Genomic DNA, 55,988 nt, shown 5'->3' on the forward strand with positions numbered 1-55,988 from the left:
GATGGCCTCCTTATCATTGGCGGTGCGCCCGAGGCGCACCCTACGGGGTGGTAGGGTGCGGGGGCTCCCCCGCACCGCTGCTTATGCGTACTTCGACTGGATCTCTTCCGAGATGTTCGCCGGAACCGGTTCGTAGTGGTCGAACTGCATCGTGAACTGCGCGCGGCCCGAGGACATAGAACGCAGGTTGTTGATGTAGCCGAACATGTTGGCCAGCGGCACGAAGGCGTTGATCGCAACGGCGTTGCCGCGCGGCTCCTGCCCCGACACCTGACCACGACGGGAGGTGAGGTCGCCGATGATGTTGCCGGTGTATTCTTCCGGCGTCACAACTTCGACCTTCATCATCGGTTCGAGCAGTTTCGCACCGGCCTTGCGCAGACCTTCGCGCATGCACATCCGCGATGCGATTTCGAACGCGAGGACCGACGAGTCGACGTCGTGGAACTTACCGTCCAGCAGCGCGACCTTGAAGTCGATGACCGGGAAGCCGGCGAGCGGACCGGAGTCCATGACCGACTTGATGCCCTTTTCGACGCCCGGCACGTATTCCTTCGGAACCGCACCACCGACGATCTTCGACTCGAACGAGTAGCCTTCGCCCGGCTCGGTCGGGGAGATCACCAGTTTGACTTCAGCGAACTGACCCGAACCACCCGACTGTTTCTTGTGGGTGTAGGTGTGCTCGATCTCGTGGCCGATGGTCTCACGGTAAGCCACCTGCGGCGCACCGATGTTGGCTTCGACCTTGAACTCGCGCTTCAGACGATCGACGAGAATGTCGAGGTGAAGTTCGCCCATGCCCTTCATGATGGTCTGACCGGACTCGAGGTCGGTTTCGACGCGGAAGGAGGGGTCTTCGGCGGCAAGACGCTGAAGGCCTTGGGACATCTTCTCTTGGTCGGCCTTGGTTTTCGGCTCGACCGCGATTTCGATGACCGGATCGGGGAAGGTCATGGTTTCAAGCACGACCGGCGCGTTCGAGGCACAGAGCGTGTCACCGGTGGTGGTCTCTTTCAGACCGGCCAGCGCGATGATGTCGCCCGCGAACGCCTCTTCGATCTCTTCCCGGTCGTTCGAGTGCATCATCATCATACGACCGATGCGCTCTTTCTTGCCCTTGGTCGAGTTGAGGATGTTGTCGCCCTTGTTGAGCTTGCCCGAGTAGATGCGGGTGAAGGTCAGCGAGCCGACGAACGGGTCGTTCATGATTTTGAACGCCAGCGCCGAGAACGGCATCTCGTCGTCCGCACGGCGGGCGATGTTGCGCTCTTCGGTTTCGTCGTCCGGCGCGAAGCCCATGTAGTCGACCACGTCGAGCGGGCTCGGCAGGAAGTCGACGACCGCGTTGAGCAGCGGCTGAACGCCTTTGTTCTTGAACGCCGAACCACCCAGAACCGGAACGAATTTCAGGTCGAGGCAGCCCTTGCGGATCAGCGAACGCAGGGTCGGAATGTCGGGCTCGTTGCCTTCGAGGTATTCCATCATCGCGTCGTCGTCCATTTCGACGGCGTTTTCGATGAGGTGCGAACGCCACTCGTCGGCCAGATCCTTGAGGTCGTCACGGATCGGCTGGCGCACCCAGGAGGCGCCCAGATCTTCGCCTTGCCAGACCCACTCTTCCATGGTCACGAGGTCGACGATGCCTTCGAGCTTGTCTTCGGCACCGATCGGGAAGTTCACGGGGACCGGAGTCGCACCGGTGCGGTCCTTGATCATCTCGACGCAGTTGAAGAAGTCGGCACCGATCTTGTCCATCTTGTTGACGAACACGAGACGCGGAACCTTGTAGCGGTCAGCCTGACGCCACACGGTTTCGGTCTGCGGCTCGACACCGGCGTTACCGTCGAGCAGCGCGACGGCGCCGTCGAGAACGGCGAGCGAACGCTCGACTTCGATGGTGAAGTCCACGTGGCCGGGGGTGTCGATGATGTTGAAGCGGAACTTCGTGTCATCGGTCCCTTCTTCGGTCGGGTCTTCCTGCCACTGCCAGAAGGTCGTGGTCGCAGCCGAGGTGATGGTGATCCCCCGCTCCTGCTCCTGCTCCATCCAGTCCATTGTGGCCGCACCGTCGTGCACCTCACCGATCTTATGCGACCGGCCGGTGTAATACAGGATGCGCTCCGTGGTCGTGGTCTTGCCGGCATCGATGTGAGCCATGATGCCGAAGTTACGGTAGCGTTGGAGGGGATATACGCGTGCCATTGGAATGGGCCTCTATCGGTGTTCGGTTACCAGCGGTAATGGCTGAACGCACGGTTGGCGTCGGCCATCTTGTGGGTGTCTTCACGCTTCTTCACGGCGGTGCCGCGACCGTTGACTGCGTCGAGCAGCTCGCCGGCAAGGCGCTCTTCCATCGTGTTCTCGTTGCGGGCGCGGCAGGCGGTGATGAGCCAGCGGATCGCCAGAGCTTCACGACGCTCGGGGCGCACTTCGACGGGAACCTGATAGGTGGCACCACCAACGCGGCGCGAGCGGACCTCGACCGACGGTTTGATGTTGTCGAGCGCCTCGTGGAAGATTTCCACCGGAGCCCGCTTCACCTTGTCTTCGACGCGACCAAGCGCGTTGTAGACGATCTTCTCGGCGGCAGACTTCTTGCCGTCGACCATGAGGTTGTTCATGAACTTGGTCAGAACCTTATCGCCGTACTTGGCGTCAGGCAGAATTTCGCGCTTCTCAGCAGCGTGACGACGGGACATACCAGTCTCTCCTTACTTCGGACGCTTCGCGCCGTACTTCGAACGACGCTGCTTACGATCTTTGACGCCCTGGGTGTCGAGCACACCGCGAAGGATGTGGTAACGGACACCCGGAAGGTCTTTCACACGGCCGCCACGGATGAGCACGACGGAGTGCTCTTGCAGGTTGTGGCTTTCACCGGGGATGTAGCTGATGACTTCGTAGCCGTTGGTCAGACGGACCTTGGCGACTTTACGCATAGCGGAGTTCGGCTTATTCGGCGTCGTCGTGTAGACGCGCGTGCAGACGCCACGCTTCTGCGGGCAGGATTCCAGGTGCTGGGACTTGGAGCGTTTGACTTTGGGCTGACGCGGCTTGCGGATCAGCTGTTGGATCGTGGGCATTGGGCTTCGTTCCCCGTGTTGCAACACTTATGTTCATGGGGCGCGCGCCCCGGTTTCAGTCGACTTGCGTCTTTCGCGTCCAAAAAACGCAATGAACCGCCCCCGCCCCAGTCAGCCGGGGCGACGCGGTGGATAATCAGAGGATCGGGGCAACAAGGCCCGGATCGTGGCCACTTCATATCTGTAGACGGGCGGTCGGATACACGTATCCCTTTGCCCGGGTGCGCGCCGTATATGGGGAGTCGGATAGCTTGTCAACGCTGATGCGCCAGAATCCGCAGCACCGGCGCACAAAGCCGGAAAACCTTGCTTAAAAGCGGTTTTGGGCGGATACTCGGCCCAATTTCGAAGACCGAACAACGGTCTCGACCCTAACCGCATTTGAGGCGAGCAGACAATGAAACTTCTTCAGATTACTGCGGCTCTGGCCGCGTGCACCGCTGTTGGCGGATGCAGTATTTTCGGCGGCAGGGCCACGAACGGCCAGGGCGCCGAACTTCTCGACACATCGCCGGGGATCGACGTCTCCCGGCTGGACGACGCCACGGGCGAGGCCGATTTCCAGTCCGCGTTCCAGTATGTCCGGGGTCAGGAGGCGACCACGACCATGCCGAACTCGGGAAGCGCCGACTATCTCGGCGGCTTCGGCGCGGACGTGACCGGCGACATCGCGGGGTTCATGACCGGCGCGGTGAACATGACGGTCGAGAGCTTCAACACCGGGGTCGTCAGCGGCACGGTGGATGAAATCGCACTCTACAATGCCGATGGATCGCAGAACCGCACCTTCGCTGGTGAGGTGTTCCTGAACGGCACGGTGACAGGCACGGATCTGGCCGCGAACGGCACCGACAACATTCGCGACAACTCGACCGGTCTCGAATCCGACGCGACGCTCCGGTTCAACGGCGATTTCCGCAACCTCAAGAGCGAGGGCCGCGCGAGCGCCATGACCGGCACGACGACAGGCAGCGGCACCGGGGGCTTCGACTTCGCGCTCGACAACGGGAAGTTCTACGCGATCGAGCAATAGCGTCCGGCACCCGAACCGACGCGCGATAGCAACCTCCGAAAACAAGAAAGCCCCGCCGGATCGGCGGGGCTTTCCTTTTCATGTCAAAGCCTTAGGGCTGTTCGTCGCCGCCGGCTTCGGGCGTTTCGACCAGACCGGAATCGCCGAACGGATCGATCTCTTCCTCCGGGGCAGCCAGTGCCGCCGCCGCTTCGGCTTCGGCCCGCGCTTCTTCGATGACCTTGCGGTCACGCTCCTGCGCGATGTGACGGACCTTCATGGTCGCGCCGCCGGTGCCCGCCGGGATCAGGCGGCCCACGATGACGTTTTCCTTGAGGCCGACCAGCTTGTCGCGCTTGCCCTGCACCGATGCCTCGGTAAGAACCCGCGTTGTTTCCTGGAACGAGGCCGCCGAGATGAAGCTGCGGGTTTGCAGCGACGCCTTGGTGATCCCGAGCAGGATGGGCTGACCTTCTGCCGGACGCTTACCGCGCTCGAGAGCCTTCTCGTTCGCAGCGTCGAACTCGGCCTTGTCGACATGCTCGCCCTTGAGGAGCGTCGTTTCACCGCTTTCCATGATCTCCCACTTCTGGAGCATCTGGCGAACGATAACCTCGATGTGCTTGTCGTTGATCTTCACGCCTTGCAGTCGATACACGTCCTGCACTTCGTCGATCATGTACTCGGCCAGCGCCTCGACACCCATAATGGCGAGAATGTCATGGGGGGCGGGGTTGCCGTCCATGATGTATTCGCCCTTCTGGATGAAGTCGCCCTCGGCCACCGGGATGTGTTTGCCCTTCGGCACCATGTATTCCACGGTCTCCAGGCTCTCATCCGACGGCTCGATCGCGATGCGACGCTTGTTCTTGTAGTCGCGGCCAAAGCGCACGTAACCGTCGATCTCGGCGATGATCGCGTGATCTTTCGGACGACGCGCTTCGAAGAGTTCGGCCACACGCGGCAGACCACCGGTGATGTCCTTCGTCTTCGCGCCTTCACGCGGGATACGCGCGATAACGTCACCGGCCTGCACGTCCGACTGATCCTCGACCGACAGAATGGCGTCGACCGACATCGGATAGGTGATCGGGTTGCCCTGATCGTTGCGCACCGGCTCGCCGTCCGGACCCGCGAGGATGAGTTCGGGCTTGAGGTCCGAACCACGCGGCGCCGAACGCCAGTCCGACACGATCTTCTGGGTCATGCCCGTCGCATCGTCGGTTTCGTCCCGGACGGAGATGCCCGACACGAGGTCGACGAATTTCACCTGACCCGCCGCTTCGGCGATGATCGGGAGGGTGTACGGGTCCCACTCGAACAGCTTGTCGCCGCGCTTGATCTTCTGCTTGTCCTCGACGAACAGCTTCGAACCGTAGCCCGGCTTGTAGCTCGCACGCTCCACGCCGTTCTCATCCATGATCGCAACCTGCATGTTGCGGCCCATGATGATGAGCTCACCCGACGCGTTGGTCAGCGTGTTGGCATTGCGGAACTCGATCACACCTTCCTGACCGGCTTCCTGGAACGACTGCTGACCACCTTGGGCGATACCGCCGATGTGGAAGGTCCGCATCGTCAGCTGCGTGCCCGGTTCACCGATCGACTGCGCGGCGATGATGCCGACCGCTTCACCCACGTTCACACGGGTGCCGCGGGCGAGGTCACGACCATAGCAGTTGGCGCAGACGCCTTCGTCGGCTTCACAGGTCAGCGGCGAGCGAATGCGCATCGAGGCGACACCGGCCTCCTCGATGATGTCCGCCTTGCGCTCGTCGATCAGCTCGTTTTTGGCGACCAGCACTTCGCCGGTGGCCGGGTGCAGCACATCGTCGGCCGACACACGGCCCAGGATACGCTCGGCCAGCGTCGCGACCACTTCACCGTCGTTGACCGCAGCCGAAGCCGTGATCGCGTGCTCGGTGCCGCAGTCGATGTCACGCACGATGCAGTCCTGCGCCACGTCCACGAGACGACGGGTCAGGTAACCCGAGTTCGCGGTCTTGAGCGCGGTATCGGCCAGACCCTTACGGGCGCCGTGGGTCGAGTTGAAGTACTCGAGCACGGTAAGGCCTTCTTTAAAGTTCGAGATGATCGGCGTTTCGATGATCTCGCCCGACGGCTTGGCCATAAGGCCGCGCATACCGCCCAGCTGCTTCATCTGTGCCGGGGAACCCCGCGCACCGGAGTGCGACATCATGTAGACCGAGTTCGGCTCCATCTCGGCGCCCTTGTCGTCGACGCGCACAGCCGAGATTTCGCCCATCATCGCGTCGGCGACCTGATCGGAACACTTCGACCAGGCATCGACCACCTTGTTGTATTTCTCGCCAAGGGTGATGAGGCCGTCCATGTACTGCTGTTCGAACTCTTTCACCTGCTCGCGGACACCGTCCACGATGGTCCACTTGGAGTCCGGGATGACCATGTCGTCCTTACCGAACGAGATGCCGGCCTTGAACGCTTCCTTGAAGCCCATGGACATGATCTGGTCGCAGAAGATGACCGACTCTTTCTGACCGCAGTAACGGTAGACGGTGTCGATGACCTGCTGCACCTCTTTCTTCCGCAGAAGGCGGTTCACGAGGTCGAAGGGCGCCTTGGCGTTGAGCGGCAGGAGCGCACCCAGAAGGATACGGCCCGGCGTCGTTTCGAACCGCTGGTAAACTTCCTGACCTTCTTCGTCGATCTGCTTGATGCGGGCCGAGACCTTGGCGTGCAGGTGCACTTCACCAGCGTTCAGCGCGTGCTGCACTTCGTCCACATCGGCAAAGACCATGCCTTCGCCGACCATGCCTTTGCGCTCCATCGTGATGTAATAGAGGCCAAGGATCATATCCTGCGACGGAACGATGATCGGCGCACCGTTGGCGGGCGACAGCACGTTGTTCGTCGACATCATGAGCACGCGGGCTTCAAGCTGGGCTTCCAGCGAGAGCGGGACGTGCACGGCCATCTGGTCACCGTCGAAGTCGGCGTTGAACGCCGAACAGACGAGCGGGTGAAGCTGAATGGCCTTGCCTTCGATCAGCGTGGGTTCGAACGCCTGAATACCAAGACGGTGCAGCGTGGGCGCGCGGTTCAGAAGAACCGGGTGCTCACGAATGACTTCGTCGAGGATATCCCAGACTTCGGGGCGTTCTTTTTCGACCAGTTTCTTGGCCTGCTTCACGGTCGAAGACAGACCTTTGGCCTCGAGCCGCGAGTAGATGAACGGCTTGAACAGTTCGAGCGCCATCTTCTTGGGCAGACCGCACTGGTGCAGTTTCAGCTCCGGGCCGGTCACGATGACCGAACGACCGGAGAAGTCGACGCGTTTCCCCAGAAGGTTCTGACGGAAGCGACCCTGCTTACCTTTCAGCATGTCCGACAGCGACTTCAGCGGGCGCTTGTTGGCCCCGGTGATGACGCGGCCACGACGGCCGTTGTCGAACAGGGCGTCCACGGATTCCTGAAGCATCCGCTTTTCGTTGCGCACGATGATGTCCGGCGCGCGCAACTCGATCAGCCGCTTGAGGCGGTTGTTCCGGTTGATGACGCGGCGGTACAGGTCGTTGAGGTCCGAGGTCGCGAACCGGCCACCGTCCAGCGGCACCAGCGGGCGCAGTTCCGGCGGAATGACCGGGATCACGGTCAGGATCATCCATTCCGGGCGGTTGCCGGATTCGATGAAGCTTTCCACGACTTTCAGACGCTTGATGATCTTCTTGGGCTTCAGTTCGCCGGTCGCTTCGGCCAGATCGGCGCGCAGCGTTTCGGCCTCTTGCTCGAGGTCGATCATCGACAGCATTTCACGGATCGCTTCGGCACCGATATTCGCCTGGAAGGCGTCGGCACCATAGGTGTCCTGCGCGTCGTTGAACTCTTCTTCGGACATGAGCTGACCGTACTGAAGGTCCGTCAGACCCGGCTCGATCACCACGTAGTTCTCGAAGTAGAGAATCCGCTCCAGATCGCGCAGCGTCATGTCGAGCATGAGGCCGATCCGGGACGGCAGCGACTTCAGGAACCAGATGTGGGCGACGGGCGCGGCCAGTTCGATGTGGCCCATACGCTCGCGGCGCACCTTCTGGAGCGTCACTTCGACACCGCATTTCTCGCAGACGACGCCGCGATACTTCATGCGCTTGTATTTGCCGCAGAGGCATTCGTAGTCTTTGATCGGGCCAAAGATACGGGCGCAGAACAGGCCGTCGCGCTCGGGCTTGAAGGTCCGGTAGTTGATGGTCTCAGGCTTTTTGATTTCGCCATAGGACCACGACAGAATCCGTTCCGGCGACGCGAGCGACACCTTGATCTCGTCAAAGATCTTCTGCGACGCCAGCGGGTTGAACGGGTTGGTTGTCAGTTCCTGGTTCATTTGGATTTCCTCAAATCTGGGTTCGTTGGGGGGATGGGGTGAGGCTCAGGGCCTCACTCATCCGGCTCCCCTTCCGAATCCAGGAGTTCCATGTTGAGGCCGAGACCCCGGACTTCCTTCACGAGCACGTTGAACGACTCGGGCACGCCCGCTTCGAAGTTGTCCTCGCCCTTGACGATCGACTCGTAGACCTTGGTCCGGCCTGCCACGTCGTCCGACTTGACGGTGAGCATCTCCTGCAGCGTGTAGGCCGCGCCGTAGGCTTCGAGCGCCCAGACTTCCATCTCCCCGAAACGCTGACCGCCGAACTGCGCCTTACCACCGAGCGGCTGCTGGGTGACGAGCGAGTAGGGCCCGGTCGAACGGGCGTGGATCTTGTCGTCGACAAGGTGATGGAGCTTCAGCAGGTACTTGACGCCGACGGTGACCTTACGCGCGAATTGCTCGCCCGTGCGGCCGTCGAACAGCACCGACTGACCCGAGGTATCGAACCCGGCTCGCGTAAGGGCGTCGTTCACTTCCGGCTCTTTCGCACCGTCGAAGACCGGCGTTGCGATCGGCACGCCGCGGGTGACGTTCGAAGCCGCCTCGATCAGACGCTCTTCGTCCATGCCTTCGATGCCTTCTGCATAGACGTCTTCGCCGTAGGCATGCTTCATCGCATCCCGAACCGGGGTCAGATCGCCCGAGCGTTTGTATTCACCCAGAGCCTCGTCGATGTTCAGACCCAGACCGCGTGCGGCCCAACCCATGTGGGTTTCAAGGATCTGCCCGACGTTCATGCGCGACGGCACGCCCAGCGGGTTGAGGCAGAAGTCGACAGGCGTGCCGTCTGCGAGGAACGGCATGTCTTCCATCGGGACGACCCGCGAAATGACACCCTTGTTCCCGTGACGACCGGCCATCTTGTCGCCCGGCTGAAGCTTGCGCTTCACGGCGATGAAGACTTTGACCATCTTCATCACGCCCGGGGGCAGATCGTCGCCACGACGCACCTTCTCGACCTTGTCCTCGAAGCGGTGCTCGAGCGCACGTTTCTGTGCCTCGTACTGCGCGTTCAGAGCTTCGACCATCTGGGCGTCGGCTTCGTCCTCGAGGGCGAGCTGCCACCACTGGCCACGGCTGAGTTCACCCAGCAGCGCCTCGTCGATGACCGACCCCGATTTGACGCCTTTCGGCCCTTTCACGGCGGTTTTGCCTTCGATCATGTCACGCAGACGCGCATAGATGTTGCGGTCGAGGATGGCGAGTTCGTCGTCCCGGTCACGGGCCAGACGTTCGACTTCCTCACGCTCGATCTGAAGCGCACGCTCGTCTTTCTCGACGCCGTGACGGTTGAAGACGCGCACCTCGACGACCGTGCCGTAGTCGCCCGGCTTGACCCGCAGCGACGTGTCGCGCACGTCGGATGCTTTCTCACCGAAGATGGCGCGCAGAAGCTTTTCTTCCGGCGTCATCGGGCTTTCGCCCTTCGGCGTGATCTTACCGACGAGAATGTCGCCCGGCTCCACGTCCGCACCGATGTAGACGATACCGGCTTCGTCGAGATTGCGCAGAGCTTCCTCGCCGACGTTCGGGATGTCGCGGGTGATCTCTTCCGGTCCAAGCTTGGTGTCACGGGCGGCGACTTCGAATTCCTCGATGTGGATCGAGGTGAACACGTCATCCTGCGCGATCCGCTCGGAGATCAGGATCGAGTCTTCGTAGTTGTAGCCGTTCCAGGGCATGAAGGCGACGACGACGTTCTTGCCGAGCGCCAGTTCCCCCATATCCGTGGACGGACCGTCCGCGATGACTTCGCCCTTTTCGACGTCCTGACCCACCTTCACCAGCGGACGCTGGTTGATGGCGGTGTTCTGGTTCGACCGCTGGAACTTGCGCAGACGGTAGATGTCGACGCCCGGATCGCCCGGCTCCAGATCGGCGGTGGCACGCACGACGATACGCGTGGCGTCCACTTGGTCGATCACGCCAGCGCGACGTGCCTGAATGGCAGCGCCGGAGTCGACGGCGACCTTGCCCTCGATGCCGGTGCCGACCAGCGGCGCCTCGGCCCGCAGAAGCGGAACCGCCTGACGTTGCATGTTCGACCCCATGAGCGCGCGGTTGGCGTCGTCGTTTTCGAGGAACGGGATGAGCGAGGCGGCGACCGAGACCAGCTGCTTGGGCGACACGTCGATCAGGTCGACGCTGTCGACCGGCGCGAGGGTGTATTCGCCCGACTGGCGGGTGTTGACCATCTCGTTCACGAACTTGCCGCTCTCGTCGAGCGATGCGTTCGCCTGCGCCACGGTGTGACGCATTTCCTCGGTCGCGGACATGTAGTGGACTTCATCGGTCACCTGCCCGCCCTTGACGACGCGGTAGGGGGTTTCGATGAAGCCGTACTTGTTCACGCGGGCGAAGGTCGCCAGCGAGTTGATAAGGCCGATGTTCGGGCCTTCCGGCGTTTCAATCGGGCACATCCGGCCATAGTGGGTCGGGTGCACGTCGCGCACTTCGAAGCCTGCACGTTCGCGGGTCAGACCGCCCGGCCCGAGCGCGGAGAGACGACGCTTGTGCGTGACTTCCGACAGCGGGTTGGTCTGGTCCATGAACTGCGAGAGCTGCGAGGAGCCGAAGAACTCGCGCACGGCAGCGGCGGCCGGCTTCGCGTTGATGAGGTCTTGCGGCATCACCGTGTCGATCTCGACCGACGACATACGCTCCTTGATCGCGCGCTCCATACGGAGCAGGCCGACGCGGTACTGGTTTTCCATCAGCTCGCCGACCGAACGCACACGGCGGTTGCCGAGGTGGTCGATGTCGTCGACTTCGCCGCGCCCGTCACGCAGTTCCACCAGCGCCTTGATACAGGCGATGATGTCTTCGCGGCGCAGGGTGCGCTGCGTGTCCTCGGCGTCGAGGTTCAGACGCATGTTCATCTTCACCCGGCCCACGGCGGACAGGTCGTAACGCTCGCTGTCGAAGAACAGCTGGTCGAACAGGGTCGATGCGGCTTCGACGGTGGGCGGCTCGCCCGGACGCATGACGCGGTAGATGTCCATGAGCGCGGTGTCGCGGTTCATGTTCTTGTCCGCGGCCACGGTGTTGCGGATGTAGGGGCCGACGTTGACGTTATCGATGTCGAGCACCGGAATATCGGTGATGCCCGCGTCGATCAGCTCTTTTGCCGAACCGCCGATCAGATCGCCGTCCTTGTCGTATTCCAGCGTCAGCTCGTCACCGGCCTCGACGTAGATCGCGCCGGTTTCCTCGTTGATGATGTCCTTGGCGACATAGCGGCCGACGATGTTGTCGAACGGCACGAGGATGTTCTTCACCGTGCCTTCGTCGATCAGTTTCTTGACCGCGCGCGGCGTGACCTTCTTGCCGGCCTCGAACAGGATCTCGCCGGAATCCGCGTCGACGATGTCCATGTTCGGACGGGTGCCGCGAATACGCTCGGGGAAGAACTTGGTGACCCAGCCCTTGTTCTTCTCAAGGGTGTAGTCGACCGTGTTGTAGTAGGCATCCATGATGCCTTCCTGATCCAGCCCGAGAGCATAGAGCAGGGTCGTCACCGGAAGCTTCCGGCGGCGGTCGATGCGCGCGAAGACGATGTCTTTCGCGTCGAATTCGAAGTCGAGCCACGAGCCGCGGTAGGGAATGATGCGGCAGGCGAAGAGCAGCTTGCCCGAGCTGTGGGTCTTGCCTTTGTCGTGGTCGAAGAAGACGCCCGGCGAACGGTGCATCTGGCTGACGATGACGCGCTCGGTCCCGTTCACGATGAACGTCCCGTTCGGGGTCATGAGCGGCATGTCACCCATGAACACGTCTTGTTCCTTGATGTCCTTCACCGACTTGGCGCCGGTATCCTCGTCCACATCGAACACGATGAGGCGCAGGGTGACCTTCAGCGGCGCCGAATAGGTCATGTCGCGCTGCTGGCACTCTTCCACGTCGTACTTGGGATGCTCGAGCTCGTAGCGGACGAATTCCAGCGTCGCCGTCTCGTTGAAGTCCGAAATCGGGAAGACCGACTGGAACACGCCTTTGATGCCTTCGCCGTCAGCGGGCTCGGGCTGGTCGCCGGAGTTGAGGAAAAGATCGTAAGAGGCCTTCTGGACTTCGATCAGGTTCGGCATCTCCAGCACTTCGCGGATTTTGCCGTAGTATTTACGAAGACGTTTCTGGCCGAGGTAGGACTGCGCCATAAGGTGGACACCTTTGTTGCTTTCTCACTGACGCGCGGGGCCGCCGGGGCACCGGCCTGCACGCCGTTCGAAACGGGGGTTCGGATCCATACCTGGAAACCTTCCCACAGGTTTCCGCCCGATCCTTGAACCGCGCCTTGGGGAAGGTCACCGAAGCGGATGCTTCGCGAATGGCCCTCGCCAAGACAGGTTCGGCTGGACCCGGATTTCTCCGGACCCAGCCTCGATATCGTAGGGTGGGTGCGAACCCACCTCGCCCTTAGGCCAGCTCGACTTCGGCGCCTGCCGCTTCCAGCTTGCCTTTGATGTCTTCGGCTTCCGCCTTGTCGACACCTTCTTTGATCTTGCCGCCGGCTTCGACCAGGTCTTTGGCTTCTTTCAGGCCAAGACCGGTGATGCCGCGAACTTCTTTGATGACGGCGATTTTGTTGCCGCCAGCCGACTTGAGAACGACGTCGAATTCGGTCTTCTCTTCAGCAGCTGCACCGGCGTCGCCACCAGCAGGGCCGGCCATCATGACAGCGCCGCCAGCAGCGGGCTCGATGCCGTATTCTTCTTTGAGGATCTCTTTGAGTTCCTGAGCTTCGAGAAGGGTCAGACCCACGATCTCTTCAGCAAGTTTCTTCAGATCAGCCATAGTACTGTTTCCGTTCTTTCAGATGTGTTCCAACGTGAGCGATTGCAACGCTACGTCGGCCTCAGATTGCTTACGCAGCCTTTTCCTCGATGGTGGAAAGGATGGATGCGATGTTCGAAGCAGGAGCGCCAATGGCACCGGCGATGTTCGACGCGGGCGCGCCAATGCACGATGCGATCTGAGCGAGAAGCTCTTCACGCGACGGCATTTTGGCGACACGGCCGACACCAGCGGTGTCGAGTGCTTCCTCACCCATAGCACCACCGAGGATCACGAGCTTCTCGTTATCCTTGGCGTACTTATCCATGACCTTGGCCGCAGCCACGGGGTCTTCGGAATAGGCGAGGACAGTCATGCCTGTCAGGTACTGGGCGATCGAAGCCGCCGGTTTGCCTTCCAGAGCGATCTTGGCGAGCCTGTTCTTGGCGACACGCACCGAACCACCCACGTCACGCATTTGTGCGCGGAGGTCCTGCATCTCAGCAACCGTGAGACCTTCGTAGTGGGCAACCACAACGACGCCAGAGCTTTCGAAGATCTGGCCGAGTTCCTCGACCACTTTCTCTTTCTGGGCTCTATCCACAGTTTCACTCCAAGTATGGAGGGTGCGACCCCTCCGGCTCTATTTACACCGGGTGCAGGCACCCGATGGTCGGGTCCTTACGGGTCCGTCCAAGATCACCCGAGGCACCCCGAAAGGCGGCCCGAAGAAATCTGGTTCTTTCCCGTCTCAGGCAGGATTTATGGATTGCTCCACCCACCTTCTCGGACGAATCGTCGGACGCACGGACAGAGTCAGGGCGTCAGACCCGGCGGGGTGTAGAGCGGATTCGGTGAAAAGGAAAGGGGGAAATTGCCACGAGCGCGTGATAGGCCATCACGCGCGTCCCGGTCCCCTCGAATGTACAATAAGTATAACATGCCACATCGCACACGGCGAGACATTTGTGCCCGCCCCGGTTGAGCGTGGCCTCTTTGCACGCGGAAAGACCATATTTCGCAGGCGGGCGGATGCCCCTGCCCCGCCCGCGTCGCCCCCTTAATCGGTCGGGCGGCACACCCCGGCATTGTCGAAACCTCGCAATAGGGCGGTGCCGTGCCCGCGCAATGGCTCGGCGCGCAGTTGTGAACCCGTCACTCATCGAGGCACCGTCTTGACCGCGAGACACGGCGCCCGCGCATCGAGATACACAATCCCGCCATTCCCGCGCCTTTTCGCCACCACGGGCGCCGCTGAAATCCGCCGTGAAAACACCCCCGAGGCACCACAGGAAAGTTATATCTCGACCGCAAATTACGGTTATTCAGATCGCATCAAGGTTAATGCGACCACCGCATAGCAAGGGACAGACAGAATGAACGCAGATTTCGAACTTGAGAATATGCCGGCCGCCAAGCGGCGCCGGCTCGGCCATTTCCTGTCGGATACCTCCGGCGCCGTGACCGTCGACTGGGTGGTGCTCACCGCCGCGATCGTCGGCATCGGCACCGCTGTTTTGCTGTCCGTATCGGGCGGCACGAATGCTCTGGCCGACAAGACCAGCACCGCAATCTCGGAAGTCGAAGTTGCGGGACTGGGAGAAACCGGCAACGAATGGGACATCGACGCCCCGGCAAACGGATTTCTCGATTGCGAAGGCGCGACCTGTTACCGGAGCGACTACGACACCGGCCAGACGTCGTCCTTCCCCAACACCTACGGGAAGAACTTCATCTCCGACTATTCGGGCGGCGAAACCACGCGCTTCTACGAATATTGATACCGCCGGACAGACACGAAAAAAGGGCGCCTCGCGGGGCGCCCTTTTTTGTTGGCTGAACCGCAAGGTCTTCATATCTCGCGAATGCCGCCGATAGTGGGCGGCGCGATCCGCGCCTGCTTCCGGCCTCTGGATGGACAGGTCACGCAAGCCTCACCTAACATGGGCCGCATTCCATTCGGCCCCATTTGATCGCTCTATTTGAAAGACAGGACATTTCCGCATGTCGGGACCAGACAAGACTCTCGCCATCATCGGTCTCGCCCGGAACACCGCGCCCCACCTGCCCGGAGCCTTCGCGATGATGGAACGGCTGGCCGCTACCGTCACGCTCGAGCGCGTCATCATCGTCACGAACGACAACGACGACGGCACCGATGCCGTGCTCAATCAAGCCCGGCACGGACCTTTGCCGCTGACCATCATCAACATGGACGGGTTGGCATCCGAACACGAGCAGCGGGTGGATCGGCTTGCAGTCGCGCGGCAGGCGTCGCTGAAGGCCCTTTTCGCGTCCCCGTCCGTGCCCGACTTCACGCTGATCCTCGACATGGATGGGTTGAACAACACGCTGGACCCGGTCGTCGTCAAACGCCTGATGGATGACGCGCACGGCGACTGGCAGGCGGTGTTCGCGAACCAGCCCAACGCCTATTTCGATATCTACGCGCTCCGACGGCCAAACTGGTGCGACTACAATTTCATGCCGAAACTGAACCACGAGTGGAAGCAGGTCGCCGGACGCCCGAGGTTCAAAAAGCTTCTCAGCCGCCTCAACCCGTTCGACCGAACGCCCAGATCGCGGCAGGAGCTGAAAATCCGGTATGTCCACCGGCTTCAATACAAAATCCCTGCGGATTATCCGTGGATCGAAGTCGACTCCGCCTTCGGTGGGGCGGGGCTGTATCGCACGGCGGCGTTGCGCGGCAAAACCTATCGGTCCCGCGGAAGTCAGGGCATGGTGATATGCGAGCATGTGTCGCTCCACGCCCAGATGCGCGCCGAGGGGGGAAGGTTGTTCATCGTGCCGTGGTTCCTGAACGAAAACCATGAACATCTCGACGCGGCCAGCGGCAGGACATTCCCGAGAGAGCTCTTGACCTGACGCGCGGTGTCGCAGCCGGGCGTCCGTCCACGGCACGAAAAAGGGCGCCCCGAAAGGCGCCCTTCGTCATTCTGTCTTTCCGTCGGCTCAGTTGCCGGTGGCGTTCTCGACGTCGATCGAAACGCCCGGTCCCATCGTCGACGAGATCGAGACCTTTTTCAGGTACGACCCCTTCGCGCCGGCCGGCTTGGCTTTCGACACGGCGTCCACGAAAGCGCGGACGTTCTCGGCCAGCTTACCTTCGTCGAACGAGGCTTTGCCGATCCCGGCGTGGACAATGCCCGCCTTCTCGACCTTGAACTGAACCTCACCGCCCTTGGCGGCTTCCACGGCTTCCTTGATGTCCATGGTCACGGTGCCGACCTTCGGGTTCGGCATCAGGTTGCGCGGACCCAGAACCTTACCCAGACGGCCGACGACGGGCATCATGTCCGGGGTGGCGATGCAGCGGTCGAAGTCGATCTTGCCGCCTTGCACGGTTTCCATCAGGTCTTCGGCGCCCACGATGTCGGCGCCAGCGGCCTTGGCTTCCTCAGCCTTGTCGCCACGGGCGAAGACGGCCACGCGGACCTCTTTGCCGGTGCCGTTCGGCAGGCTGACCTTGCCACGGACCATCTGGTCGGCGTGACGCGGGTCGACGCCGAGGTTCATGGCGATCTCGACCGACTCGTCGAACTTGGCCGATGCGTTGGCTTTCACCAGCGCGACGGCTTCCTCGACGGTGACGAACTCTTTGCCCGCGAAAGCTTCGCGGGCAGCGGCGGTGCGTTTTCCGAGCTTTGCCATCTTACTTCACCTCGATGCCCATGGAGCGGGCGGAACCCAGGATGATCTGCATCGCAGCTTCGACGTCGTTCGCGTTCAGGTCTTTCATTTTCGCTTCCGCGATTTCCTTGACCTGAGCGGCGGTCACGGTGCCCACGGTCTCACGACCCGGGTTGTTCGCGCCCGACTTCAGCTTGGCGGCCTTCTTCAGGAAGTACGACGCCGGCGGCGTCTTGATGTCCATCGTGAAGGACTTGTCCTGATAGTAGGTGATCTCGGTGGGGCAAGGGGCACCCTGCTCCATCTCCTGCGTCTTGGCGTTGAACGCCTTGCAGAATTCCATGATGTTGATGCCGCGCTGACCCAGGGCGGGGCCCACGGGCGGCGACGGGTTGGCTTGACCTGCAGGGATCTGCAGCTTCATCTTGCCAGCAAGTTTCTTGGCCATCCGGCCTCTCCTTCTTCCAACAGCCTCAGGGCGCGCCCGTCAGCTTGATGTTGCCGTGGTCAGGTCCGACGATCGCGACCGCCTCGCCTCCCACACGAATAGGACAGGGATCACTCTCGGGCGTCCCTGAACGGGGCGGCAATACGCAACTCGGGCACACATTGCAAGCGATTCCCCCCTTTTGGGTCGGCCCCGCGCAGGCTAGCGTTCCGCCATGAAGTATTCCGTCTCCATCGACGTGCCCGACCTATCCAAAGGCATCGCGTTCTACACCGATGTCTTCGGCGTGCAGGAGGTCGCCCGGCCCATCGAAACCTACGCCGTCCTGCGCGGCAGCGGCGGACAGGCATTCGGGATCATCCAGAAACCGGAAGGCTCACAGCCCGCGCCCGAAACGGACGACCGCCGTCACTACACCCGCCACTGGACGCCCGTTCATATGGACATCGAGGTCGACGATTTCAAAGAAACGCTCGACCGTCTGACAGCCGCAGGCGGCACCGTCGAACAGGTCTTCGACATGGAGAACCGCCCCAAGACCGCCTTTTGCGCCGACCCGTTCGGCAATGGCTTCTGCCTGATGGAGACCCGCGACTGATGGCGATGATTACCGACATCGAAGACTACTTCACCCGTGGCTGCGGCCGTTGCGACCGCTTCGACACCCCGGACTGCTCGATCCAGCAGTGGAAAGAGGGCCAGAACAAGCTGCGGCAGATCTGTCTCGACATGGGCCTGTCAGAACACGTGAAATGGGCGCATCCCGTCTACATGCACGCGGACCGAAACATCGCGATGATGGGCGCGTTTCGCGGCGACTACCGCTTCACCTTCATGAACGGCGGCCTTCTGAAAGACCCCGAGGGGGTGCTGGAAACCGCCGGGCCGAACTCGGTCGTGAAGAACGTGCTCTACTTCACCACGAACGACGGCCCCGCGAAGATGGAGCCGATCATCCGAGCCTACCTTGCCGAGCTGATGGATTACGCCGAGCGCGGCGTGAAGCCCCCCAAGGTCGAGCGCGAGATCGAGATGCCCGACGAACTGGTCGAGGCGCTGGACGGCGACCCCGAGCTTGCCGAAGCCTTCTTCGCACTCACGCCGGGGCGGCAGAAAAGCTATGCCTTCAACTTGGCTCAGGCCAAGAAGCCCGAGACCCGCTTTGCCCGGATCGAAAAGTTCCGCGACAAGATCTTCGCGGGCAAGGGCGCGATGGAACGGTAGACATGCAAAAGGCGCCACAGGGTCGCGGCGCCTTTCCGAAATTCCGGCAGGGGATCAGCCCTGCTTGGACACCTGCGTGTATTCCAGCTCGACCGGAGTGGCGCGACCGAAGATCGACACCGACACCTTGAGGCGCTGGTTGTCCTCGTCCACGCCCTCGACCATGCCGTCGAAGCCCTCGAACGGGCCGTCGGTGACCGCGACCTTTTCGCCGATCTCGAAGGTGATGAGCGTACGCGGCGCTTCCACGCCCTCCTCGACGCGGCCCAGGATCGCTTCGACCTCGGCATCGCGCATCGGCATCGGGCGGCCCTGCGGCCCGAGGAACCCGGTGACGCGGTTGATCGAGTTCACGAGGTGATAGCCCTCGTCCGACATTTCCATGTGGACCAGCACGTAGCCGGGCATAAAGCGGCGCTCGGTCGTGACCTTCTTGCCGCGGCGCACTTCGATGACTTCTTCGGTCGGAACGAGCACTTCGTCGATTTCGTCTTCCAGCCCGGCTTCCGCCACGGAGGTCTTGATCTGCTCGGCGATCTTCTTCTCGAAGTTCGAGAGAACGCTCACCGAATACCACCGTTTCGCCATCGTGCTTGTCCTGTTCCTGCGGGCGACGCGAGCCGCCTTTTTCAACTTTTGCCCCGGACTTAAAAAACGGGCGTGCAACTCGAATCATTGCACGCCTCATGGGGAATGGTGGGTCAGATACCCCCCTCTCGCCGGATTTTCAAGCCTCGGCGCGCCAAGGCCCGATCCCGCGAAAGGCCGGGGGACGTGTCAGCCGAGGAAGGACAGGAGCCCAGTCAGACCCGAGCGGATCGCAAGGTCGACGAGCGAGAAAAACACGGCGACCAGCGCGGTCAGCGCGATGACCATGCCCGAGGTCAGCATGACTTCGCGGCGGGTCGGCCAGGTGACTTTCGACACCTCGGAACGGACCTGCTGAATGAACTGGAACGGGTTGGTTCTTGCCATGATCGTGCCTTCTCGTGAACGAGGGGCAGATACGCCACCGGGCGCGGGTTTTCAACCCGCATCCGCATGTTCGCGCCCTTCGCCCTTATCTCAGCGCGCGCGCCTGTTCCGCGAAACGGTCGAACGGGTCCGCTTTCATCCGGTCGCGCATGTCCGCGTTGACCGCCGTCGGGGTGGACGGCTTGCCGCGCCCCGCCGACTTCACCCAGGCGCGGCTGCCAGACAGGCGCTCGGCCGCCTTCTGCACAGGCTGGGGCGTGGCCCCTGTCGCCGGGTCCGCGACACGCGGGATGATCTGCGGCGCATCGCCTTTTGCATTTCGCGACTTGCCCAGCCCGCTCAGGACCGAAAGCGCCATGAGAAAACCGGCAACGGCGAACAGCGGCATCGGTTGGGCGAACGGATCGAAACCGTTGATCGGCAGGCTCACCAGGGCCGTGCCCTTGGAGTTCAGGTAACCGATCACGGCGAGCAGGGCTGCAAGGCCGAAAAGCGCCCGTGCCCCTTTGCCCCTACGCGCGGGCTTTGGGCGCGCAGGCGCGAGTTCAGGCTCCGGCTCGCCCGCCGCTGTCGCCAACGCCGGTTCGGGTTCGGCACTGTCAACGATCGTGCCCACCGATCGGTCACCGCGCAGAATCGCGCGCAGATCATTCATCGACAAGCCGGCGGCCCGCATCGCTCTCTGACGTGAACCGATCCGGACGAAAAACGCGAAGACCGCCCCGATGGCGAACAGCGCGAGCAGGGCGGACCCGAGGAGCGCCGCGAGCACCGCGAAGTCCTGCCCGTATTTCTGAGCCACCACCCAGACGCCCGAACCCGCGGCGACGGCAAGAAGCACGAGCCGGACGAGCGTTTTCCTGAAATGTCCCTTCAGCGCAAAATGCGCGGCGACCGCCGCCTCGGCCTCGCCCGTCAGCACGCGTTCCGGCGCGGCTTCGGCCCCCTCCGCCGCGTCGCCCGGCGCCTGGACCGGCGCGCCACGGGTCGCCAGCCGCCCAAGCGGGCTGTCGGGTGAGATGTCCTTCGACAGTTCGACGTCGCGACGCTTGGCCTTGAACGTGTAATCGTAATCAAGCGCCTTGTTGGCCCCGGCCGGCGGCTGCACCTGCACGGCCTTGCGCGGGTCGATGGCGCGGGACGCCTCGCTCGGCTTGCGCCCCCAGCCGAAGACGCGCTTGGCGAGACCCAACAGGGCGATGGCCAGCGCGGCGGCCCAGAACTGCTTGCGCGCCAGCTCCGGCGCGCCCTGCGCGGCCAAGGCCGCTTCCCGCCCCGCAAGAAAGGGTTCGAGGTAGAAGAAGTCGTCAGCCTTTCGCAGACCCTGTTCTTCGATGGCATCCGAAACCATCGAGGACATGGAATCATACCCTGAGGCGAACCCGCCTAGCCGGAACAGGGGCTCCTCCTTCTGATAGGACACGATGTAATCTTCGATGTGATCGACGAAGTAATCCTTGTCGCGCTCGGTGAGCACGATCGCCGCCCGCACGGTCCGCGACGACGGATCGTCGCCCATGCCGAACACCATGTAGAGATACCGCTCCGAGGTTTTCACCCCGTTCGTGCGCTTGGTCAGCGTGTAGTTGTAGTCGGTGTTGATCCAGCCCAGCACGTTCACTTCACCGGCAGGCCCGATATGCACGTCCTCGTCGAATAGCGACAGATCGACGGGAAACGGCGCGCCAAGATCCAGCGCGGCCTCACGCTCCGCTTCGGTCTCGAGTTCGTGCTTGTAGACCTCGTTCCCCAGATACGCCACGCCGCCCGCGATCGGGACATAGGCCCACCACGGCAGCAGGAAAAAGAGGATGATCAGCCTTTGCACGCCAGAACCCCGAAGCAAACTCGCCACACACAAGACAACAGGCGAAATCGGGCGTGATTGGGGCCGACACGGGGAAAATGCGGGGGAATCGGCCCCACCGATGCGGCAAACCGTAGCAATTCAATGCTTTGCGGAAGGTGGTGGCAGGGGCAGCAGGGTTCGAACCCGCGACCTACGGTTTTGGAGACCGTCGCTCTACCAGCTGAGCTATACCCCTAGGACCGGGCTGGGAGATACGACAGCCCGCCGCCCGTTTCAAGGGCAATTCGCGCCCGGCTTGGCGGGTCATGGGCGCCGTGCTAATCGCATTCCATGACATTGCGCGACACGTCCGTTTTCGACGAAAGCCCGTGGCTGGCGGGCGGGCCCGACCGGCTCGGTCCGGCCAGAGCGGTCCCGACCATGCTGGCCCATGAAGAGGAACTTCTGCTCTACTGGCTCACCGCCGCATGGGCGCAAGGCACCGGCGCGGTCGTCGATCTGGGGTGTTTCGCGGGCGGGTCGACCGCGCGGCTGGCCGAAGGTCAGCGGGAGGCCGGGCATAGTGCGCCCATCCACGCCTACGACCGGTTCGGCGCGGACGAGGCGACGAAGCGCCGGTTTCTCTACCCCGCCGGGGTCGCCCGGTTCGAGGGCGAAGACCTGCTTCCGGCCGCGACGGCGCTTCTTAGCCCGTGGCAGGATCGCATCTCGCTTCACAAGGAAGACCTGAAAGACACGGTCTGGCCGGGTGAACCCATCGAAATCCTCGTGGTGGACGCCTCCAAATCGACCGCGACGCTGGACGCCATCGCGCGCAGGTTCTACCAGGCGCTCCAGCCCGGTGCCATCGTCGTGCACTGCGGCGCGATGCATTGGCGCGAGCCGTGGGTAATGGCCCAGATGCTGCTCATGCGCGACTGGTTCACCCCGCTCGCCCATGCCCATGACACGACCTTCGCCTTTCATGTGACGCGAACGCCCGACTCGCGCGCGATCGAGGAAGGGCTGACGACGGGACTTCGCGACAAGGCTCTTGCGGCGATCCTGAATTCGAACCGCGCCCTGTTCGAGGATTATGGCACCACCGACCAGCTCGACACGATGCTGGCCGCCATCGCGGCCTCACCCGGCGTGCGCGACGCATGGAAGATGTCACGCCCCTGACCCCTTCTTCGGTCTACAAATACCTCGGGGAGGTCTGGAGGGGCTGGCCCCTCCAGCGGGTCGGGGCAGCTTGCTGCCCCGAAACCTCAGACCAGCGCGAAGGCCATCATCAAAAGCCCGACGACCGCCACCACCCAGGCCAGCGTGCGCAGGCCGGGGATCGCGACCATGTAGAGCGGCAGATACGCCACCCGCGCCAGCACGAAAATCGCCGCGCCCAGCGTGGCGTCGGCGTCCCGCACCACCGCGAGCAAGGCCAGCACGATGAAGACCGGCAGGCTTTCCTGCCAGTTGGCAAGGGCGCGGCGCGCGCGGCCCGTCACCGGCGACGGCTCGGGCAGATCGTCCCGCCCGCCCATATGGCGCGACACGCCTTCGGTCGGGAAAAACAGCATCGTCGGGGTGAAGACATAGACCGCGTGCAGGATCAGCGCGGCGAAAATCCAGAACAACATGAAACTCTCCTCCGTTCACGGGGGCGAGCGTAGCGGTGCGCAGGCGATCCGCCAATTGTCGTGTCAGTGCTTGGCCACCCTGTCGCCGTGATGTGACACGATGGTCGCAAGGTCCTCGGGCGGGGTCTTGGACGGCAGGAAGGCGCAGGCATTGGGGCTCATCGAAAACACCAGCCCGTCCGAGAAAAAGGACGACGCGGTGACGAACACGACCTTGGCGGCCGGATGCCGGTAAGCGGCGTAATCCGCCACGGCCATCGCGCCCGAACCCGGCAGGTCGAGGTCCGCGACGATCATGTCGACATGCCCTTCGCGCAGGCGGTCGAATCCGGCCTCGGCCGTCTGGGTCAAGGTCACCCTCGCCCCTTCCCGTTCCAGATGCCTTTGCCAAAGGCGTCCCAGATCCGGATCCGTTTCTACGATCAGGACATCCAAAGAATCACTCGGCTTCACTCGCTTTCCGGTTGCGTGTGTAACCTCACTCTACACCATGCGCATCACCACGGGAAATTAACGTTTCCCTACGGGTTTGGAAACCTGACCCGATAAACTTGGATAACGGCCCGGTCCCATTGCTTTCGGGGCCGATTTGGGTTTCATGCGGGGCGCGAAAGGACCGCTATGACACCGACCTGGATCACCATCTGCGACACCTGCAAACGCGACGACTGGGCCGCGAAGGGGGTCGAGCGCACCGACGGGCAGGCGCTTGCCGAATTGGTCGAAGCCGCCGCCGACGGCACCGCGCTGCGTGTTCGACGCACGAGTTGCCTGATGGGATGCGATCACTCCTGCAACGTCGCGGTGCAGGCAGCCGGAAAGCTGAACTACACACTCGGGCGGTTCGAGCCCACGGGCGAGGCGGCGCAGGGCATCGTGGACTGGGCCGTTCTGCATTCGGAAAGCGAAACCGGGCAGGTGCCCTACCGGACGTGGCCGGTCGCGGTGAAGGGGCACTTCGTCACGCGTCATCCCCCTCTGCCCGAGGGCGAATGACCACGCCGCGCGATCACGGCGGCGGTCTCGATGCCGCCATTGCCCGTTTCGGCGGCACCCGCGCGGATTGGATCGACCTGTCGACCGGCATCAACCCCCGGCCCTACCCGCTCCCCCCCATCCCCGCCGAAGCCTGGCAGGCCCTGCCCGACCGCGCCGCGATGGACGCGCTGGAAGCCGCCGCGCGCGACTTCTGGATGGTCCCGGCCGGTGCCGCCGTTCTGGCCGCCCCCGGCGCCTCCGCCCTGATCGCGCGCATCCCGGCACTGGCGCCCAAGGCCCGCGTGCAGATCGCGGAACGCACCTACAACGAACACGCCGCCGCCTTCGACATCGCAGGGTGGGAGGTTGTGCGCTCCGGCCCCGCCGAGGCCCGCGTCGTCGTCCATCCGAACAACCCGACGGGCATGCTGTGGAGCGGTGACGACCCCGACCCCCGCACACTCACCGTGATCGACGAAAGCTTTTGCGACATCGCTCTGGGCAACACCCACGTGCGCGGTAAGGCCACCGAACCCGGCACCCTCATTCTGAAATCGCTCGGGAAATTCTGGGGTCTTGCAGGTCTGCGGTTGGGTTTCGCCATCGGCGACCCAGCGTTGATCGACCGCTTGCGCGACATGCTCGGCCCGTGGCCCGTCTCCGGCCCCGCGCTGATCGCTGGCCGCGCCGCACTCGAAGACATGGACTGGGCCAACCGCACGCGCCAGCGGCTTCACGTCGACGTCGCCCGCCTCGACGCCATGATGCAGGCCAAAGGGGCCGAGGTCGTGGGCGGCACCGCGCTTTTCCGGCTCTACGATGTGGGCGACGCGGCAGCGTGGCAGGACCGGCTCGCCAAATCCCACGTCTGGACCCGCGTGTTTCCCTACGAACCCCGGTGGATGCGCTTGGGTCTCCCACCCGAGCACGGCTGGGACCGATTGGAGGCCGCGTTGTGAGCTTCGCCGCCGTCCTGATCCTCGCCCTGCTGATCGACGCCGTGGCGGGTGAGCCGGAGGAGATCTGGGGGCGCGTCCCGCATCCTGCCGTGCTGATGGGCCGCGCGGTCGGCTGGTGCGACGACAAGCTGAACGCGGGCAAAGGCCGGCTGATGACCGGCGCGGTCACCATCGCCGCGCTCGCGGGCCTCGCCGCCACGCTGGGCTGGATGCTCGGCCAGATCGGCTGGCTGGTCGAGGCGCTCGTCGCCGCGATCCTCCTCGCCCACCGCTCCCTCGTCGATCATGTCGAAGCGGTGGCCGACGCCCTCACCCGGTCGCTGGGTGACGGCAAACGCGCCGTGGCGCAGATCGTGGGCCGCGACACCACGGACATGGACGATGCCGATGTCGCCCGCGCCGCGATCGAAAGCGGGGCCGAGAATTTCTCCGACGGGGTCGTGGCCCCTGCCTTCTGGTTCCTCGTCGCTGGGCTTCCCGGCCTGTTGGCCTACAAGATGGTGAACACCGCCGACAGCATGATCGGCTACCGCACCCCGCGCCACGAACAGTTCGGCAAGGCCGCCGCGCGGCTGGACGACGTGCTGAACTGGATTCCCGCGCGGATTTCCGCTGGCCTCATCTTCCTCATCAATCACCGCCCCGGCGGCTGGGCCACCATCGCCGCCGATGCGCCCCTGCACCGCTCGCCCAACGCGGGCTGGCCCGAAGCCGCGATGGCCGTGAGCCTTGATGTGGCGCTGTCCGGGCCGCGCAGCTACGAGGGCGCGCGGCGCGATTTTCCCTTCGTCAACGAACACGGCGAACGCGACATCGGCGCGCCCGAGATCGACCGCGCCGTGTCGGTGCTTTGGCGCGCATGGGTCGCCCTTCTCGTTCTCGTGTTCATCATCGCGGTTGTCTGGTGAGCCCGGTTTGCTAGGGTCGCAGAGACCAAGATTCCGGAGTTTCGAATGAAGACCTTTCTCGCCGCCGCAGCCCTTGCGCTTTCCCTTCCCGTCAGCGCATCCGCGCAGGCGATCCCCGCCCCGCTGATCCAATGCGGCGGATCGTGGTCTGACTTCGTTGGCCGGATGAAAGAGCTGGCGGTCAGCCGGGGGTATGATCGCGGCACCGTCGACCAGTTCTTCGCCTCGGCCCGTCAGGACGGCGCGACGCTGAACGCGGATCGCGGGCAGGGCTTTTTCCAGAAGACCTTCATCGACTTCTCGCGCTCGCTGATCTCGGCCAACCGGATGCAGAACGGTCAGGCGAACATGCAGCGTTACGATGCGATCTTCGACCAGATCGAAAGCCGGTATGGCGTGAGCCGGGGGGTGCTGACCGCCTTCTGGGCGTTCGAGACCGATTTCGGCGGCTTTCAGGGTGACTTCAACACGCTCAACTCGCTGATGACCCTCAGCCACGACTGCCGCCGCCCCGGCCTGTTCCAGCCGCAGGTCTTGGCCGCGCTCGAGCTTTACACGCATGGCGACTTTTCCCCCACGGGCACCACGGGCGCTTGGGCGGGCGAAATCGGCATGGTCCAGATGCTTCCCGCCGACATCATCGAGGCCGGTGTCGACGGCGACGGCGACGGGCATGTCCGGCTGAAAACGTCCGCCCCCGACGCGCTCATGTCCGGCGGTCACATGCTGTCGAACCTCGGCTGGCGCCCCAACGAGCCTTGGTTGCAAGAGGTCATCGTGCCCGACAACCTCGACTGGTCCAAGACCGGCACCGACAACAGCCTGCCCACGAGCCAGTGGCAGCAGATGGGCGTGCAGGCCCGCAACGGCCAGCTTGCGACCAACCTGCCCGGAAAGATCATCCTGCCGCAGGGGCGCAAGGGGCCGGCCTTTATCGCCTATCCCAACTTCGACGTTTATTTCGAGTGGAACCAGAGCTTCACCTATGTCCTGACCGCCGCCTATTTCGCCACCCGGCTGGAAGGCGCCCCGGTCTACGACGCGGGCAACCCCGAACCGGGCCTTTCGGGCGGCCAGATGAAGGCGCTTCAGCAGAAATTGCAGGCGCGCGGTCACGACGTGGGCAAGATCGACGGCATTCTGGGTTCCGGCACCCGCGCGGCGGTTCAGGCCGAACAGGTGCGGCTCGGCCTTCCGGCGGATGCTTGGCCGACGGCGGCGCTGCTGAACGCGCTTTGACCATATTGGCGGGCGCGCATTTAAGGAAAATCAAGAAACGTGGTATTCACTGAAGCAATCGGAAAGTGTTTTCAGTGTTATCACCGAAAAAACGGCCCCGCAGAGCTGCTACTCTGCGGGGCTTCTCTTTCTCAGCTTACTGGCCAATCCTGAGGCTGATGATCGCGAGCAGCAGCGAAGCCGCTTCCAGTGTCACCATCCATTTTCGGAATCGTTGTTCGTCCGGTGCCATCACCACCAGTCGCCGCGAAGTGTCGCGACGGTTGGAGGATGATCTCCCAATGGTTCAGATGGCGTTGACCATCACCACTTGATGTGGTCCTCGAACAGCACCACGCTGTCGAGCCACAATTCGAGCAGCGCGTCGAAATCGCCGGTGCTGAGACCGTCGTTGCTGGTCGCCACATCCATCTCGATCCGCGCGACGCCCTCGTCGGTCAGGTAGGACCGGACGAAGCGGCGGTCGGTGTTCCACGAATTTATCGTTTCGAGCGTCACGTTCTCGGCGCGGTAGCCCGCGTAGAACTGCACCGCCTGACAATCGACGTTGTCCTCGCAGTCATAGAAGAACAGGCTCATCTTGTCGCCGTTCGACCGATATTCGACGAGCGGATCGCCCACGGTGTCTTCGGTCAGTCGGGCCGGCATCCCCGCATCTTCGAAGAAAGCCACGAAGGTCTGCGGGTCCGAGGCGATCACGCGGTCCGACGTCGGCGCCTGAACCGACGCGGGCGCGTCGAGCGGCTTGGATTCCAGCGACTTCTGTTCCTGTGCCAGTGCCGGCGCTGCAAGAATGGCCAAGACGGCCGCAATGACTTTGCGTGACATAACGCTCTCCCTGAATGCCCCTTACAGGCAGCTTAGCGGGGAATCGCTACATCGCAAACCGGATCAGGCGACCAGCGCCTCGGCTTTCTTCAGATCGACGCTGACAAGCTGGCTGACGCCCTGTTCCTGCATGGTGACGCCGAACAGGCGATCCATCCGGCTCATCGTCACCGCGTGGTGGGTGATGATGAGGAAGCGGGTGTCGGCCTTGCGCGTCATCTCGTCCAGAAGATCGCAGAAGCGCGTGACGTTCGCATCGTCGAGCGGTGCGTCCACCTCGTCCAGCACGCAGATCGGTGCGGGGTTGGCAAGGAACACGGCGAAGATCAGGGCGAGCGCGGTCAGGGTCTGCTCGCCGCCCGAGAGCAGGCTGAGGGTCGACAGCTTTTTGCCCGGCGGCTGGCACATGATCTCAAGCCCGGCTTCGAGCGGGTCGTCGGATTCCACCAACACAAGGTTCGCCTCGCCACCGCCGAAAAGGTGGGTGAAGAGGGTGCCGAAGTTTTCGTTCACCTGCTCGAACGCCGTCAGCAGCCGTTCGCGCCCCTCGCGGTTCAGCGATGCGATGCCGTGGCGCAGCTTGCCGATGGCCTCTTCCAGATCGGACTTTTCGCTGACCAGCGTGTCGTGCTCGACCTGCACTTCCTTGGCGTCTTCTTCGGCACGCAGGTTCACCGCGCCCAGCGCGTCGCGCTGACGTTTCAGGCGGTTCACATCGGCTTCGATCTGCTCGGACGACGGCATTTGATCCGGCACCACGTCGAGGCTTTCGAGAAGCTGCTCGGGCGTCGTCTCCATCTCGTCCTGAATGCGCTCGACCGCATAAGCGACGGTTTCCTTGGCTCCGTCCACCCGTGCCTCGGCCCGCGCCCGTGCTTCGCGCGCCTCGCCCGCCTCACGTTCCGCATCGCGTTCGGCCATCTGTGCCTCGCGCAGGGCCGATTCCGCCGCCGACAGCGCATCTTGCGCCTTGGCGCGGCGCGCTTCGGCCTCGGCGATCTGGCGCGACAGCTCGTCACGCTTCGCCGCGAGTTCCTCAGGCGCCGAGCGCGCGTCCTTCAACTCGACTTCCGACGCCGCCTTGCGCTCGCCCAGTTCCGCGATCCGCTTGCCCGCGGTTTCCAGACGATGCTTCCAGCCGGAGATTTCCTTGGTCACTTCCTGCGACCGCTTCACCCGCGCCTCGCCCTCGCGCTTGACCTCGTCATGAGCGGACCGCTTGGACATCATCGTCATCCGCGCGGCTTCGACGGTCATCTTGGTGTCTTCCACCTCGGCCCGCGCATCGTCGAGGTTCGGCAGATCCTTCACCGCCTTCTCGGCCTCGGTCAGACGGGCGCGCGCCGCGGCGGCTTCGTCCTCGTGCCGGGTGACGGCGAGGGTCATATTCTCAAGCTTGCCTTCCGCGATGTTACGATCCGCTTCGGCCCGCGACTGCGCCCGGTTGGCGTCGGCTACGGCCCGGTCGGCATCGCGACGGGCCTCACGCGCGGCCTTGTCAGCCTCGGTCGCACGTGTCAGCTCCTCGCGCAGCGCCTCATGCGCCCGCATGGCCCCATCGGCGCGCGACTGGGCGCGCTCCAGATCCTGCTTGAGTTCCTCGAGCCGGTTCATCTGTTGCAGACGCAGCGCCGCCGCCGACGGCGCATCCTCGGCCGCGACACGGTAACCGTCCCACCGCCACAGATCGCCCTCGATCGTGACCAGCCGCTGACCGGGGCGCAGAAGCGGTTGCAGCCGCGCGGCATCTTCGGCCTCGACCAGCCCGACCTGCGACATGCGCCGCCCCAGAACCTCAGGCACGGTGACGTAGTTGGTCAGCGCCGCGACACCCTCGGGCAGCGTCTGCGCATCCGAATAGCCGGGCAGGGTCAGCCAGCCCGACGCCTCGGGGTCGTCCACCGCAGGCGCGCGCAGATCGTCGGACAGGGCTGCGCCGAGCGCCGCCTCATACCCTTTTTTCACGCGCACGAGGTCCAGCACCTGCCCGCCCTCGGCCGTGTCGCGTTCGATGACCTTGGCCAGCGCCATGACCTCGGCCCGAAGTGCATTCACCTCGCCCTCGGCCTCGGATCGTTCAGCCCGCGCATCCGCCTCGCGCCCCTGCGCCGCGGCCCGCGCCTCGTCGGCATCGACCAGCGCGGCCTCGGCGGCCTCGGCCATCTGGGTCGCCTGCGTCTGCGCATAGTCGGCTTCCGAAAACGCCAGCTTCGCCGCGTCGAGCGCGGCCTTGGCCGAGGTGACGGCGGCCCGCGCCCGCTCGGCTTCGCCCTCGGACTTCTCAAGCGTCTTTTTCGAATCGTCCAGCAGCCGGTGCGCCGACTGGTGCCGGGCGGCCAGCCGCGCGACATCTTCGGTCAACTGGCTCAACGCATCCTCACGCTCGCCCAGCACGCGCTTGGCGTCGCGGGCGGCATCGGCGGCTTCTTCCAGCCGCCCCTCGTGCCCCTCGGACGCCTTGGCCAACTCACCGCGCTCCCATTCGAGCCGTTCGATGGTCTCGCCCGCGTCCTTGTTCAGCGATTCCTCGCGCTCCATGTCGCGGGTGAGTTGTTCGATCCGGTTCGTCAGCGTCTCGATCCGCCGCGCGGCCTGTTCCTCCTGCTCGGTCAACTGATCGCGCGACACGGTGAGCCGTTGCAGCACGGCGGCGGCGATCGCCTCTTCCTCGCGCTTGGGCGGCAGCTTGTCCTCGGCCTCGACCCGCGCCTTGGCGGACGAGCGGGCGGCGCCCTCGGCGGCGGCGGCGGCGCGCACCATGTCGGTCAGAGCCTTTTGCGCCTTGGCCCGCGCTTCATCCGCCTCTTTCCAGCGGCGATAGAGCAGCAGACCTTCGGAGGTGCGAAGCTGCGACCCGATTTCGCGATACCGCTGCGCCTGTTTCGCCTGCCGGGCAAGTTGCCCCAATTGGGTCGCCAGTTGCTCGATCACGTCATCGACGCGGGCAAGGTTCTGTTCGGTGCTCTTGAGCTTCAGCTCCGCCTCGTGACGGCGCTGATACAGCCCCGAAATCCCCGCCGCCTCTTCCAAAATCCGGCGACGGTTCTTGGGTTTGGCGTTGATGAGTTCCGAGATCTGCCCCTGCCGCACCAGCGCGGGCGAATGCGCGCCCGTCGAGGCATCGGCGAACAACATCTGCACGTCGCGCGCGCGCACGTCCTTGGTGTTTACCTTGTAGGCCGAGCCCGCATCGCGCGTGATCCGGCGCACGATCTCGAGCATATCCGTCTCATTGAACCCGGACGGGGCCAGACGTTCCGAGTTGTCGATCTGAAGCACCACTTCGGCGAAGTTGCGCGCGCCGCGTGACGAGGTGCCCGCGAAGATCACATCCTCCATCCCGTCGCCGCGCATCGCCTTGGCGCGGTTTTCGCCCATGACCCAGCGCAAAGCTTCGAGCAGGTTCGACTTGCCGCAGCCGTTCGGGCCGACCACGCCCGTAAGCCCGTTCGCGATCACCAGATCGGTCGGGTCGACGAAGCTTTTGAAGCCATTGAGGCGCAGGCGGGTGAACTGCACGGGGAGCGGATCCTGATTCCGGGTTATCCCGGCATGATCCCGACGCCGCAGCGCGGAGTCAACGCAGGAGCGCAGGATATGGCAGGCGTGAGCGGGTTATCCACAAGATATTGTCACAAACCTGACACAGCGACCTGTGGTAAACTCGGTGGATGACGACCAGCGAAACCCTCATCGCCTTCAATGACGCGATCACGCGGGCCGACCTCGGCGCGCTCGGCGCCCTTGTCGCGCCGGATCACGTGTTCATCGACCCGGCCGGACACGAAGTGCGCGGGAAGGACGACGTATTGGCCGCTTGGCGCGGGTTTTTCGCAGCCTTTCCCGGCTACAAGAATGTGTTCGAGGATATCCACGCGGAAGGGGCGCATGCGATGATTCGCGGCCATTCGGTCTGCGACGACCCGCGCCTCGCCGGTCCCGCGCTTTGGCGGGTGGAAGTGATCGAAGACGCGGTCACGGTTTGGCACGTGATGGAAGACACGGAAGAAAACCGACGCAGCATCGGCCTCTAGCGGCATCCGGCGCGTCACGGCGACGCCGCAACGATGATCGCGCTTGACCCGCCCCCATCCGCCGCGCCACAAGGATAAGGCATGGTTCCCGACACGGCGCAAAGCGCCAAGGGAGAATATGGGAATGCGGAGGGGTGATCCAAACCGGAGCCTTCAGCCGCAGCCGCCCCCGCGACTGTGACGCGGCGAGCGCCCGCCGGATACCACTGAGCCTCGGCTCGGGAAGGTGGCGAAGCGCGACGACCCGCAAAGCCAGGAGACCTGCCATGTGAAACGAAACCCCACCCGTCGGGGAGACGGGCCAATGAGGGACCAAGACATGTCGACCAAGACCATCCGCACCACCGCCGTTCAAGCCGACACCCGTCTGGGTGCGATCTTCGCCGTTCTGGCATTCGGCGCGGTTCTGCTTTTTGCCGCCGGTTACGCGCAGGCGACCGTGCTGCACGACGCGGCCCACGATCAGCGTCACGCAATGGCGTTCCCCTGCCACTGAGGCAGCTGATCTTCCATGCTTAAGAAACTGCTGACCGGCGCGTTGATCGCCGGTGTCGCGTCCGGCGTGATCGCCGCGGCGCTGCAATTCGCGTTCGTCATTCCGTACATTCTGGAAGGCGAGCTTTACGAAACCGGGGCGCGGGTCCACTTCGGTGCGGGCAGTCCGCAAAGCCCCTCCGGCACGCCGGGTCTGGGCACCGACTGGTCGCGCCACCTGATGACGGTGACCTTCGACGTGGTCAGTTACACCGCCTATGCGCTGATCCTGTCCGGGTTCATGGCGCTGGCCTTGCGGCAGGGGCACAAGGTCGACGCGCGCCGCGGGATCGTCTGGGGTGTCGCTGGCTTCGTCGCCGTGCAACTGGCGCCCGCCATCGGCCTGCCGCCGGAACTGCCCGGCACCATCGCGGCCGAGGTGCTGCCACGTCAGATCTGGTGGAGCGGCACCATCGTCGTCACCGCGCTGGCACTCTGGCTCATCGCCTTCGTGCCGCAAGTCTGGGCGATCGGCGCGGCCATCGTGCTGCTGCTCTTGCCCCACGTGATCGGTGCGCCGCATCTCGACACCTACTACGGTGTCGCGGCCCCGGAACTGGCGGCTCATTTCGCGACCCGTTCGCTTGGGTTCGCCGCGGTGGGTTGGGTCGTGCTCGGCACCATCGCCGGGTATTTCGTCGGACAGGACGACTAGGCCGGGATGCGCCCGATGAGCTTGAACCTCAACCGTTCCAGATCCCGGGCGTCGGTGATGATCCCCTTCTTCGCCGCGTCGTACAGGTCGAGAAACATCTCGACCTCACCGACGAGCGAGGGGTCCACATCCCCGAACAGGTATGCCGCCTTGCCCTCTTCGCGCACGGACAGGCACACAGGACGGGCGCAGGCATTCATGCAATGCGCCCGCTCCACCTCCATCTTCGTGCCAAGCGCATCGGCCAAAGCCGTGCCCCCTTCGCACCCGATGCAGACGGCCACGCGCCCTGCCATACCCTTTCCTTCCACGCCGTTTCGGGCGACAAGCCCCTAACGCCCCATATCGGAGACCGCCATGCGTGCCAAGATTCCCGCCACCGTCGTCACCGGCTTCCTCGGCGCTGGCAAGACCACGCTGATCCGCAACATGCTCCAGAACGCGAACGGCAAGCGGATCGCGCTTATCATCAACGAATTCGGTGACCTCGGGGTCGACGGCGACATCCTCAAGGGTTGCGGGGACGAAACCTGCACCGAGGACGACGTGATGGAACTGTCGAACGGCTGCATCTGCTGCACCGTGGCCGAAGATTTCGTGCCGACGCTGGAAAAGCTGCTCGACCGCGAAACGCCCCCCGACCACATCGTCATCGAAACCTCCGGCCTCGCCTTGCCGCAACCACTGGTGCGCGCGTTCCAGTGGCCCGAGATTTCGACCCGCGTGACCGTCGATGGCGTCGTGACGGTGGTCGACGGCAAGGCGGTGTCCGAAGGCGTCTTCGCCGCGAACCTCGAGGCGGTCGAAGCCCAGCGCCGCGCCGACGAGAACCTCGACCACGAAACCCCGCTGTCCGAGCTTTTCGAGGATCAGATCGCCTGCGCCGACATGATCGTCGTGAACAAGATCGACCTTCTGGGCGAGGATGAGGCGACGGCCCTCACCGGCAAACTGTCGGGCAAAGCGCGCAAGGGCGTGCAGGTGGTCAAGACCTCCATGGGTCTCCTCCCGATCGAGGTGCTGCTGGGTCAGGGCGCCGCCGCCGAAACCAGCATGGAGGGGCGGCACGAGGTCCACCATCATCACCACCATGACGATGACGACCACGACGACGATCATCACCACGACCATGAGCACGATCACGGCCATGACGAATTCGAGTCGTTCGTGGTGGAGCGCGGGGAAATCGCGGACCCGAAAGCCTTTGCCGAGCAGGTCGCAGACGTGATCCGACAGAACGGCATCCTGCGGCTCAAGGGCTTCGCCGCCGTTCAGGGCAAGCCGATGCGCCTGACGCTGCAAGCGGTCGGGCCGCGCGTCGACACCTATTTCGACCAGCCCTTCGGCGCTTCACCTCGCGCCACTCGGCTCGTTGTGATCGGCCAGACCGGGCTCGACCGTGCGCGGATCGAGGCCGCGCTTCAGGCCTGATGCTGATCGTCGAACCGGCGAACCCGCTCGACCCCGCGCCCTCGGCCCTTCTGGCACAGGCGCAGGCGTTGCAGGCGGAAACCTACGCGCCGGAAAACAACCACGCATTGCCGACCGAGGCTTTGACCGCCCCCGACATCCGCTTCTTCGCCGCGCGCGAAGGCGACACGGTGCTGGGCGTCGGTGCGCTCGCCATCCGTGACGGCTACGGCGAAGTGAAAGCCATGTTCACCTCGGACGCCGCGCGCGGCAAAGGCGTGGGCGCGGCGCTGCTCCGCATGATCGAAGACACGGCACGAGAGGAAAAGCTGCCGGTGCTGCATCTGGAGACCGGCGAAGAACTCGCCGCCGCCGTCCGGCTCTACGAACGTCAGGGCTTCAAACGCTCCGGCGCGTTCGGTGACTACGAAGACGACGGGATCAGCCTCTTCATGACCAAGGTTCTGGACTGATGCACCTCCTCGCAGCGACCCCCGGCCAGATCGACGATGGCAAGGACGCCGTCGATCTGGGCCAGACGCCGGCCGATGTGGTGTTCATCTCCGCCGCCGATACCGAGCTTGCCGCGCTGTCCGAGGCGCGCGCGGAACTGGACGCGCCTCCCTCCCTGCGTCTCGCGAACCTCACGCATCTCAATCACCCGATGTCCGTGGACCTGCACATCGACACCTGCGCGAAGCAGTCCCGCCTCGTGATCGCCCGCGTGCTCGGTGGCACCGGCTACTGGCGCTACGGGGCCGAGCAATATGCGGCCCACATGGCCGAGGCGGGCGTGCCCCTCGCGCTGCTCCCCGGCGACGACAAGCCCGACGCCGAACTCGCAGCGCTCTCGACCGTCTCGGACGAAGACTACGCCGCGCTCTGGGCCTATCTCGTCGAGGGCGGGCCGCAGAACGCGACCAACTTCCTCGCCTATGCCCGCGCGATGCTCGACGGGGGCGAGAAACCGGCCCCCGCCAGCCCGCTCCTGCGCGCGGGCGTCTACTGGCCCGGCGCGGGCGTCTCGGACCTCGCCACCATCCGCGAGATGTGGATGCCCGAGGCGCCCGTCGTCCCCCTCGTCTTCTACCGCGCGCTGGTGCAAGGCGCGGGCCTCAACCCGATCAACCGCATGGTCAAGTCGCTCCTGCGGCAGGGCCTGAACCCGCTCCCCATCTTCGTCGCCTCGCTCAAGGATCCGGTCTCGACCGCGACCCTCGAACACCTGTTCACCGAGTCGCCGCCCAGCGTCATCCTGAACGCCACCTCCTTCGCCGTCGGCAGCCCGCATCAGGGTGACGACAGCCCGGAAAACCCGCTGGCGATGCAGGCCGCTAACGCCGCCCCTGTGTTTCAGGTCGTCCTCTCCGCCAGTTCCGAGGAGGCTTGGGCCGCGGGTCTCAACGGCCTCTCCGCCCGCGACATCGCGATGAACGTGGCCCTGCCCGAGGTCGACGGGCGGGTGCTGACCCGCGCGATCAGCTTCAAGGGCGAGGCCTACTACGACGACGCCACCCAATGCGCCATCGCCACCTATCGCGCCCAAGGCGACCGGATCGATTTCGTCGCCCGCCTCGCCGCCAACTGGGCGACCCTGCGCGCCACCCCCGCGCCCGAATGCCGGGTCGCGCTGGTCCTCGCCAACTACCCGAACAAGGACGGGCGGCTTGCGAACGGCGTCGGCCTCGACACGCCCGCCGCCACGGTCCAAGCGCTGAACCTGCTCGCCTCCGCAGGCTACCGCGTCCAGAACGCCCCCGCCGACAGCGACACGCTCATGCAGGCGATCATGGCGGGCCCCACCAACTGGCTCACCGACCGGGTCGCACGCACCGGAGGCGTCGACCTTTCGATGGCGGACTACCAGATCGCCTATGGTCAACTGCCGTGGGAGGTGCGCCAGCGCATCGAAGAACGCTGGGGCCGACCCGAGGCGGACCCGTTCTTCGAGCCGGGGGAGGTCGATTGCGGGCGGTTCAAGCTTTCGGTCCTGACCTTCGGCAACGTCGTCGTCGGCCTCCAGCCCGCGCGCGGCTACAACATCGACCCGACCGACACCTACCACTCGCCCGATCTGGTCCCACCCCACGGATACCTCGCCTTCTACATCTGGCTGCGCGACGTGCACCGATCGAACGCCATCGTCCACATGGGCAAGCACGGCAACCTCGAATGGCTCCCCGGCAAGGCGCTGGCGCTCTCTGACACCTGCCTGCCCGAGGCCGTGCTCGGCCCGATGCCCCACATCTATCCCTTCATCGTGAACGACCCGGGCGAAGGCACCCAAGCCAAGCGGCGCACGCAGGCGGTCATCATCGACCACCTGACCCCGCCGCTCACCCGCGCCGAAACCTATGGCCCCTTGAAAGACCTCGAGGCGCTGGTGGATGAATATTACGAGGCCGCGGGCGTCGACCCCCGCCGCATCGACCACCTGCGGCGTGAGATCCTGACCCTCACCGCCGCCACCGGGCTCGACGCCGACGTCGGCATGTCGGGCGAGGATGAGGATACCGACCTCGCCAAGCTCGACGCCTATCTGTGTGAGCTGAAAGAGGCGCAGATCCGCGACGGCCTCCACGTCTTCGGCCAGTCCCCCGAAGGGCGGCTTCAGCGTGATCTCGTGCAGGCCCTCGTCCGCGTCCCGCGCGGCGACGGCAAGGGGCCGAACGCTTCGCTCATCCGCGCGCTGGCCGCCGATTTCGGCATGAGTTTCGACCCGCTCGACTGCGACATGGCGGCCCCTTGGGACGGCCCCCGCCCCGACGCCCTCACCGGCGGCACATGGCGCACCAACGGCGACACCGTCGAACGGCTCGAAGACTTCGCCACCCGCCTCATCGACGGCGAAGCGATCCCGCCGGGACCGATGAGCGGCGCCGTCATGGACGAAATCGAAACCACCGTCCGCCCCGCCGTCACCACCTGCGGCCCGAACGAAGGCACCGGCTTCCTTACCGCCCTCGCAGGCCGGTTCGTAGCCCCCAAACCCTCCGGCGCGCCCACGCGCGGGCGGCTCGACACGCTTCCCACCGGCGGCAATTTCTTCTCGGTCGACAGCCGCGCGGTCCCGACGCCCACTGCATGGGCACTGGGCTGGAAATCCGCGAGCCTGCTGATCGACAAATACCTCCAGACCCACGGCGACTGGCCCCGCACAATGCTCGTCACGGCTTGGGGCACCGCCAACATGCGCACCGGCGGCGACGACATCGCGCAAGCCCTCGCCCTCATGGGCGTGAAACCGACATGGGACGCTGCAAACCGCCGCGTCACCGGGTTCGAAATCATACCCTCGACCGCCTTGGGCCGCCCCCGCGTCGACGTCACCCTCCGCGTTTCGGGCTTCTTCCGCGACGCCTTCCCCTCGCTCATCGCTCTGGTCGATTCAGCCGCCCGCGCCGTCCAGAACCTAGACGAGCCCGACGCCGACAACCCCGCCGCCGCCCGCGCCCGCGCAGGCGAAGCGCGGTCCCGTGTCTACGGCTCGAAGCCCGGCGCTTACGGCGCGGGCCTGCAAGCCATGATCGACGAAAAGCTGTGGGAACGGAAAGCCGACCTCGCCGACGCCTATCTCGACTGGGGCGGCTACGCCTATGGCGCCGATGCCACCGGCACCCGCGACCGCGAAGGGCTGGAACAACGCCTCGCCCAGACCGAAGCCATCGTCCAGAACCAGGACAACCGCGAACACGACCTCTTGGACAGCGACGACTACTACCAGTTCGAAGGGGGCGCGGCGGCGGCCGTCTCGACCCTTCAGGGCCGCGACCGCCCGGTTTTCCACAACGACCACTCCCGCCCCGAACGCCCGGTGATCCGCACGCTGGACGAGGAAATCGGCCGCGTCGTCCGTTCCCGCGTCGTGAACCCCAAGTGGATCGACGGGGTCAAACGCCACGGCTATAAAGGCGCGTTCGAAATCGCCGCCACGGTCGACTACCTCTTCGCCTTCGCCGCCACCACCGGCGCGGTCAAAAGCCACCACTTCGACCTTGTCCACGCGGCCTTTCTCGAAGACGAGGACACCCGCGCCTTCATCGAACGCCACAACGCGCCCGCTCTTGCCGAAATCGCCCAGCGCCTGTCCGAAGCGATGGAGCGTGGCCTCTGGACCCCCCGCTCCAACTCCGCCCGTGCGCTGGTCGAGGCGCTGGCATGACACCCCGCCGGATGCAGGACGGGGACGATCCTACCGCCCTCCTCGCCCTGATCCGCGACTGCTTCGCCTATATGGAGGGCCGGATCGACCCGCCCTCCTCCATGACTCGGCTCACGACCGAAAGCATCCGCGACCAGATCGCGACCGGCGAAATCTGGACGCTTGGCGATGCCACACGCCCCGAAGCCTGCATCTTCCTGACCCCCGACGCCCCCGCGCTCTATCTCGGCAAACTCGCCGTCGCCGCCACGGCCCGGCGCGAGGGCCACGGCCGCACCCTCGTCGCCCATGCCGAAACCCGCGCCCGCGCGCTCGGTTTCGACCGCCTCACGCTGCAATCACGCATCGAACTCACCGAAAACCACACCACGTTCCGTCACCTCGGTTTCACCAAGATCGCCGTCACGGCCCATCCGGGCTACACCCGCCCGACCTCGATCACCTTCGAAAAACGGCTCTAGCTCTTTCCGGTCCCGAAATATCCCCGCCGGAGGCACACCGCTCAGAGCCGCCGACGGCGGTTCTGAGCTTTCCATGCGCCGCGCCGTGCGCGGCACCTTTGGGACAGGTCAGCCACAGGCCAATCGTGCGGTCACGACCGCCTGATCGCCTTTCAGGCTCCCGGACCAGACCCGGCACCCGGTCGCCCGCTGGATCGCCACCTCGGCGCGGGCGAGCACGACTGACAACCGGGGCAAAACCTCCGGCGAAGTCCGGATCACCTCCACCCGGTCACCGTCTCGCCAGACCGAGAACCGGCTGCCGTCCACCTCCACCTCGACATGAGGCGAATCCATGAACCGCGGGCTGGGGCTGTTGCAGCCGATGAGCGCGAGGGCCGTGAGAAGAAACAGTATCCGCATGACGCCATCAAACCGTGTCTTGGTTAATCCGCCGTTAACAACGCCCCGCCTGCCCCTGCATCACCTTGTCACAGCCCAACCCCGGATCGTTTCACTTACAACATATTCCAATTCGTGAATTTGAAGGGATATGCCATGCAAACGAACCGTCCAGCGGACAATTACTCGCCGCTCTACTTCCTCGCCTCCGTCGGGGCCGGTGGCCTTTCGGTCACGTTCTTCATGTACCTCATGTTCTGGGTGCCGCACCCGGGCCGTCCCGTCCCGATCTTCGAGGACATCATGGCAGCCTTCTCGACCGGGGGCGCACCGCTCAAGACCGCCATCATCCTCGCGATGTCCGGCATTGCGGTCTTCGCCTTCATCAATCTTCAAAAGTTGTTCTGGAACATCTCGGCCTTCAACCGCTTCCGCAAATCCGAAGGCTACCAGAAACTGCGCAACTCCAACGCCGAAACCACCCTGCTCGCCTATCCTCTGGCGCTCGCCATGTCGGTGAACGGGCTGTTCATCGTCGGCCTCGTCTTCGTGCCGGGGCTGTGGAGCATCGTCGAGATCCTCTTCCCCTTCGCCATGGCCGCCTTCCTCGCCATCGGGATCTTCGCCCTGTCGATCATCGGCGATTTCCTTGGCCGCGTGCTGACCAAGGGCGGGCTTTTCGACGTGACGGCGCACAACAGCTTCGCGCAGATGCTGCCGACCTTCGCGCTCGCCATGGTCGCCGTCGGCCTCGCCGCCCCGGCCGCGATGTCGACCAATGCGCTCGTCGTCGGCGTGGCACTGATCGGCTCGACCTTCTTCTCGACCGTCGCGATCATCTACGCCGCCGTGGCGCTGTTCACCGCCTTCAACTCGATGCTGCACTACGGCACCGCCAAGGAATCGGCACCCACGCTGATGATCCTGATCCCGCTGATGACCATTCTCGGCATCATGTTCCTGCGCCAGGACCACGGGATGCACACGACGTTCGACAGCCATACGAGTGCCGCCGACACCATGATCTTCCTCGCCCGCCTCGTATCGGTGCAGGTCATGTTCCTGGGTCTCGGCCTCGTCGTTCTCAAGCGCGAGGAATACTTCAAGGACTTCGTCTTCGGCTCCAAGACCTCGCCCGGCTCCTACGCGCTGGTCTGCCCCGGCGTGGCGATCTCGGTGCTCACCCAGTTCTTCCTGCACAAGGGTCTGGTCGCCGCCGGGATCGTCGACAAGTTCTCGGTCGCCTACTGGGTCGTCATCGCCATCGCGCTCGCCTTCCAGTGGTCGATGGTCTGGTTGGTGTTCCGCCTGAACCGCCAGCACTTCGGGCCCACCACGGCCGCCGCCGTGCCCGCCGAGTAACCGACTGCAATCACCGGAACGGGGCGGGCCGCAAGCTCGCCCCGTTTCGTTTGTGCGGTTGCGCTCGCCCCTGCCGCGGCTACCATCGGCGGACGCGCGAACGGGGACCCGATGATCCGAGCCATTGCCATCCTGCTGGGATACCAACTCGCCGGTGAAGTCACCGCGCGCGCCTTGGGGCTCAGCCTGCCCGGACCCGTGCTGGGGTTCGCCGCCCTGTTCCTGACGTTCCTTCTCTGGCCGCCGCTTCACGCGATGCTCGCGGACACGGCGCGCGGGCTGCTTGCGCATCTGTCGCTGCTCTTCGTCCCGGCTGGTGTCGGCATCGTCCGCCACATCTCGAGCCTCGGGGACCAAAGCGTCGCGGTTCTTGTCGCCATCGTCGCCTCGACCGCGCTGGCCATCGCCGCAGGCGCCACCGTCTTCGTCCTCGTCGACCGGGTGACGCGCCGATGACCGATTTCGCGGACATCTGGTCCTATCTGGCGCAAGGCCCGCTCCTGTGGCTGACCGCGACGCTGATCGCCTATCTCTTCGGGGCCTGGCTGCAAAAACAGTCGGGCACGAAGCCTTGGGTGAACCCGGTGCTGATCGCGGTCGCCCTGCTGGCGGGCGTGCTGGTCCTGACCGGCACGGCATACGAGACATATTTCGAGGGCGCGCAGTTCGTCCATTTCATGCTCGGCCCGGCAACGGTCGCGCTGGCGATCCCGCTTTACGACAACCGCGCACTCATCCGCGCCTCGGCGCTCCCGATGCTGGCCGCGCTGGTCACCGGGTCGCTGGTCGCCATCCTGTCGGCGCTCGCCATCGCCCGCGGTCTGGGCGTGTCCGGCGATGTCCTGATCTCGCTCGCCCCGAAATCCGCGACCGCCCCCGTGGCGCTGGGCGTGGCCGAGGCGATCGGCGGCTCGCCCACGCTCACGGCCGTGCTCGTGATCCTGACCGGGATCACCGGGGCCGTCATCGCCTCGCCCATCCTGAACCTCCTGCGCATCCGCGACGACCGCGCGCGTGGCTTCGCGCTCGGCACGGCAAGCCACGGCATCGGCACCGCCCGCGCGTTTCAGGAAAGCCAGACTTCCGGCGCTTTTTCGGGCGTCGCCATGGGGCTGAACGCCATCCTCACGGCGCTGATCGCCCCCGTCATCATCCGACTGTTCATCTGAGGGAGGACCGCATGAGCGAAGATACCGACCGCCACGCACAGAAAATGGCCAAGAAGAAAGCCGCGCGCGACAAGATCATGGCGACCAAGACCGAAGAAAAAGGGCTGGTCATCGTCCACACCGGCAAGGGCAAGGGCAAGTCGTCCTCGGCCTTCGGCATGATCTTCCGCGCCATCGCCCACGGGATGCCCTGCGCCGTGGTGCAGTTCATCAAGGGGGGCATGGGCACGGGCGAACGCGATCTGATCGAGCAAAACTTCTCGGACCTGTGCCAGTTTCACACCATGGGCGAAGGCTTCACGTGGGAAACGCAGGACAAGAGCCGCGACATCGAAATGGCGCAGGCGGCGTGGGAGAAATCGAAAGAGCTGATCCGCGACCCGAATATCCGCATGGTCCTTCTGGACGAGATCAACATCGCGCTGCGCTACGACTACATCGACATCTTCGAGGTCGTCGAATTCCTGACCAACGAAAAGCCCGAGATGACCCATGTGATCCTGACGGGCCGCAACGCCAAGGACGAATTGATCGAGCTTGCCGACCTCGCCACGGAAATGGAGCTGGTCAAGCATCCGTTCCGCTCCGGGGTGAAAGCGCAGGCGGGCATCGAATACTAGGCCGGGATCTTCCCCGCGGGGAAGTTTTTCCTTTAAAACCAAGTAAATGCGGCGTTCCGGTGAACGCAGCGCACGCAACGCCCCTTGGGCTTCTCTGTTTCAAAAAACCTTCGGGGGGAACGCGCGGCACGCGCGTAGGGGGCAGACAGCCCCCCTCCTCCCCCGCCGCCCGCGCCGCCGCCCGGCATAGGCGCCACCGCGACGGGGCGCAGCCCCGGCGCAATCCCTCCTGACGCAGCGTTGGGGAGTGACAGGGCACGCGCCGTCCCTATCCTCACTCAATCAAAGGGAGGCCTTCATGACCCAATATCCGCACCTGCTCGCCCCGCTCGACCTCGGCTTCACGACGCTGAAGAACCGCGTGCTCATGGGCTCCATGCACACCGGGCTCGAAGAGCGCGGCGACTGGAACCGGGTCGCGGAATACTACGCCGCCCGCGCGCGCGGCGGGGCCGCGCTGATGGTCACGGGCGGCATCGCGCCCAACGAAGAGGGCGGGGTGTTTCCGGGGGCGGCGGGGCTTTATACGCCCGAGGATATCGCGAACCACAAGGTCGTCACCGACCGGGTGCATGACGCGGGCGGCAAGATCGCGATGCAGATCCTCCACGCCGGGCGCTACGCCTACGGCCCCAAATGCGTTTCCGCCAGCCCGGCAAAATCCCCGATCTCCCCCTTCCCGCCCAAGGAGCTGGACGAAGAGGGGATCGAGAAACAGATCGCGGATTTCGTCACCTCCGCCACCCGCGCCCGCGAGGCGGGCTATGACGGGGTCGAGATCATGGGGTCCGAAGGCTATTTCATCAACCAGTTCATCGTCACCCACACCAACAAGCGCGAAGATCGCTGGGGCGGGTCGTATGAGAATCGCATCCGCCTGCCGATCGAGATCGTGCGCCGGGTCCGCGAAGCGGTGGGCGACGACTTCATCATCATCTACCGCCTGTCCATGATCGACCTCGTCCCGAACGGCTCCACCTTCGACGAAGTGGTTCAACTGGCGCAGGAGATCGAAAAGGCGGGCGCGACGATCATCAACACCGGCATCGGCTGGCACGAAGCCCGCGTGCCGACGATTGCGACCAGCGTGCCGCGCGCAGGCTGGGCCTGGGTCACGCAGAAGCTGATGGGAAAGGTGTCGATCCCGGTCATCACCTCGAACCGGATCAACACGCCGGAGGTGGCTGAGGAGCTGTTGTCCGAAGGGGCCGCAGACATGGTGTCGATGGCGCGGCCGTTCCTTGCGGATGCCGATTTCGTGGTGAAGGCCGCCGAGGATCGCGCGGACGAGATCGCGCCTTGCATCGCCTGCAATCAGGCCTGTCTGGACCATACGTTCTCGGGCAAGATGACCTCCTGCCTCGTGAACCCACGCGCCTGCCATGAGACGGAACTGGTGGTGGAGCCTGCGGCCACGCTCAAGTCCATCGCCGTCGTCGGGGCCGGGCCTGCGGGCTTGTCGGCTGCGTTGACCGCCGCCGAGCGCGGTCACAGGGTCACGCTTTTCGACAAGGCGGACCGGATCGGCGGGCAGCTTCACATGGCCGCCGCGATCCCCGGCAAGGAAGAGTTCATAGGGCTGATCGACTGGTTCAAGACGATGGTCGCCAAGTGGCAGATCGAGACGCGGCTGGGGGCCGAGGCCACCGCCGACGACCTCGCCGGTTTCGACGAGGTGATCGTGGCGACGGGCGTGACCCCGCGCGACCCGGGCATCGCCGGGCAGGACGGCGAAAACGTGCTGTCCTACATCGACGTGCTTTTGCACAAGGCCAAGGTGGGCGAGCGTGTCGCGATCATCGGCGCCGGCGGCATCGGGTTCGACGTGGCCGAGTTCCTGTCGCATCAGGGCACCAGCCCCGCGCTGGATCTGGACCTGTGGCGTGAAGAATGGGGCGTGACCGATCCCGCCGTGGCCGAGGGCGGGCTTGACCCCGAAGGCCCGCAGCCGGTGCCCTCGCCGCGCCAGATCACGCTGATGCAGCGCAAGGCCAAGGCGTTGGGCAAGGGGCTGGGCAAGACGACCGGGTGGATTCACCGCGCCTCGCTCAAGATGAAGGGAGTCGAGATGATGGGCGGCGTGAATTATGAGCGCATCGACGCGGACGGGCTGCACGTCTCGTCTGGCGAGACCCGCGAAGACCCACGCGTGATCGCGGCGGATACCATCGTGCTTTGTGCCGGACAGGTCAGCGAGCGCAGTCTGGCGGATGCGCTGGCGGAACGGGGTATCACAGCGCATGTCATCGGCGGGGCGGACGTGGCCGCCGAACTCGACGCCAAGCGTGCCATAGATCAGGGCACGCGGTTGGCCGCGTCTTTGTAGGGCGCGCTTGCGAGTGGTCGTTTCCTGACGAACGCGACGCTCACGCGCCGAGGCGCGCGGGCGATTGCGGTGTTTTCCGCAGACGGGACGCATGACGGGTCAGGGTGCGTTGTCGGGGGTCAAGGATACCAGAATCCTAGGATTCTAGAAACTTCAATACGTGAATGTAACCTGCTTTCAATAGCTTACACACCACGCCGCACCGCAAAAAGTTAACGCAGCCTCAACCGACCGACCACCAGAGCGCCCCGCCAGCCTTCAGACGGGCCGGGTGCGCAGGAACAGGTAGAGCGGAAAGCCGCAGGACACGCCGATGAACAGCGCAGCGGGAATCGCGAGCAATGCCGACCAGTTCCGGCGCACCGCCGTTTCGGCGATGATCCACACCGTCAGCGTCAGCCCGGCGATCATCAGGTCGATGGCCATGCCCGTCACCGCCGGACCTTGGGTCCATTGCGCGAACAGGCCGCCAAGACTGGCCCCCTCGGACGTGAGGTAGGTCAGGAAGTGCCACATCGGCCAGATGGCACCGACAATGGCGAGGATCAGGTAAAGAAGGCGCAGCTTTGACATGCCCCGATTACGTAGCGGGGGCGGGTTCGGATGCAACTGATCTTTCGCCTGCCGCGGCAAGCCGCTCCCGCACCATCTCGACCGCGACGGCCTGAGGCGTTTTACCGGAGGCCTTGGCACGGCGCAGAATCTCGGTCACGCGCTCTTGCAGCCCGTCCAGCTTGCCCTTGACCCAGTTCGGGTCATCGACGCCCGCGATCTCGGCGGCGACGTTCATGATGCCGCCCGCGTTCACCACGAAATCCGGCAGATAGGTGATGCCGCGCGCCGCCAGCGCGGTATCGAGGTCGTCGCGCGCCAGCTGGTTGTTGGCCGCCCCGGCGACAAGGCGCGCGCGCAGTTCGGGGATCGTGTCTTCGGACAGCACACCGCCCAGCGCACAGGGGGCAAAGACATCGCAGTCGGTGGCATGGATACGATCCGGGGCCACGACGGTGGCGCCGTAGCGCGTCCGCGCTTCTTCACAGCGGGCCGCCGCGATATCCGCGACGGTGAGTTGCGCCCCGGCGGCGGCAAGCCGGTCGCAAAGCGCGGTGCCCACGTGACCTAGGCCCTGCACCGCGACATGAAGCCCGGCAAGATCCTCGCACCCCGTCACCTCGCGCACGCCGGTTCGGATCGACTGGAACACACCCGTCGCCGTGACAGGCGAAGGGTCGCCGCTGGCATGTGCCCCGGTGGCGAGACCTGCGACGTGGCGCGTCTGGCTGCGCACCTCGGCCATGTCGGCGGGCGTGACACCCACATCCTCGGCGGTGGTATAGGCCCCGTTCAGCCGCTCGACCGCACGCCCGAAGGCCCGCATCAGTTCCGGCGTCTTCTTCTGCCCTTCGGCCAGCATGATGACGGCCTTGCCCCCGCCAAGGTCCAACCCGGCGGCGGCGTTCTTGAACGTCATGCCGCGCGACAGGCGCAGCGCGTCGGCAAGCGCCGCACCTTCGGTCGGATAGGTCCAGACGCGGCACCCGCCCGCCGCAGGGCCGAGCGCACTGGAATGAATGGCGATGATGGCGTTCAGCCCGGACGGTTCGTCATGGGCGAACACCACCGTTTCATGGGCGTCGAAATCGAGATGCTGGAACACGGTCATGCGGGCCTCCTCTCCTGCAATCCGGGTCGGGGTCGTGCAGCCCCTGCGGCCAGCCTACGCCTCAAGCCATTGAGAAAAAGACACTTTCGCGTGGTTCCGGCAGCAATCTGCCCAGCCGTTCGATCCTTTCGCCGAGGCAACGCAATGCGACCGATCGGACCTTTGCGCGCCACGATCACGCAGGAAAATTGCGCCAATCCGGAAAGGTATCGGGCTGGTGTTGCGTGCGGACTGCACGCAAAGCGAATCGCCCAAGCGGTTCGGCGTCAGCCGTTGCCCGGCGGCTCCAGTCGGATGAGAACCGAGAAGGGTTCGGGCGCGGCAGCGCGCATCACCTGAAACACCCGCACTTCAAGTGTCTTGGGCAGCCCCGCCATGAACATCCGGTCCGAGCGGGCATCGTAATAACCGGGAACCGAAACGGCGGTGTTCTGGCCGCGCACGACTTCGATCGACAGGTTGTTCGAGGGAAGCGTTTCAAAGGTGTAGCACAGCGCACCATCCGCAGGCGCTTCGCCTTCGATCGTGGTGTCGCCGTCCAGCGTGATGGTTTCGCAATCGGCAAGGGCCGCAGAGGCGAAGAGCGTGACCGTCGCGGTCAGGAGAGCACGTATCAACATGCGCGGTTCAATGGCGGCTTTCGCGCACGGGGTAAAGACCCGCACCATCGGATCAGCCGAGAGCCGCCCGCCAACGGGCGATCTGTTCCCGCACGCGCACGGGGGCGGTGCCACCGTAGGACTGACGCGAGGCGACGGAGGCTTCGACCGTCAGCACGTCGAACACGCCTTCGTTGATGTCCGCGTGAACCGTCTGCATGTCGGCGAGCGAAAGGTCCGGCAGGTCGCAACCCTTGCCCTCGGCCATTGCGACGAGCGACCCGGTGACGTGGTGGGCATCGCGGAACGGCAGGCCCAGTTCGCGCACCAGCCAGTCGGCAAGGTCGGTCGCGGTCGAGAAGCCCGAGGATGCAGCGGCGGCCAGCGCCGCGCGATTGGCGGTCAGGTCGCTGACCATGCCCGTCATCGCGGCAAGCGACAGCATCAGGTTGTCGGCGGCGTCGAACACCTGTTCCTTGTCTTCCTGCATGTCCTTGGAATAGGCGAGCGGCAGGCCCTTCATCACCGTGAAAAGCGCCACCATCGCCCCCATGATCCGCCCGATCTTGGCGCGGATCAGTTCGGCGGCGTCCGGGTTCTTTTTCTGCGGCATGATCGACGAGCCGGTCGAGAAGCGGTCGGACAGCGTCACGAAGCGGAACTGAGCCGAGGACCAGATCACCAGCTCTTCCGAGAAGCGGCTGAGGTGGACGGCGCAGATCGTAGCGTTCGACAGGAATTCGAGCGCGTGGTCGCGGTCGGACACGGCGTCGAGCGAGTTGGCCATGGGCCGGTCGAAGCCCAGCGCCTCGGCGGTCATGTGGCGGTCGGTCGGAAAGCCCGTGCCGGCGAGCGCGGCAGCGCCCAAGGGCGACTCGTTCATCCGGCGGCGCGCATCCTCGAACCGGGATTTGTCGCGCGCGAACATCTCGACATAGGCCATCATGTGGTGGCCCCATGTGACCGGCTGCGCGGTTTGCAGATGGGTGAAGCCGGGCATGACCCAGTCGGCCCCCGCCTCGGCCTGATCCAGAAACGCGCGGATCAGCGCGTCGAGGCCCTCAATCGCCGCATCCACCTGATCGCGGACCCAGAGGCGGAAATCGGTTGCCACCTGATCGTTGCGCGAGCGCGCGGTGTGGAGCCGTCCGGCAGGCTCGCCGATGAGCTCTTTCAGCCGCGCTTCCACGTTCATGTGGATGTCTTCGAGCGCCGCCGAAAACTGGAACTCGCCGTTCTCGATTTCTGACAGTACCGTGAGCAGCCCTTCCCGGATCGCCTCGGCATCGTTATCCGTAATGATGCCTGTCGCCGCGAGCATCGCGGCATGGGCGCGAGAGCCGGTGATGTCCTGGGGGGCCAGCCGCTTGTCGTAGCCGATCGACGCATTGATCGCTTCCATGATCGCGTCGGGGCCTGCGGCAAAGCGACCGCCCCACATGGCGTTAGCGGTTTTTTTGTTGTTGTCTGTCATGGCGAAAGGCCTCGGAGAACCGGATGAACATTCGAACGCTGCTATACGCGGCCCTCATGCTGGGTGCAAACGCCGCCTTCGCCGACACCGCCGCGCTGGAGGCGCTGAAGGACGGGGACATGAAGAAGCTCATGTTTTCCGAAGCGAAACCTGCGGGCACGGCGACGTTTACCGATACCGAGGGCAACGAGGTGTCGCTGGCCGACTATCGCGGCAAGGTCGTGCTTCTGAACTTCTGGGCGACATGGTGCGCGCCCTGCCGCCATGAGATGCCGATGCTGGATGCGCTTCAGGCGGAATATGGCGGCGACGATTTTCAGGTCGTGACCGTGGCCACGGGCCGCAACAAGGAAATGGCGATCGTCAAATTCTTCGAAGAGATCGGCGTCGAACATCTGCCCATCCTCATGGACCCGAAACAGGGGCTGGCCCGCGAGATGGGCGTGATGGGCCTGCCGGTGACCGTCCTGCTCGACCGCGAGGGCAACGAGGTCGCGCGCATGATGGGCGATGCGGACTGGTCGTCGGACAGCGCCATGGCCATCATCGCGGCGATGATCGAACAAGGCGCGGGATCGTAACCCGGTTTCCGTAGCGCCAAGATTGACAGGGCGGCGCTCTCCCGCTTCCTTTGAAGGCGGAGGATTTCACCATGCCGCTTTGGCTTCTGGGCACCATCGTCGTCGTCGGGCTGGCCGCGATCTGGCTGATCATGCGGGTCTATGGCTTCGACCGGCCGCTGGTGCTGACACATGACATCGCGGCGGAGGAATTCGCGACCGACAACCCCGGCCTCGTGCCCGAGGACATCCACCTTGCCAAATCAGGACAATCCGCGCTGATCCATGCCGGCGGGTCCACCTATGTCCTCTGGGTCATGGGGCAGGATGTGGCGACCCACAACGTCGCCCGCGCACGGGTGAGCGAGGCCGACACCGGCCTGACCCTGCGCCTGCCCGACTTCGCGGCACCCCGCGTGACGCTCACCCTGACGGAAGATGAGAAGGCGAGGTGGAAACCGATGATCGAGGAGGCCGCCTGATGGACCTGTCGTCCCTAACCTATCCCGACGTGGTGTCGCTTGCGGTGCCCTTTTTCGTCGCCGCCGTGATCTTCGAAGTTACGTGGATTTTCGTGAAGAAGCGCGGCGGGCGGTACGAGGCGCGCGATGCCATGACATCGCTCGCCATGGGCGTGGGCAACGTGGTCGTAGGAATCCTTCTGGGCTTCATCACCTACGGGTTCCTGATGTGGCTGTGGGAGATCACGCCGCTCGATCTGGGCACGAGCGTCTGGGTCGTCGCGCTGTGCTTCGTGCTGGACGATCTGCGGTATTACTGGGTGCATCGCTTCGGGCACCGCATCCGCTGGGTCTGGGCCAGCCACGTGAACCACCATTCCAGCCAGCAATACAACCTGACCACGGCGCTCAGGCAGACGTGGACCGGAACGTTCACCTTCATGATGCTCCTGTCCGCGCCGTTGGTGCTGCTTGGCTTTCACCCGGCGATGATCCTGTTCGTCGGCGGGCTGAACCTGATCTACCAGTTCTGGATTCACACCGAGGCGATCGACAAGATGCCGCGCTGGTTCGAGGCGGTGATGAACACGCCCTCGCACCACCGGGTGCATCATGGCCGCAACCCGCGCTATCTGGATGCCAACTATGCGGGCGTCTTCATCGTCTGGGACAAGCTGTTCGGCACCTTCGTGCCCGAGCAGGCGGACGACAGGCCGGACTATGGCCTCGTCCACAACATCGGGACGTTCAATCCCTTCCGGGTCGCGTTCCACGAATGGGTCGCGATCTTTCGCGACTGGCGGCAACCGGGGCTGACCCTGTGGGACCGGCTGCGCTATGCCGTGATGCCCCCCGGCTGGCGCCATGACGGCAGCGGCGGCGGATCGGAACGGCTCAAGGCCGACTACGTCGCCAAGCATCCCGATGCGGCGGGCACGCCGGGGTTCGAAAATTACCCGGCGTCCGCCACGGCCTCCATCACGACCCGGCCATCGGGTGCGCGCGCCCAAAGCTCCTGACCGGACCTGCAAAGCGTCAGGGCTTCGTAATGCCCGAGCGGCGAGGCGGCGCGGAACGAGAACCCTACGAGCGATCCAAGCTCCCGCACCGCCTTGAGCATCAGGTGCTGGGCGATGAGCGGCCCGTGGGTGACGAGGCCCGGATACATCTCGACCTCGCGCGCATAATCCAGATCGTAGTGAATCCGGTGGCCGTTGAAGGTGAGCGCCGAGTAGCGAAACAGCGTCGTCGTCGTGACCGAAACCTCTTCGCCCTGCGCATCGGCGGGTGCGGCGCGAGTCGTGGGCGCGGGCGCGTCGGGCGATGGGTCTTCGCGATAGACGAGATCCTGAAACTCGCGGATGCAGAGCGTGCCGTCTTGCGAAATGTCGTGGCGCAGAGTGACGAACGCCAGCGGACCCGTGCGACCGTCTTTGCGGGTGGTTGTTTCGATGGACGACACCTTTTCCGCCGGAACGCCCGCGCGAAAGGGCGCGGCGAATTCAAGCCGCCCACCGGCCCACATCCGGCGCGGCAGGCCCATGTCCGGGATCAACCCGACGCCGGTTTTCGGATGCCCGTCCCGGCCCAGCGCCTCTGCCGGCTGCGGTTCCCAGAAATATATCTGGTGAAAGAAGGGCGGCAGCGCATCCCCCGGCGCGAACCGGTCCGGCAACCCAAGCGTCACCGCCAGCGCATCGGCGCGGGCCGGATCGACGACGTCCGAGATCACTTTTCCACCTCGGCCCGCAGCTTTTCCATCAGCTGCGTCAGGAACTTGACCGACACCTCGTCTTTCAGCTGACCATCCGCGCCGAACGCCTCGCTCGAATTTCCGATGAACACCTCGGGGCCATAGACGAGGTTCGACCGGAACGGCATCATGCACAGGATCAGGTTGTGCATCATCCGCTCGCCGCCCGCACGCCCGTCCGACGCGGCGATCAGGCTGACCGGCTTGTCCGCCCACGGGTTGCCCTTGACCCGGCTCACCCAGTCGAGCGCGTTCTTCAGAACGCCGGGGATGTTCTTGTTGTACTCGGGCGACGAGATCACCACGGCATCCGCCGCGCCGATCTGTTCGTGCAGTTTGAGCACCGCGTCCGGAATGCCCGGCCCATCCTGAATGTCCTGATTGAACACGGGAAAGTCGATGTCGGCGTCGACGTAGTCGCAGGGACCGAAGGCGCGCGCGGCCTCCTTCAGCAGCAGCCGGTTGGTCGAGGCTTTACGCAGCGCGCCGGGAATGCCAAGCAGGATCGGGTCAGACATATGCTCTCCTGTCGTTTCTGTCTTGGTAGGAAACGAGGCGGCGCGGGGGAAGGTTCAAAAAGAGGTGCCCATGCGTCACGGCGGCCAGATTCTCGTCGATCAGCTCAAGATACAAGGCGTGCGGCGGGTGTTTTCCGTGCCGGGCGAAAGCTTCCTCGCCGCGCTGGACGGGCTGTATCAGTCGGGGATCGAGAACGTCGTCTGCCGGCAGGAGGGCGGGGCCGCGATCATGGCCGAGGCGCATGGCAAGCTCACCGGTGCGCCCGGCGTGCTGTTCGTCACGCGCGGGCCGGGAGCGACGAACGCGTCGTCCGGCATCCACGTGGCGAAACACGATTCGACGCCGATGGTCGTGTTCGTCGGGCAGGTGGCGCGGGATCACCGCGACCGCGATGCGTTTCAGGAGGTGGATTACGTCCAAATGTTCCAAGGCCTCGCCAAATGGGTGGCCGAGGTGAACCAGACCGAGCGGCTGCCGGAATACATTTCGCGTGCGTTCCATGTCGCGCAGTCCGGTCGGCCGGGGCCGGTGGTGCTGGCCCTGCCGGAAGACATGCTGTCGGCCACCGCCGAGGTTGCCGACATTGCCGCGCGGGCCGAGGTTCCGGTGGCTGTCGCGCCGGAGACCGTGGGGGCTGTCGCCGCGCTGCTGGACGAGGCCGCGCGCCCGCTGGTCATCGCGGGCGGGCCGGGCTGGTCGGACCGGGCAGCGGCGGACCTGGAGGCCTTCGCAGAGGCGCAGGGCATCCCCGTTGCGCTGTCGTTCAGGCGGCAGGACTACATGGACAACGGACATGCGAATTACGTGGGGGACTTGTCGGTCGGGATGCGGCCGGGGCTGAAGCGGGCGCTGGACGAGGCCGATCTTCTGTTGGTGCTGGGGTCGCGTTTCGGCGACATCACATCGAACGCCTATGCCCGCACGCCGGGTGCGCCGGGGCCGCGTATCGTCCATGTGCACCCGGACCCGGACGAGGTCGGGCGGGTCTATCGCCCGGACCTGAGCGTCCCGGCGGCGGCCCCCGCGATGCTGGCCGCTCTGGCCCGGCTGGACGGCACCCGGCGCAACGACCGTGCCGACTGGACCGCATCGCTCCGGGCCGATTACGAGGCGTATGTGCAACCGGTCGAGACGCCGGGCGCGGTCAAGCTGGAACAGGTGGTGCTGACGCTTCAGGACATGATCCCCGAAGGCGCGGCGCTGACGAACGGGGCGGGCAATTTCAACATCTGGCTGCATCGGTATTTCCGGTTCTCCCGCCGGAACCGCTATCTCGGCGCGACCTCGGGCAGCATGGGCTATGGATTTCCGGCGGCCATCGCGGCGGCGCTGGAGACCGGGCGACCGTCGATCTGCTGGGCCGGGGACGGCGACTTCCAGATGACGCTGAACGAAATGTCGACAGCGGTGCAACATGGCGCGCAGGTGGTGGTGCTGGTGGCAAACAACGGCCGCTACGGCACGATCCGCGCGCATCAGGAACGGGCCTATCCGGGGCGCGTGTCTGGCACCGATCTTGCGGCACCCGACTTCGCCGCGCTGGCGCGCGCCTATGGCGGCTTCGGCGCGATGGTGGCAGCGCAGGAGGATTTCGCGCCCGCCTTCGAGGCCGCCCTCGCCTCGGGTGGGCTCGCGGTCATCGACCTGAAGCTCGACCCCGAGGCGCTCACCCCCGGCCAGACGCTGACCGAGGTGCGCGGCTTCTGAGCTGATGAGGGGTTGCGCCGCGGCTCCGCCGCGTCGCAACGGGCCTCGCTTCGCTCGGCGGTGCGCTTGCCCACGGTCAGCGCGTGGATGACCGACGTGGAGGGGGGGCTGTCTGCCCCCCACGCGCTTCGCGCGTTCCCCCCGAAGGTTTCTTGAAACAGAGAAGCAGGACGGGCGGCGCTTTCCCCTTCTCTGTTTCTAAAAACCTCGGAGGGGGTCTGGGGGAGGCTGGCCTCCCCCAGCGGGTCGACCGGGCGCAAGCCCGGGCGAAATCCTTCAGGAGGTCTCGACGCAGTGGCGGCGGAAGGCGCGTTTCAGCATGTCGAGTTCGGCGCGCAGAAGCTCCATCTCGGCGCGGAAATCTTCGTCCAGCGGCTGACCGGTGACGACCGTGAAGCTTGCGAGCCGTTCGTCGGTCGCCTTGTTCGCGATCAGGAAGGTCTGCACGCCTTCCGACAAAAGCTCGGCGGGGATCGGGACGGCGACGCGGAACTGGCCTTCGACCTCGGGATCTTCGCGCAGGGTCGCGCCCTCGATGCCTTGTCCGTTATGCGTGACGGTGATGTCGGGCGGCGTGTCGGCCCCGGTCAGCACCCCCTCCCATACGCCCGCGTGAATGCGCGTCTTGGTCAGCACGATCTCGGCCATCTTACACCTCCGCCCGCGGGCGGCGTGAGAAGTTCACGTCCCGCAGCATCACCTGATTCATTTCCGGCCCCTCGAAGATCAGGTCGACCCAGGCCCGCTCCACCCGCTTTTCGTTGAGCTTGGTGTAGGCGAGGTCGAAGTCGACTGAAAGCTCCCGGTCCGACAGGGGCAGTTCGCGCACCATCTGTTCGGTGTTGGGACCGTGCTGGATGTTGAGGCGCGCGAAGATTTCCAGTGGCTTTTCGGTTTCCACCACCGCGTTCATGCGGATCAGGTGCTTGCGCCCCAGCCCCCGCATCGCGCTTTCCGGCAGATCGACGACCAGCGACAGGAACGAGCCGTCGAATTGGAACACGTCCATGCGCAGGCCATAGGGGGCGAGGTCGTCCTCATGCGTGTTGCGAAGCTGGCGGACTGTGAGTTCCGAGATCCGGCAGTCATGAAAGATCTTCACCTCGTCGCCGAAGCCGGTCTTGCTTTCCACCGCGGCCTGACCGGGCGGGAAGATCGGGCCGCGCCACAGCTCGGGCCGCCACGACCAGTCGGAATGGAGCGGTTTGGAAAACGCGTTCGACCCGATGAGGGGCAGCGCGAGGCGGCCGTTCGAGACGTAGAGCAGCCGGTCGGTGACCTGCCGAAGCTCCAACGCGCGCAGGCGGACCCGGCGCAGGCGGTCGAGGCCCATGTCATCCGCCGCCGCTGCGATCTTGCGCCAGCGTCGCATGACGAGGTGATGGAGCATCGCATCGAAGGGGCCGAAGGCGCGGTTGGACATCGGTTATTGTTTACCTTTCGTGAACAATGGCGTCATCTACACCAGAATTATTGACCTAAAGCAAACGGTTGAGAAGGCTGCGGAGGCCCTTGTCGCCGGTGGACACACCCGTTTTTGACGGCGGCGCGGGGCGGGATTTCGGTGAGGCCCGGCGCACCGCCTTGGTGAAGGCGAGCAGGAGCGACTTGCCGGCCGCCGGGTCGAGCGGGGTGGCGGCGGTGCCGGACACGGTGAGCGTGACCAGCGCACCGGACTGTGGAAAGACCGCGCGCCAGTAATCTTCGGACAGGTCGATCGTGTCGCCGTCGCGGGCGCGGATCACCAAAAGGTCGTCCGTCTGCTCGAAAGACGCAACCGAGACGCGGTCGGACGATCCGCTGCGCGAGAGCGTGGCTTTTCCCTCCGGTCCCCGCAGAATGTCGGCAAGCGCCGCCATCTGGTTCGGGCCGAGATCCCCCGCACCGGGCGCGACCGCTGCCGTCAGAACCGCAGGGGCGACCGGGTTCGGCCCCGCCCCTTCGATCCCCGGACAGGTACCGTAAAGCAGGAAGGCACCTGATGGGCCTTCGCGCCGTTGCGTGGGGTCGAGGCAGTAGCCGCGCGGCGCGGCGATCACGACCTGACCCCCGAAGACAGGTGTCCCGGCCCCCGGTCCGGCGGTCTGGCCGCCACAACCCGCCAGCAGAAATAAGGCCGCGACCAGCCCTGATTTCGCGCGCATCGTCATGCTTTTTAGTCCCGGAACCATGGGGCGACGGGATAGGTCGCGCGGCGGTGCGATGCAAGCCGACCTTGTGACCGGTGAT

The 55,988-nt window shown here is 64.7% G+C and carries 53 protein-coding genes, 1 tRNA gene and 1 riboswitch; of the genes, 26 read left to right on the plus strand and 28 right to left on the minus strand.

Annotated elements, in window-relative coordinates:
* Positions 1–81: 81 nt before the first annotated feature.
* From fusA to rpsL, 3 genes are read right to left on the minus strand one after another with little or no spacing between them, the layout of a single operon-like run.
* Positions 82–2,205 carry an elongation factor G gene (gene fusA / locus FCT00_RS20705; protein WP_008331615.1) on the minus strand — a complete coding sequence of 708 codons (2,124 nt, stop codon included), beginning with the start codon at positions 2,203–2,205 and terminating at the stop codon, positions 82–84.
* Between the two features lie 26 nt (positions 2,206–2,231).
* Complete coding sequence (rpsG, locus tag FCT00_RS20710) at positions 2,232–2,702, minus strand: 30S ribosomal protein S7 (RefSeq protein ID WP_008331616.1); 471 nt, start codon at positions 2,700–2,702, stop codon at positions 2,232–2,234.
* 12 nt (positions 2,703–2,714) lie between these two features.
* The gene (rpsL, locus tag FCT00_RS20715) at positions 2,715–3,086 is read right to left on the minus strand and encodes a 30S ribosomal protein S12 (protein ID WP_138424508.1); all 372 of its coding nucleotides are present in this window, start codon (positions 3,084–3,086) and stop codon (positions 2,715–2,717) included.
* A gap of 397 nt (positions 3,087–3,483) precedes the next feature.
* Between rpsL and FCT00_RS20720 the strand changes: the two genes are divergently transcribed.
* Complete coding sequence (locus tag FCT00_RS20720) at positions 3,484–4,119, plus strand: hypothetical protein (RefSeq protein WP_138424509.1); 636 nt, start codon at positions 3,484–3,486, stop codon at positions 4,117–4,119.
* Positions 4,120–4,210: 91 nt separating this feature from the next.
* Here the strand turns inward: FCT00_RS20720 and rpoC are convergent, their stop codons facing one another.
* The 4 genes from rpoC to rplJ form a co-directional block, all read right to left on the minus strand.
* Positions 4,211–8,458, minus strand: coding sequence for a DNA-directed RNA polymerase subunit beta' (rpoC, locus tag FCT00_RS20725; RefSeq protein ID WP_138424510.1), 4,248 nt, complete (start codon positions 8,456–8,458; stop codon positions 4,211–4,213).
* Between the two features lie 53 nt (positions 8,459–8,511).
* A complete protein-coding gene (gene rpoB / locus FCT00_RS20730) occupies positions 8,512–12,654 on the minus strand; it encodes a DNA-directed RNA polymerase subunit beta (protein ID WP_008331621.1) in 4,143 nt (1,380 codons plus the stop codon).
* A 259-nt stretch (positions 12,655–12,913) separates the two neighbouring features.
* Positions 12,914–13,291, minus strand: coding sequence for a 50S ribosomal protein L7/L12 (gene rplL, locus FCT00_RS20735; RefSeq protein ID WP_008331622.1), 378 nt, complete (start codon positions 13,289–13,291; stop codon positions 12,914–12,916).
* Between the two features lie 70 nt (positions 13,292–13,361).
* On the minus strand, positions 13,362–13,874 hold the full coding sequence (gene rplJ, locus FCT00_RS20740; RefSeq protein WP_040884765.1) for a 50S ribosomal protein L10: 513 nt from the start codon (positions 13,872–13,874) through the stop codon (positions 13,362–13,364).
* Between the two features lie 772 nt (positions 13,875–14,646).
* Between rplJ and FCT00_RS20745 the strand changes: the two genes are divergently transcribed.
* Both FCT00_RS20745 and FCT00_RS20750 read left to right on the plus strand, forming a co-directional pair.
* Positions 14,647–15,051 carry a hypothetical protein gene (locus tag FCT00_RS20745; RefSeq protein WP_138424511.1) on the plus strand — a complete coding sequence of 135 codons (405 nt, stop codon included), beginning with the start codon at positions 14,647–14,649 and terminating at the stop codon, positions 15,049–15,051.
* A gap of 223 nt (positions 15,052–15,274) precedes the next feature.
* Positions 15,275–16,156 carry a hypothetical protein gene (locus FCT00_RS20750; protein ID WP_138424512.1) on the plus strand — a complete coding sequence of 294 codons (882 nt, stop codon included), beginning with the start codon at positions 15,275–15,277 and terminating at the stop codon, positions 16,154–16,156.
* A gap of 87 nt (positions 16,157–16,243) precedes the next feature.
* Here FCT00_RS20750 and rplA read toward each other — a convergent pair whose 3' ends face one another.
* Both rplA and rplK read right to left on the minus strand, forming a co-directional pair.
* Positions 16,244–16,942, minus strand: coding sequence for a 50S ribosomal protein L1 (rplA, locus tag FCT00_RS20755; protein ID WP_008331628.1), 699 nt, complete (start codon positions 16,940–16,942; stop codon positions 16,244–16,246).
* Position 16,943: 1 nt separating this feature from the next.
* Entirely contained in the window at positions 16,944–17,369 is a 426-nt protein-coding gene (rplK, locus tag FCT00_RS20760) for a 50S ribosomal protein L11 (RefSeq protein WP_008331629.1), read from the minus strand.
* A 214-nt stretch (positions 17,370–17,583) separates the two neighbouring features.
* On the opposite strand from rplK, the gene FCT00_RS20765 reads away from it, so the two are divergent.
* Both FCT00_RS20765 and FCT00_RS20770 read left to right on the plus strand, forming a co-directional pair.
* A complete protein-coding gene (locus tag FCT00_RS20765; RefSeq protein ID WP_138424513.1) occupies positions 17,584–17,967 on the plus strand; it encodes a VOC family protein in 384 nt (127 codons plus the stop codon).
* The gene (locus tag FCT00_RS20770) at positions 17,967–18,593 is read left to right on the plus strand and encodes a YdeI/OmpD-associated family protein (protein ID WP_138424514.1); all 627 of its coding nucleotides are present in this window, start codon (positions 17,967–17,969) and stop codon (positions 18,591–18,593) included. Before FCT00_RS20765 ends, FCT00_RS20770 begins: the two co-directional genes overlap by 1 nt.
* 54 nt (positions 18,594–18,647) lie before the next feature.
* On the opposite strand, the gene nusG is transcribed toward FCT00_RS20770, so the two are convergent.
* From nusG to FCT00_RS20790, 4 genes are all read right to left on the minus strand, one after another.
* On the minus strand, positions 18,648–19,181 hold the full coding sequence (nusG, locus tag FCT00_RS20775) for a transcription termination/antitermination protein NusG (protein ID WP_008331633.1): 534 nt from the start codon (positions 19,179–19,181) through the stop codon (positions 18,648–18,650).
* 189 nt (positions 19,182–19,370) lie between these two features.
* Positions 19,371–19,568, minus strand: coding sequence for a preprotein translocase subunit SecE (gene secE / locus FCT00_RS20780; RefSeq protein WP_008331634.1), 198 nt, complete (start codon positions 19,566–19,568; stop codon positions 19,371–19,373).
* An 85-nt stretch (positions 19,569–19,653) separates the two neighbouring features.
* Positions 19,654–21,396 carry a hypothetical protein gene (locus tag FCT00_RS20785; RefSeq protein WP_138424515.1) on the minus strand — a complete coding sequence of 581 codons (1,743 nt, stop codon included), beginning with the start codon at positions 21,394–21,396 and terminating at the stop codon, positions 19,654–19,656.
* A gap of 141 nt (positions 21,397–21,537) precedes the next feature.
* Positions 21,538–21,613, minus strand: a tRNA-Trp gene (locus FCT00_RS20790).
* A gap of 95 nt (positions 21,614–21,708) precedes the next feature.
* Between FCT00_RS20790 and FCT00_RS20795 the strand changes: the two genes are divergently transcribed.
* Complete coding sequence (locus tag FCT00_RS20795; RefSeq protein WP_138424516.1) at positions 21,709–22,542, plus strand: class I SAM-dependent methyltransferase; 834 nt, start codon at positions 21,709–21,711, stop codon at positions 22,540–22,542.
* An 86-nt stretch (positions 22,543–22,628) separates the two neighbouring features.
* Here the strand turns inward: FCT00_RS20795 and FCT00_RS20800 are convergent, their stop codons facing one another.
* Positions 22,629–22,997 carry an MAPEG family protein gene (locus FCT00_RS20800; RefSeq protein WP_138424517.1) on the minus strand — a complete coding sequence of 123 codons (369 nt, stop codon included), beginning with the start codon at positions 22,995–22,997 and terminating at the stop codon, positions 22,629–22,631.
* A 63-nt stretch (positions 22,998–23,060) separates the two neighbouring features.
* Positions 23,061–23,450 carry a response regulator gene (locus FCT00_RS20805; protein WP_328591404.1) on the minus strand — a complete coding sequence of 130 codons (390 nt, stop codon included), beginning with the start codon at positions 23,448–23,450 and terminating at the stop codon, positions 23,061–23,063.
* 168 nt (positions 23,451–23,618) lie between these two features.
* Between FCT00_RS20805 and FCT00_RS20810 the strand changes: the two genes are divergently transcribed.
* Genes FCT00_RS20810 through FCT00_RS20825 form a run of 4 tightly spaced genes read left to right on the plus strand, consistent with a single transcriptional unit; the run spans position 23,619 to position 27,081 of the window.
* Positions 23,619–23,993 (plus strand): DUF1636 family protein, encoded by a 375-nt coding sequence (locus FCT00_RS20810; RefSeq protein ID WP_138424518.1) that lies wholly within the window; start codon positions 23,619–23,621, stop codon positions 23,991–23,993.
* On the plus strand, positions 23,990–24,934 hold the full coding sequence (locus FCT00_RS20815) for a threonine-phosphate decarboxylase (protein WP_138424519.1): 945 nt from the start codon (positions 23,990–23,992) through the stop codon (positions 24,932–24,934). The genes FCT00_RS20810 and FCT00_RS20815 overlap by 4 nt, the downstream gene beginning before the upstream one ends.
* Complete coding sequence (gene cbiB, locus FCT00_RS20820; RefSeq protein ID WP_138424520.1) at positions 24,931–25,842, plus strand: adenosylcobinamide-phosphate synthase CbiB; 912 nt, start codon at positions 24,931–24,933, stop codon at positions 25,840–25,842. Before FCT00_RS20815 ends, cbiB begins: the two co-directional genes overlap by 4 nt.
* Before the next feature lie 45 nt (positions 25,843–25,887).
* On the plus strand, positions 25,888–27,081 hold the full coding sequence (locus tag FCT00_RS20825) for a lytic murein transglycosylase (RefSeq protein WP_138424521.1): 1,194 nt from the start codon (positions 25,888–25,890) through the stop codon (positions 27,079–27,081).
* A gap of 303 nt (positions 27,082–27,384) precedes the next feature.
* Here FCT00_RS20825 and FCT00_RS20830 read toward each other — a convergent pair whose 3' ends face one another.
* Positions 27,385–27,909, minus strand: coding sequence for a YbjN domain-containing protein (locus FCT00_RS20830; protein WP_138424522.1), 525 nt, complete (start codon positions 27,907–27,909; stop codon positions 27,385–27,387).
* Positions 27,910–27,972: 63 nt separating this feature from the next.
* Positions 27,973–31,428, minus strand: a complete 3,456-nt coding sequence (gene smc, locus FCT00_RS20835; RefSeq protein ID WP_138424523.1) for a chromosome segregation protein SMC — start codon at positions 31,426–31,428, stop codon at positions 27,973–27,975.
* 152 nt (positions 31,429–31,580) lie between these two features.
* Between smc and FCT00_RS20840 the strand changes: the two genes are divergently transcribed.
* The 3 genes from FCT00_RS20840 to FCT00_RS20850 all read left to right on the plus strand — a co-directional run bounded on the left by FCT00_RS20840 (position 31,581) and on the right by FCT00_RS20850 (position 33,132).
* Complete coding sequence (locus FCT00_RS20840; RefSeq protein WP_138424524.1) at positions 31,581–31,943, plus strand: nuclear transport factor 2 family protein; 363 nt, start codon at positions 31,581–31,583, stop codon at positions 31,941–31,943.
* Between the two features lie 65 nt (positions 31,944–32,008).
* A riboswitch (cobalamin riboswitch) is annotated at positions 32,009–32,226 on the plus strand.
* A 21-nt stretch (positions 32,227–32,247) separates the two neighbouring features.
* Positions 32,248–32,439 (plus strand): CbtB domain-containing protein, encoded by a 192-nt coding sequence (locus tag FCT00_RS20845; RefSeq protein ID WP_138424525.1) that lies wholly within the window; start codon positions 32,248–32,250, stop codon positions 32,437–32,439.
* 15 nt (positions 32,440–32,454) lie between these two features.
* Positions 32,455–33,132, plus strand: coding sequence for a CbtA family protein (locus tag FCT00_RS20850; protein ID WP_138424526.1), 678 nt, complete (start codon positions 32,455–32,457; stop codon positions 33,130–33,132).
* Here FCT00_RS20850 and FCT00_RS20855 read toward each other — a convergent pair.
* Entirely contained in the window at positions 33,129–33,428 is a 300-nt protein-coding gene (locus tag FCT00_RS20855) for a DUF1636 family protein (protein ID WP_138424527.1), read from the minus strand. The genes FCT00_RS20850 and FCT00_RS20855 overlap by 4 nt on opposite strands.
* A 61-nt stretch (positions 33,429–33,489) precedes the next feature.
* On the opposite strand from FCT00_RS20855, the gene cobW reads away from it, so the two are divergent.
* The 4 genes from cobW to FCT00_RS20875 are packed head-to-tail and all read left to right on the plus strand — an operon-like array spanning position 33,490 to position 39,165.
* A complete protein-coding gene (gene cobW / locus FCT00_RS20860) occupies positions 33,490–34,563 on the plus strand; it encodes a cobalamin biosynthesis protein CobW (RefSeq protein WP_138424528.1) in 1,074 nt (357 codons plus the stop codon).
* A complete protein-coding gene (locus FCT00_RS20865; protein ID WP_138424529.1) occupies positions 34,563–35,015 on the plus strand; it encodes a GNAT family N-acetyltransferase in 453 nt (150 codons plus the stop codon). The genes cobW and FCT00_RS20865 overlap by 1 nt, the downstream gene beginning before the upstream one ends.
* Entirely contained in the window at positions 35,015–38,704 is a 3,690-nt protein-coding gene (gene cobN / locus FCT00_RS20870) for a cobaltochelatase subunit CobN (protein WP_138424530.1), read from the plus strand. Before FCT00_RS20865 ends, cobN begins: the two co-directional genes overlap by 1 nt.
* Complete coding sequence (locus tag FCT00_RS20875) at positions 38,701–39,165, plus strand: GNAT family N-acetyltransferase (RefSeq protein WP_171043080.1); 465 nt, start codon at positions 38,701–38,703, stop codon at positions 39,163–39,165. Before cobN ends, FCT00_RS20875 begins: the two co-directional genes overlap by 4 nt.
* A gap of 108 nt (positions 39,166–39,273) precedes the next feature.
* Here FCT00_RS20875 and FCT00_RS20880 read toward each other — a convergent pair whose 3' ends face one another.
* A complete protein-coding gene (locus FCT00_RS20880; protein ID WP_138424531.1) occupies positions 39,274–39,567 on the minus strand; it encodes a hypothetical protein in 294 nt (97 codons plus the stop codon).
* A gap of 135 nt (positions 39,568–39,702) precedes the next feature.
* Here FCT00_RS20880 and FCT00_RS20885 point away from each other — a divergent pair, with 135 nt between their 5' ends.
* The 5 genes from FCT00_RS20885 to FCT00_RS20905 all read left to right on the plus strand — a co-directional run bounded on the left by FCT00_RS20885 (position 39,703) and on the right by FCT00_RS20905 (position 45,023).
* Positions 39,703–40,908, plus strand: coding sequence for a TsoY family (seleno)protein (locus FCT00_RS20885; RefSeq protein WP_138424532.1), 1,206 nt, complete (start codon positions 39,703–39,705; stop codon positions 40,906–40,908).
* A 111-nt stretch (positions 40,909–41,019) separates the two neighbouring features.
* Positions 41,020–41,364: a CidA/LrgA family protein gene (locus FCT00_RS20890; protein ID WP_138424533.1), complete on the plus strand. Its 345-nt coding sequence runs from the start codon at positions 41,020–41,022 to the stop codon at positions 41,362–41,364.
* Positions 41,361–42,077, plus strand: a complete 717-nt coding sequence (locus tag FCT00_RS20895) for an LrgB family protein (protein WP_138424534.1) — start codon at positions 41,361–41,363, stop codon at positions 42,075–42,077. Before FCT00_RS20890 ends, FCT00_RS20895 begins: the two co-directional genes overlap by 4 nt.
* Positions 42,078–42,088: 11 nt before the next feature.
* Positions 42,089–42,697 (plus strand): cob(I)yrinic acid a,c-diamide adenosyltransferase, encoded by a 609-nt coding sequence (gene cobO, locus FCT00_RS20900; RefSeq protein WP_008331677.1) that lies wholly within the window; start codon positions 42,089–42,091, stop codon positions 42,695–42,697.
* A gap of 298 nt (positions 42,698–42,995) precedes the next feature.
* Positions 42,996–45,023 (plus strand): NADPH-dependent 2,4-dienoyl-CoA reductase, encoded by a 2,028-nt coding sequence (locus FCT00_RS20905; RefSeq protein WP_138424535.1) that lies wholly within the window; start codon positions 42,996–42,998, stop codon positions 45,021–45,023.
* Positions 45,024–45,281: 258 nt separating this feature from the next.
* On the opposite strand, the gene FCT00_RS20910 is transcribed toward FCT00_RS20905, so the two are convergent.
* From FCT00_RS20910 to argH, 4 genes are all read right to left on the minus strand, one after another.
* Positions 45,282–45,596: a DUF2834 domain-containing protein gene (locus tag FCT00_RS20910; protein WP_008331682.1), complete on the minus strand. Its 315-nt coding sequence runs from the start codon at positions 45,594–45,596 to the stop codon at positions 45,282–45,284.
* 7 nt (positions 45,597–45,603) lie between these two features.
* On the minus strand, positions 45,604–46,686 hold the full coding sequence (locus FCT00_RS20915; RefSeq protein ID WP_138424536.1) for a Leu/Phe/Val dehydrogenase: 1,083 nt from the start codon (positions 46,684–46,686) through the stop codon (positions 45,604–45,606).
* A 266-nt stretch (positions 46,687–46,952) separates the two neighbouring features.
* The gene (locus tag FCT00_RS20920) at positions 46,953–47,306 is read right to left on the minus strand and encodes a hypothetical protein (RefSeq protein WP_008331690.1); all 354 of its coding nucleotides are present in this window, start codon (positions 47,304–47,306) and stop codon (positions 46,953–46,955) included.
* A gap of 52 nt (positions 47,307–47,358) precedes the next feature.
* Positions 47,359–48,759, minus strand: coding sequence for an argininosuccinate lyase (gene argH / locus FCT00_RS20925; RefSeq protein ID WP_138424537.1), 1,401 nt, complete (start codon positions 48,757–48,759; stop codon positions 47,359–47,361).
* Between the two features lie 23 nt (positions 48,760–48,782).
* Here argH and FCT00_RS20930 point away from each other — a divergent pair, with 23 nt between their 5' ends.
* The 3 genes from FCT00_RS20930 (at position 48,783) to FCT00_RS20940 (ending at position 50,799) form a co-directional block, all read left to right on the plus strand.
* Positions 48,783–49,340, plus strand: coding sequence for a TlpA family protein disulfide reductase (locus tag FCT00_RS20930; protein ID WP_138424538.1), 558 nt, complete (start codon positions 48,783–48,785; stop codon positions 49,338–49,340).
* 71 nt (positions 49,341–49,411) lie between these two features.
* Complete coding sequence (locus FCT00_RS20935; RefSeq protein WP_138424539.1) at positions 49,412–49,801, plus strand: hypothetical protein; 390 nt, start codon at positions 49,412–49,414, stop codon at positions 49,799–49,801.
* Positions 49,801–50,799: a sterol desaturase family protein gene (locus FCT00_RS20940; RefSeq protein WP_138424540.1), complete on the plus strand. Its 999-nt coding sequence runs from the start codon at positions 49,801–49,803 to the stop codon at positions 50,797–50,799. The genes FCT00_RS20935 and FCT00_RS20940 overlap by 1 nt, the downstream gene beginning before the upstream one ends.
* On the opposite strand, the gene FCT00_RS20945 is transcribed toward FCT00_RS20940, so the two are convergent.
* On the minus strand, positions 50,733–51,512 hold the full coding sequence (locus FCT00_RS20945) for an acyl dehydratase (RefSeq protein WP_138424541.1): 780 nt from the start codon (positions 51,510–51,512) through the stop codon (positions 50,733–50,735). The genes FCT00_RS20940 and FCT00_RS20945 overlap by 67 nt on opposite strands.
* On the minus strand, positions 51,509–52,051 hold the full coding sequence (locus FCT00_RS20950) for an NADPH-dependent FMN reductase (protein ID WP_138424542.1): 543 nt from the start codon (positions 52,049–52,051) through the stop codon (positions 51,509–51,511). Before FCT00_RS20950 ends, FCT00_RS20945 begins: the two co-directional genes overlap by 4 nt.
* Positions 52,052–52,121: 70 nt before the next feature.
* On the opposite strand from FCT00_RS20950, the gene FCT00_RS20955 reads away from it, so the two are divergent.
* Positions 52,122–53,759, plus strand: coding sequence for a thiamine pyrophosphate-dependent enzyme (locus FCT00_RS20955; RefSeq protein WP_138424543.1), 1,638 nt, complete (start codon positions 52,122–52,124; stop codon positions 53,757–53,759).
* A 276-nt stretch (positions 53,760–54,035) separates the two neighbouring features.
* Here the strand turns inward: FCT00_RS20955 and FCT00_RS20960 are convergent, their stop codons facing one another.
* The 3 genes from FCT00_RS20960 to FCT00_RS20970 are packed head-to-tail and all read right to left on the minus strand — an operon-like array spanning position 54,036 to position 55,909.
* A complete protein-coding gene (locus FCT00_RS20960) occupies positions 54,036–54,407 on the minus strand; it encodes a hypothetical protein (RefSeq protein WP_008331704.1) in 372 nt (123 codons plus the stop codon).
* A 1-nt stretch (position 54,408) separates the two neighbouring features.
* Positions 54,409–55,182, minus strand: coding sequence for a DUF6478 family protein (locus FCT00_RS20965; protein WP_138424544.1), 774 nt, complete (start codon positions 55,180–55,182; stop codon positions 54,409–54,411).
* A 55-nt stretch (positions 55,183–55,237) separates the two neighbouring features.
* On the minus strand, positions 55,238–55,909 hold the full coding sequence (locus tag FCT00_RS20970) for a hypothetical protein (protein ID WP_138424545.1): 672 nt from the start codon (positions 55,907–55,909) through the stop codon (positions 55,238–55,240).
* Positions 55,910–55,988: the final 79 nt, after the last annotated feature.

The organism is Maritimibacter alexandrii, from assembly GCF_005871115.1.
Lineage (GTDB): Bacteria > Pseudomonadota > Alphaproteobacteria > Rhodobacterales > Rhodobacteraceae > Maritimibacter > Maritimibacter alkaliphilus.

Excerpts from the sequence above, each read along its gene's own strand:
- rplA (WP_008331628.1), bottom strand. The coding sequence starts at position 16,942 with ATGGCAAAGCTCGGAAAACGCACCGCCGCTGCCCGCGAAGCTTTCGCG.
- FCT00_RS20825 (WP_138424521.1), top strand. The coding sequence starts at position 25,888 with ATGAAGACCTTTCTCGCCGCCGCAGCCCTTGCGCTTTCCCTTCCCGTC.
- cobW (WP_138424528.1), top strand. The coding sequence starts at position 33,490 with ATGCGTGCCAAGATTCCCGCCACCGTCGTCACCGGCTTCCTCGGCGCT.
- fusA (WP_008331615.1), bottom strand. The coding sequence starts at position 2,205 with ATGGCACGCGTATATCCCCTCCAACGCTACCGTAACTTCGGCATCATG.
- secE (WP_008331634.1), bottom strand. The coding sequence starts at position 19,568 with ATGGCAAGAACCAACCCGTTCCAGTTCATTCAGCAGGTCCGTTCCGAG.
- cobO (WP_008331677.1), top strand. The coding sequence starts at position 42,089 with ATGAGCGAAGATACCGACCGCCACGCACAGAAAATGGCCAAGAAGAAA.
- FCT00_RS20970 (WP_138424545.1), bottom strand. The coding sequence starts at position 55,909 with ATGACGATGCGCGCGAAATCAGGGCTGGTCGCGGCCTTATTTCTGCTG.
- FCT00_RS20935 (WP_138424539.1), top strand. The coding sequence starts at position 49,412 with ATGCCGCTTTGGCTTCTGGGCACCATCGTCGTCGTCGGGCTGGCCGCG.
- FCT00_RS20850 (WP_138424526.1), top strand. The coding sequence starts at position 32,455 with ATGCTTAAGAAACTGCTGACCGGCGCGTTGATCGCCGGTGTCGCGTCC.
- FCT00_RS20920 (WP_008331690.1), bottom strand. The coding sequence starts at position 47,306 with ATGTTGATACGTGCTCTCCTGACCGCGACGGTCACGCTCTTCGCCTCT.
- rpsG (WP_008331616.1), bottom strand. The coding sequence starts at position 2,702 with ATGTCCCGTCGTCACGCTGCTGAGAAGCGCGAAATTCTGCCTGACGCC.
- FCT00_RS20765 (WP_138424513.1), top strand. The coding sequence starts at position 17,584 with ATGAAGTATTCCGTCTCCATCGACGTGCCCGACCTATCCAAAGGCATC.
- FCT00_RS20885 (WP_138424532.1), top strand. The coding sequence starts at position 39,703 with ATGCAAACGAACCGTCCAGCGGACAATTACTCGCCGCTCTACTTCCTC.
- FCT00_RS20800 (WP_138424517.1), bottom strand. The coding sequence starts at position 22,997 with ATGTTGTTCTGGATTTTCGCCGCGCTGATCCTGCACGCGGTCTATGTC.
- FCT00_RS20965 (WP_138424544.1), bottom strand. The coding sequence starts at position 55,182 with ATGTCCAACCGCGCCTTCGGCCCCTTCGATGCGATGCTCCATCACCTC.
- FCT00_RS20795 (WP_138424516.1), top strand. The coding sequence starts at position 21,709 with ATGACATTGCGCGACACGTCCGTTTTCGACGAAAGCCCGTGGCTGGCG.
- rpoC (WP_138424510.1), bottom strand. The coding sequence starts at position 8,458 with ATGAACCAGGAACTGACAACCAACCCGTTCAACCCGCTGGCGTCGCAG.
- FCT00_RS20955 (WP_138424543.1), top strand. The coding sequence starts at position 52,122 with ATGCGTCACGGCGGCCAGATTCTCGTCGATCAGCTCAAGATACAAGGC.
- FCT00_RS20950 (WP_138424542.1), bottom strand. The coding sequence starts at position 52,051 with ATGTCTGACCCGATCCTGCTTGGCATTCCCGGCGCGCTGCGTAAAGCC.
- FCT00_RS20830 (WP_138424522.1), bottom strand. The coding sequence starts at position 27,909 with ATGTCACGCAAAGTCATTGCGGCCGTCTTGGCCATTCTTGCAGCGCCG.
- rpoB (WP_008331621.1), bottom strand. The coding sequence starts at position 12,654 with ATGGCGCAGTCCTACCTCGGCCAGAAACGTCTTCGTAAATACTACGGC.
- FCT00_RS20855 (WP_138424527.1), bottom strand. The coding sequence starts at position 33,428 with ATGGCAGGGCGCGTGGCCGTCTGCATCGGGTGCGAAGGGGGCACGGCT.
- FCT00_RS20875 (WP_171043080.1), top strand. The coding sequence starts at position 38,701 with ATGACACCCCGCCGGATGCAGGACGGGGACGATCCTACCGCCCTCCTC.
- FCT00_RS20930 (WP_138424538.1), top strand. The coding sequence starts at position 48,783 with ATGAACATTCGAACGCTGCTATACGCGGCCCTCATGCTGGGTGCAAAC.
- FCT00_RS20910 (WP_008331682.1), bottom strand. The coding sequence starts at position 45,596 with ATGTCAAAGCTGCGCCTTCTTTACCTGATCCTCGCCATTGTCGGTGCC.
- FCT00_RS20770 (WP_138424514.1), top strand. The coding sequence starts at position 17,967 with ATGGCGATGATTACCGACATCGAAGACTACTTCACCCGTGGCTGCGGC.
- rplL (WP_008331622.1), bottom strand. The coding sequence starts at position 13,291 with ATGGCTGATCTGAAGAAACTTGCTGAAGAGATCGTGGGTCTGACCCTT.
- FCT00_RS20880 (WP_138424531.1), bottom strand. The coding sequence starts at position 39,567 with ATGCGGATACTGTTTCTTCTCACGGCCCTCGCGCTCATCGGCTGCAAC.
- FCT00_RS20960 (WP_008331704.1), bottom strand. The coding sequence starts at position 54,407 with ATGGCCGAGATCGTGCTGACCAAGACGCGCATTCACGCGGGCGTATGG.
- FCT00_RS20905 (WP_138424535.1), top strand. The coding sequence starts at position 42,996 with ATGACCCAATATCCGCACCTGCTCGCCCCGCTCGACCTCGGCTTCACG.
- argH (WP_138424537.1), bottom strand. The coding sequence starts at position 48,759 with ATGACAGACAACAACAAAAAAACCGCTAACGCCATGTGGGGCGGTCGC.
- cobN (WP_138424530.1), top strand. The coding sequence starts at position 35,015 with ATGCACCTCCTCGCAGCGACCCCCGGCCAGATCGACGATGGCAAGGAC.
- rpsL (WP_138424508.1), bottom strand. The coding sequence starts at position 3,086 with ATGCCCACGATCCAACAGCTGATCCGCAAGCCGCGTCAGCCCAAAGTC.
- FCT00_RS20745 (WP_138424511.1), top strand. The coding sequence starts at position 14,647 with ATGAACGCAGATTTCGAACTTGAGAATATGCCGGCCGCCAAGCGGCGC.
- FCT00_RS20865 (WP_138424529.1), top strand. The coding sequence starts at position 34,563 with ATGCTGATCGTCGAACCGGCGAACCCGCTCGACCCCGCGCCCTCGGCC.
- FCT00_RS20895 (WP_138424534.1), top strand. The coding sequence starts at position 41,361 with ATGACCGATTTCGCGGACATCTGGTCCTATCTGGCGCAAGGCCCGCTC.
- FCT00_RS20810 (WP_138424518.1), top strand. The coding sequence starts at position 23,619 with ATGACACCGACCTGGATCACCATCTGCGACACCTGCAAACGCGACGAC.
- FCT00_RS20840 (WP_138424524.1), top strand. The coding sequence starts at position 31,581 with ATGACGACCAGCGAAACCCTCATCGCCTTCAATGACGCGATCACGCGG.
- FCT00_RS20815 (WP_138424519.1), top strand. The coding sequence starts at position 23,990 with ATGACCACGCCGCGCGATCACGGCGGCGGTCTCGATGCCGCCATTGCC.
- FCT00_RS20750 (WP_138424512.1), top strand. The coding sequence starts at position 15,275 with ATGTCGGGACCAGACAAGACTCTCGCCATCATCGGTCTCGCCCGGAAC.
- nusG (WP_008331633.1), bottom strand. The coding sequence starts at position 19,181 with ATGGCGAAACGGTGGTATTCGGTGAGCGTTCTCTCGAACTTCGAGAAG.
- rplK (WP_008331629.1), bottom strand. The coding sequence starts at position 17,369 with ATGGCCAAGAAACTTGCTGGCAAGATGAAGCTGCAGATCCCTGCAGGT.
- FCT00_RS20720 (WP_138424509.1), top strand. The coding sequence starts at position 3,484 with ATGAAACTTCTTCAGATTACTGCGGCTCTGGCCGCGTGCACCGCTGTT.
- FCT00_RS20845 (WP_138424525.1), top strand. The coding sequence starts at position 32,248 with ATGAGGGACCAAGACATGTCGACCAAGACCATCCGCACCACCGCCGTT.
- FCT00_RS20940 (WP_138424540.1), top strand. The coding sequence starts at position 49,801 with ATGGACCTGTCGTCCCTAACCTATCCCGACGTGGTGTCGCTTGCGGTG.
- FCT00_RS20915 (WP_138424536.1), bottom strand. The coding sequence starts at position 46,686 with ATGACCGTGTTCCAGCATCTCGATTTCGACGCCCATGAAACGGTGGTG.
- FCT00_RS20890 (WP_138424533.1), top strand. The coding sequence starts at position 41,020 with ATGATCCGAGCCATTGCCATCCTGCTGGGATACCAACTCGCCGGTGAA.